The sequence below is a fragment of the Pectobacterium hainanensis genome (assembly GCF_046237015.1).
Taxonomy (GTDB): Bacteria; Pseudomonadota; Gammaproteobacteria; order Enterobacterales; family Enterobacteriaceae; genus JBJYIN01.
In genome coordinates this window covers 57,672-106,774 of record NZ_JBJYIN010000017.1, presented here as the reverse complement: position 1 = coordinate 106,774, position 49,103 = coordinate 57,672, and the positions used below count along the sequence as shown (strand labels likewise).

Annotated in this window: 45 protein-coding genes (1 of these 45 only partly in view); 39 read left to right on the top strand and 6 right to left on the bottom strand. The window is 48.7% G+C overall.

All coding sequences use genetic code 11. The features are described 5' to 3' along the window. The first annotated feature begins 332 nt into the window (after positions 1-332). A complete protein-coding gene (locus ACKPVM_RS16520) occupies positions 333-554 on the top strand; it encodes a helix-turn-helix transcriptional regulator (RefSeq protein WP_033070909.1) in 222 nt (73 codons plus the stop codon). 79 nt (positions 555-633) lie between these two features. Here the strand turns inward: ACKPVM_RS16520 and ACKPVM_RS16515 are convergent, their stop codons facing one another. Next, entirely contained in the window at positions 634-822 is a 189-nt protein-coding gene (locus ACKPVM_RS16515; RefSeq protein ID WP_349854018.1) for a YlcI/YnfO family protein, read from the bottom strand. A 192-nt stretch (positions 823-1,014) separates the two neighbouring features. On the opposite strand from ACKPVM_RS16515, the gene ACKPVM_RS16510 reads away from it, so the two are divergent. From ACKPVM_RS16510 to ACKPVM_RS16485, 6 genes are all read left to right on the top strand, one after another. Next, positions 1,015-1,215 (top strand): host cell division inhibitor Icd-like protein, encoded by a 201-nt coding sequence (locus tag ACKPVM_RS16510; RefSeq protein WP_336859567.1) that lies wholly within the window; start codon positions 1,015-1,017, stop codon positions 1,213-1,215. Further along, entirely contained in the window at positions 1,208-1,393 is a 186-nt protein-coding gene (locus ACKPVM_RS16505; RefSeq protein ID WP_409310740.1) for a hypothetical protein, read from the top strand. The genes ACKPVM_RS16510 and ACKPVM_RS16505 overlap by 8 nt, the downstream gene beginning before the upstream one ends. Further along, positions 1,390-1,737 (top strand): hypothetical protein, encoded by a 348-nt coding sequence (locus tag ACKPVM_RS16500; protein WP_409310738.1) that lies wholly within the window; start codon positions 1,390-1,392, stop codon positions 1,735-1,737. The genes ACKPVM_RS16505 and ACKPVM_RS16500 overlap by 4 nt, the downstream gene beginning before the upstream one ends. Beyond that, on the top strand, positions 1,730-2,035 hold the full coding sequence (locus ACKPVM_RS16495) for a hypothetical protein (RefSeq protein WP_409310737.1): 306 nt from the start codon (positions 1,730-1,732) through the stop codon (positions 2,033-2,035). Before ACKPVM_RS16500 ends, ACKPVM_RS16495 begins: the two co-directional genes overlap by 8 nt. Positions 2,036-2,107: 72 nt before the next feature. Then, positions 2,108-2,407 (top strand): derepression protein, encoded by a 300-nt coding sequence (locus ACKPVM_RS16490; protein ID WP_409310735.1) that lies wholly within the window; start codon positions 2,108-2,110, stop codon positions 2,405-2,407. Between the two features lie 63 nt (positions 2,408-2,470). Continuing rightward, the gene (locus tag ACKPVM_RS16485; protein WP_409310733.1) at positions 2,471-5,149 is read left to right on the top strand and encodes a toprim domain-containing protein; all 2,679 of its coding nucleotides are present in this window, start codon (positions 2,471-2,473) and stop codon (positions 5,147-5,149) included. A gap of 759 nt (positions 5,150-5,908) precedes the next feature. On the opposite strand, the gene ACKPVM_RS16480 is transcribed toward ACKPVM_RS16485, so the two are convergent. Next, positions 5,909-7,252: a KAP family P-loop NTPase fold protein gene (locus ACKPVM_RS16480; protein ID WP_409310731.1), complete on the bottom strand. Its 1,344-nt coding sequence runs from the start codon at positions 7,250-7,252 to the stop codon at positions 5,909-5,911. 601 nt (positions 7,253-7,853) lie between these two features. Further along, positions 7,854-8,087: a hypothetical protein gene (locus ACKPVM_RS16475; protein ID WP_409310729.1), complete on the bottom strand. Its 234-nt coding sequence runs from the start codon at positions 8,085-8,087 to the stop codon at positions 7,854-7,856. Between the two features lie 162 nt (positions 8,088-8,249). On the opposite strand from ACKPVM_RS16475, the gene ACKPVM_RS16470 reads away from it, so the two are divergent. Together ACKPVM_RS16470 and ACKPVM_RS16465 are read left to right on the top strand one after the other, a co-directional pair. Next, a complete protein-coding gene (locus ACKPVM_RS16470; RefSeq protein ID WP_409310728.1) occupies positions 8,250-9,062 on the top strand; it encodes a hypothetical protein in 813 nt (270 codons plus the stop codon). A 7-nt stretch (positions 9,063-9,069) separates the two neighbouring features. Then, the gene (locus ACKPVM_RS16465; protein WP_409310752.1) at positions 9,070-9,276 is read left to right on the top strand and encodes a hypothetical protein; all 207 of its coding nucleotides are present in this window, start codon (positions 9,070-9,072) and stop codon (positions 9,274-9,276) included. Here ACKPVM_RS16465 and ACKPVM_RS16460 read toward each other — a convergent pair. Continuing rightward, positions 9,224-9,475, bottom strand: a complete 252-nt coding sequence (locus tag ACKPVM_RS16460; protein ID WP_409310726.1) for an ogr/Delta-like zinc finger family protein — start codon at positions 9,473-9,475, stop codon at positions 9,224-9,226. The genes ACKPVM_RS16465 and ACKPVM_RS16460 overlap by 53 nt on opposite strands. Then, on the bottom strand, positions 9,462-9,713 hold the full coding sequence (locus ACKPVM_RS16455; protein WP_119881176.1) for an Ogr/Delta-like zinc finger protein: 252 nt from the start codon (positions 9,711-9,713) through the stop codon (positions 9,462-9,464). The genes ACKPVM_RS16460 and ACKPVM_RS16455 overlap by 14 nt, the downstream gene beginning before the upstream one ends. A 495-nt stretch (positions 9,714-10,208) precedes the next feature. Here ACKPVM_RS16455 and cbpA point away from each other — a divergent pair, with 495 nt between their 5' ends. The 5 genes from cbpA (at position 10,209) to lpxP (ending at position 13,858) form a co-directional block, all read left to right on the top strand. Then, complete coding sequence (gene cbpA / locus ACKPVM_RS16450) at positions 10,209-11,168, top strand: curved DNA-binding protein (RefSeq protein ID WP_409310724.1); 960 nt, start codon at positions 10,209-10,211, stop codon at positions 11,166-11,168. Next, positions 11,168-11,470, top strand: a complete 303-nt coding sequence (locus tag ACKPVM_RS16445) for a chaperone modulator CbpM (protein ID WP_409310722.1) — start codon at positions 11,168-11,170, stop codon at positions 11,468-11,470. Before cbpA ends, ACKPVM_RS16445 begins: the two co-directional genes overlap by 1 nt. 95 nt (positions 11,471-11,565) lie before the next feature. Further along, on the top strand, positions 11,566-11,994 hold the full coding sequence (locus tag ACKPVM_RS16440) for a TOBE domain-containing protein (RefSeq protein WP_409310720.1): 429 nt from the start codon (positions 11,566-11,568) through the stop codon (positions 11,992-11,994). 347 nt (positions 11,995-12,341) lie between these two features. Continuing rightward, positions 12,342-12,560 (top strand): RNA chaperone/antiterminator CspA, encoded by a 219-nt coding sequence (gene cspA, locus ACKPVM_RS16435; protein WP_172290092.1) that lies wholly within the window; start codon positions 12,342-12,344, stop codon positions 12,558-12,560. Positions 12,561-12,934: 374 nt separating this feature from the next. Then, positions 12,935-13,858 carry a kdo(2)-lipid IV(A) palmitoleoyltransferase gene (gene lpxP / locus ACKPVM_RS16430; protein ID WP_409310718.1) on the top strand — a complete coding sequence of 308 codons (924 nt, stop codon included), beginning with the start codon at positions 12,935-12,937 and terminating at the stop codon, positions 13,856-13,858. A 462-nt stretch (positions 13,859-14,320) separates the two neighbouring features. On the opposite strand, the gene ACKPVM_RS16425 is transcribed toward lpxP, so the two are convergent. After that, the gene (locus ACKPVM_RS16425) at positions 14,321-14,599 is read right to left on the bottom strand and encodes a hypothetical protein (RefSeq protein ID WP_409310716.1); all 279 of its coding nucleotides are present in this window, start codon (positions 14,597-14,599) and stop codon (positions 14,321-14,323) included. A gap of 73 nt (positions 14,600-14,672) precedes the next feature. On the opposite strand from ACKPVM_RS16425, the gene ACKPVM_RS16420 reads away from it, so the two are divergent. From ACKPVM_RS16420 to ACKPVM_RS16300, 25 genes are all read left to right on the top strand, one after another. Next, positions 14,673-16,040 (top strand): NCS2 family permease, encoded by a 1,368-nt coding sequence (locus tag ACKPVM_RS16420; RefSeq protein WP_409310714.1) that lies wholly within the window; start codon positions 14,673-14,675, stop codon positions 16,038-16,040. Positions 16,041-16,652: 612 nt separating this feature from the next. Beyond that, positions 16,653-17,525, top strand: a complete 873-nt coding sequence (locus ACKPVM_RS16415; RefSeq protein ID WP_409310712.1) for a uroporphyrinogen decarboxylase family protein — start codon at positions 16,653-16,655, stop codon at positions 17,523-17,525. Positions 17,526-17,569: 44 nt separating this feature from the next. Continuing rightward, positions 17,570-18,589 carry a dipeptidase gene (locus ACKPVM_RS16410; protein WP_409310710.1) on the top strand — a complete coding sequence of 340 codons (1,020 nt, stop codon included), beginning with the start codon at positions 17,570-17,572 and terminating at the stop codon, positions 18,587-18,589. Positions 18,590-18,603: 14 nt separating this feature from the next. Beyond that, positions 18,604-19,680, top strand: a complete 1,077-nt coding sequence (locus ACKPVM_RS16405; RefSeq protein ID WP_409310708.1) for an ABC transporter substrate-binding protein — start codon at positions 18,604-18,606, stop codon at positions 19,678-19,680. 23 nt (positions 19,681-19,703) lie between these two features. Continuing rightward, positions 19,704-20,777, top strand: coding sequence for an ABC transporter ATP-binding protein (locus tag ACKPVM_RS16400; protein WP_409310706.1), 1,074 nt, complete (start codon positions 19,704-19,706; stop codon positions 20,775-20,777). Then, entirely contained in the window at positions 20,774-21,625 is an 852-nt protein-coding gene (locus ACKPVM_RS16395) for an ABC transporter permease (RefSeq protein ID WP_409310704.1), read from the top strand. The genes ACKPVM_RS16400 and ACKPVM_RS16395 overlap by 4 nt, the downstream gene beginning before the upstream one ends. A 9-nt stretch (positions 21,626-21,634) precedes the next feature. Continuing rightward, on the top strand, positions 21,635-22,432 hold the full coding sequence (locus ACKPVM_RS16390) for an ABC transporter permease (RefSeq protein ID WP_409310702.1): 798 nt from the start codon (positions 21,635-21,637) through the stop codon (positions 22,430-22,432). 38 nt (positions 22,433-22,470) lie between these two features. Then, positions 22,471-23,955 carry a carboxylesterase/lipase family protein gene (locus tag ACKPVM_RS16385; protein ID WP_409310700.1) on the top strand — a complete coding sequence of 495 codons (1,485 nt, stop codon included), beginning with the start codon at positions 22,471-22,473 and terminating at the stop codon, positions 23,953-23,955. Between the two features lie 400 nt (positions 23,956-24,355). Next, entirely contained in the window at positions 24,356-26,002 is a 1,647-nt protein-coding gene (locus tag ACKPVM_RS16380; protein WP_409310698.1) for a Na+/H+ antiporter, read from the top strand. A 308-nt stretch (positions 26,003-26,310) separates the two neighbouring features. Beyond that, positions 26,311-27,021 (top strand): response regulator transcription factor, encoded by a 711-nt coding sequence (locus tag ACKPVM_RS16375; RefSeq protein WP_409310696.1) that lies wholly within the window; start codon positions 26,311-26,313, stop codon positions 27,019-27,021. Beyond that, positions 26,999-28,453: a sensor histidine kinase gene (locus tag ACKPVM_RS16370; RefSeq protein WP_409310695.1), complete on the top strand. Its 1,455-nt coding sequence runs from the start codon at positions 26,999-27,001 to the stop codon at positions 28,451-28,453. Before ACKPVM_RS16375 ends, ACKPVM_RS16370 begins: the two co-directional genes overlap by 23 nt. A 231-nt stretch (positions 28,454-28,684) precedes the next feature. Beyond that, entirely contained in the window at positions 28,685-28,909 is a 225-nt protein-coding gene (locus ACKPVM_RS16365; protein ID WP_409310693.1) for a Flp family type IVb pilin, read from the top strand. Positions 28,910-28,917: 8 nt separating this feature from the next. Further along, positions 28,918-29,463, top strand: coding sequence for an A24 family peptidase (locus tag ACKPVM_RS16360; RefSeq protein ID WP_409310692.1), 546 nt, complete (start codon positions 28,918-28,920; stop codon positions 29,461-29,463). Positions 29,464-29,508: 45 nt separating this feature from the next. Then, positions 29,509-30,504 carry a Flp pilus assembly protein CpaB gene (gene cpaB, locus ACKPVM_RS16355; protein ID WP_409310690.1) on the top strand — a complete coding sequence of 332 codons (996 nt, stop codon included), beginning with the start codon at positions 29,509-29,511 and terminating at the stop codon, positions 30,502-30,504. A gap of 23 nt (positions 30,505-30,527) precedes the next feature. After that, a complete protein-coding gene (locus ACKPVM_RS16350) occupies positions 30,528-31,985 on the top strand; it encodes a type II and III secretion system protein family protein (RefSeq protein WP_409310750.1) in 1,458 nt (485 codons plus the stop codon). A 19-nt stretch (positions 31,986-32,004) separates the two neighbouring features. After that, complete coding sequence (locus tag ACKPVM_RS16345; RefSeq protein WP_409310688.1) at positions 32,005-32,685, top strand: CpaD family pilus assembly protein; 681 nt, start codon at positions 32,005-32,007, stop codon at positions 32,683-32,685. 14 nt (positions 32,686-32,699) lie between these two features. Next, on the top strand, positions 32,700-33,899 hold the full coding sequence (locus ACKPVM_RS16340) for a CpaE/TadZ family protein (RefSeq protein ID WP_409310686.1): 1,200 nt from the start codon (positions 32,700-32,702) through the stop codon (positions 33,897-33,899). Positions 33,900-33,996: 97 nt separating this feature from the next. Beyond that, a complete protein-coding gene (locus ACKPVM_RS16335; RefSeq protein ID WP_409310684.1) occupies positions 33,997-35,400 on the top strand; it encodes a TadA family conjugal transfer-associated ATPase in 1,404 nt (467 codons plus the stop codon). A gap of 18 nt (positions 35,401-35,418) precedes the next feature. Continuing rightward, positions 35,419-36,399 (top strand): type II secretion system F family protein, encoded by a 981-nt coding sequence (locus tag ACKPVM_RS16330; RefSeq protein ID WP_409310682.1) that lies wholly within the window; start codon positions 35,419-35,421, stop codon positions 36,397-36,399. Between the two features lie 14 nt (positions 36,400-36,413). Continuing rightward, the gene (locus ACKPVM_RS16325) at positions 36,414-37,373 is read left to right on the top strand and encodes a type II secretion system F family protein (protein WP_409310680.1); all 960 of its coding nucleotides are present in this window, start codon (positions 36,414-36,416) and stop codon (positions 37,371-37,373) included. A 90-nt stretch (positions 37,374-37,463) separates the two neighbouring features. Continuing rightward, complete coding sequence (locus ACKPVM_RS16320) at positions 37,464-38,315, top strand: tetratricopeptide repeat protein (RefSeq protein ID WP_409310748.1); 852 nt, start codon at positions 37,464-37,466, stop codon at positions 38,313-38,315. Further along, on the top strand, positions 38,315-38,830 hold the full coding sequence (locus tag ACKPVM_RS16315; protein ID WP_409310679.1) for a TadE/TadG family type IV pilus assembly protein: 516 nt from the start codon (positions 38,315-38,317) through the stop codon (positions 38,828-38,830). The genes ACKPVM_RS16320 and ACKPVM_RS16315 overlap by 1 nt, the downstream gene beginning before the upstream one ends. After that, positions 38,823-39,470 (top strand): TadE/TadG family type IV pilus assembly protein, encoded by a 648-nt coding sequence (locus ACKPVM_RS16310; protein WP_409310677.1) that lies wholly within the window; start codon positions 38,823-38,825, stop codon positions 39,468-39,470. Before ACKPVM_RS16315 ends, ACKPVM_RS16310 begins: the two co-directional genes overlap by 8 nt. A 179-nt stretch (positions 39,471-39,649) precedes the next feature. Next, a complete protein-coding gene (locus ACKPVM_RS16305) occupies positions 39,650-41,269 on the top strand; it encodes a pilus assembly protein TadG-related protein (protein WP_409310675.1) in 1,620 nt (539 codons plus the stop codon). A gap of 58 nt (positions 41,270-41,327) precedes the next feature. After that, positions 41,328-49,103 carry the 5' portion of a beta-propeller fold lactonase family protein gene (locus tag ACKPVM_RS16300; RefSeq protein ID WP_409310673.1) on the top strand. 1,914 nt of this gene lie beyond the right edge of the window, so 7,776 of the gene's 9,690 nt are visible here — the first part of the coding sequence; its start codon is at positions 41,328-41,330; its stop codon lies off the right edge, out of view.

The following is a 49,103-nucleotide window of genomic DNA, read 5'->3' as shown; positions in this document are numbered from 1 at the left end:
CCAATAACCAATAACCAATAACCAATAACCAATAACCAATAACCAATAACCAATAACCAATAGCTATATACTTCTAGTCGCTTTTAGCGGCTTATTTTATGTAGCTTCGTATTGCGCAGCATTCCGCACTATTCCGTAGTTCGTTCATTTAAATTGTTTTTAACTATTTGATTTATTGATGGTTTGTTTTTTCATTTCCTTTGTTAACTTAACGGAATAAAGAATATTTCAATGGAATTTATTTTATTTTAATGGATTTTATTCTTGCTAGAATCCCGATTTGTACACTTCTAAACTCCGCCATATACCAGCAAGCACGATGAGGTAACGATATGGCAGGCAGAAATATTCAGGACAACCAAGCATCCTTGATCTCTTCAAAAGAGGTGCTGCGTCGCGTCCAGCGTAGTAAATCATGGCTCTATAAGCAGTTGGCACAAAAGGCATTTCCCCAACCGATTAAGATCGGGGAACGTGCAATTTCCTTTGTTGAAAGTGAGATCGACGAGTGGATCAGCCAGCGGATCGCTGAGCGTGGGGAATGGAAATCATGAGAAGCGCTACCTACAGTGATATCGCCTTATCATCCATTGATGTTAGCAAGCTTTATACACTGGCTTTTTGGGGAAAGGATCAGTCTTTAGGTTCCGTATCACGGGCTTGTTTACGCTGGCGGCGCTTGATCTCACCCTTTATTGAGGCGACCACAAAACCGGCTGTACTTTCACCTTCTTCTTTCAATTTTTCAAGTTCATCAATCAAATCAAGAGGTACGCGAGATACTATCTGTTGCGATTTATTATTTCTTGAGCCCGTTGCCATATCTGCTTTTCCGTTATATTGGTGGCATTCAGTATATGCGAAAAATAAATGCAATCAATGCTTGAAAGTGGCATGCACCTTGTTCTATTGTAAGTGCATGCCACCTAATGATGGTGAGCAGAAAAGACAACGCCCCGTAGTGCTTGGAACACATACAGGGCGTCTAACCACAATGTTATCGGAGGTAACACGATGGCTGATTCACAGTCTACCCAAACTCGCCCCAAATATCAGTATCGTTTTCTGGCGCTCTATCGTGCGGATAGCGCTGCTAAGCCTTGCCGCCTGTCCGTTGAAGCCTATACCGAGCAGGAAGCCCGTCAGATCCTTGTCCCTCACTTCATCCTCTCTTTTGCTGGCCGCTTGCCAGTTGAGGTGGTACGCCATGTTTGATAACACACCGCTGGAACTGGATGAAATTATCGATCAGTGCCGCGCACTGGCCTATGCCGCTTTAAACATTACTGACTGGGAAGTGCGTGAAATCCTGTTGTTCGTTCTGCAAGAACGCATCGATCACCTGTACCGCACCAGACAGGTAGAACCAGAGGAAGCGGAGGTGCCGCAATGAATAATGATATGAAGCCGCTGTTATCAGGCTCACAGGGGGCGTCTATTAACGTGCTGTATTTCGATGCACAAGTGGGTGAGGATGACTTGTACGAGTGCGCCACGTCCCGCCTGAATGCCCTGTTAAACCTGAATAGTGAACTGGCTCGCCTGAATACTGACACTAGCGCAGGCATGGATCAATCAGCTCTTTCGGAGGTGAATAGTATCCTGCTATCAGATGCGATCACGATGCTGAATCACCTTCATAACATTGTGATTAAAGGTAAGCGTCGTGGACGTTCCATAAGCCCACAACTTAACGATGAGGCTATCTCAGGAAGTCAGGAGGTAGGACATGCGTAATCTGTTTCTGGGGCGTCCGCTACGGGGTGAGCGCTATCAAAGCGTCAGCGAAACCGGGTGGACGATTGAGGTGATTAGCGTCAGGTCAATCAACTATGAATCCGGCCAGGTAATGCAGGAGCCGGAAGTATTTTTCCTGTATGAGTCCAGTCAGCAACGTGGCGAAATGCCACTCAGTGAGTTTCGCCGCTCCTATCAGTTATTACCTGAGTATGTAGCGCGTAGAAAAGAAATGTCGCAGAACTATTACGAGCGACATTCTAACGTGGATAAAGACGATTACGCCCGCTATTTATAGCTGAAAATACCGGAATAACATGACCGAATATTATTTCGGTGAATCCTTGCATTCTGAATAAAGGGTAATCCAATGGATCGTGTCACTGCACAAGCGCTTAGCGCTAAAATGATTGCTGGTGAAGAGACTCAGAAAAATAATGAAGTTCATTCTCTCAGCATTGAAAGCTATCACAAAATGAATAGGGCTAAAAATGTGGCCTTTGGCCTGCATCTCCACGTAAGAAAACTGGAAGTAAATGCTGAACCACTTTTGTGGTTACCCGATATTTTCAGCTATCTCCACGATGATATTGATTCTGTACTGAATGAGTTGAAAGGGAAAGGATTGTGCAATGAATGGCTGAAGCAAGGAAAGGATTCGTTTCGGTGATTAACACATTTATTCACTTTCAATAAAAAAGCGCCGTTCAGCGCGGCGCTTTTGGAGCTATTCATGAATAACGAACTACACAAAGAAATTATAAAACGATTGATAACTGAATTCCAGTTTAAAGAACAGGAAGGGTATTTACGCTATGGTATTTGCCCCCACTGCCATAAGAAAGAACTGTTTACCAGTATCGAAAAACCTTACGTGCTGAAATGCGGACGGGAAAATAAGTGCGGGGCTGAAATTATCGTCAATGCCCATTACGCTGATTTATTTAATCACTGGTCTGAGCGCTACCCACGCACGGAAGCGTCACCTTGTGCGGCCGCAGATGCCTACTTACGTGAATCGCGTAATCTGGATATTACCCGTCTTGCAGGATGCTACACACAGGAAAGTTTTCACCAGAAGGGCATGGGGACAGCCACGGTACGCTTTTCGCTCCCCAGCGGTGGATATTGGGAGCGCCTTATTGATCAGCCGGAGCGATTCGAGCGCAAAGCCAATTTTCATGGCGGTTATGCCGGTCAATGGTGGAGTCATCCGGCTCAGGACTTGAGCAAGCAGAAAACGATCTGGCTGGTTGAGGGAATTTTTGATTCATTAAGCCTGATACAAAACGGGATCGCGGCGGTGTCTATCATGTCGTGCAACAACTATCCAGAACAGGCGTTGGCGCAACTGGCACAAAGTTTGGGAGAACGCCCCAGGCCGGTGCTGGTGTGGGCGTTGGACAACGATCCGGCAGGGAAAAAATACACCATTCGTCACGCTCGCCGGAGTCAGGAGGCAGGCTGGACGGTCAATGCGGCCTGTGTGCCTGTGGGCAGACAAAAACGCGACTGGAACGATCTGCACATTCAGGGAAAGCTGACTCCACGCGATCTAAAGGAATATCGCTATCAGGGGGATTTACTGCTGGCTGACAACGCCGCAGACAAAGCGCTACGGATTGCTGAGCATACCGAACGGCGGGAGTTTCATTTTGAATTTGATTCGCGTCTGTATTGGTTCAAGCTCGATCTGGACAGGCACATGAAAGCGGTTGAGCGGATTCAGGAGGGGGATATCCGGTTAAGTGAGCAGGAAGTAAAAGTGAAAGCGCTGAAAGAAGCCGGTGCCGTGGTAGAAATTGCCAACTGCTATCCCGTTCCTCTCTATTTCCAGCGCAGCGAGCCAACGGATGAAGCCTGGTATTACTTCCAAATCAATTTCCCTGGCTCCACACCGCCAGTGAAAGATATGTTTACTTCAGGCCAGCTTACCAGTGCGTCAGAGTTTAAAAAGCGTCTGTTACATGTGGCGAAAGGTGCCATTTATACCGGCAATACGAACCAGCTCGACCGTTTGATCCGTCAGGATCTGCCGGTGATTAAAGAGGTGCAGACGCAGAATTTTATCGGCTACAACAAGGTTTGGCAGGGCTGGATATTTAATGCTCTGGCGGTTTCTGGTGGCAAGTTTTACCACCTCAACAGTGAGGACTATTTCGAGATCGGCACACTGAGTGCCAAAAGCCTCAGCCATAGCCCTGTTCTGGAAATTAACGCTGACCTCAGCCAATTTAAAACGGACTGGGTACAGGATATCTGGACGGCATTTGGCGCTAAGGGTTACATCGCGCTGGCGTTCTGGCTGGGTTCATTGTTTGCGGAACAAATCCGGCAACAGTGCCGCAGCTTTCCGTTTTTGGAAATTGTCGGGGAGCCAGGAACGGGGAAAAGTACCTTGATCGATTTTCTCTGGAAGCTGTGTGGCCGAGATGATTACGAGGGGTTCGATCCAACTAAATCCACGGCCGCAGCCAGAGCACGAAACTTTGCACAGGTTGGCAATCTGCCCGTGGTGCTGATTGAGGGCGATAGAACGCAGGACACCTTACGTCAGCGGGCGTTTGATTTTGATGACCTGAAACCGCTGTATAACGGTAAAGGTATGCGGGCGACGGGGGTTAAATCCAACAATAATGAAACCTATGAGCCGCCGTTCCGGGGAAGTATTGTGATCGCGCAGAATGCGGATGTGGGCGGTTCACCGGCATTGCTTGAACGAATCGTGCATATTCACACGGATAAGAGCGCGCAGACGCCACAAACGCGGCATGCGGCTGAACGGCTTGAGCGAGCAACGACAGAGCAGGTATCTGGGTTTATCCTCAAGGTGACACAGGCAGAAACGGCTGTACTCGATGTGTTCAATCGTATCTATGAGCAGGCTAAAACCGAGCTGGAGAACCATCCAGAGATAAACCATAACCGTATTGCCAAAAACCATGCGCAACTGATCGCTATGGTTGAAACTTTACCGCTGGTCTTGCCTGTTCAGGCTGATGCCGTTCTTCAAACACGGCAGGCGTTGGTTGCGCTGGCCGCAGAGCGTCGTCAGGCATTGCGTACCGATCCACCGCAGGTTCAGGAGTTCTGGGAGACGTTTGAGTATCTGGATTCGCTCGATCGCTACGGATTGAACCACGCCGGAAAAGATAACAGGGAAGGGATGGTGGCGGTGAATTTCCAGCACTTTATCCAGATGGCATCTGAATATCGGGTTAACCAGTCATTTGTGATTAGCGACCTGAAGAAACAGCTTAAAGGCGGCACTGGCTTCCAGTTTACGGGCAACAAAGCCGTGCGTAGTCTCCCCAATGAGTTGTACAACAAGGGCAAAGGTCAGCATGATGTGATGCGTCCTGAAATCGTTCGCTGCTGGGTATTCAAACGTAACGAGCTACAGCACAGTTAATTCCGGCGATGCTGGCCAACGGATGGCCGGTATCGTTGATAGCTTTACCGTCCTTCACACTCTCCCCCTCATTCTCCCATACACACCCTCACAACTGGTTAAAAAATAGCCTTTATGTGCTGTTTTCAAAATTTTAGGGGGTACACCGGAAAAGCGTTACAACTGTTACAAGGTTAAAAAATACCATTTAATATATTGAATAATATGATTATTTAAGAAGTTTAAAACCGTTACAAAAGCGTTACAGAAGCGTCACGATGTAACGGTTATGAAGTGTTACAGAATGGGTTTTTAACTCATTGATTTTATTAGATGTAACACTTTGCATAACGGTTTGTAACGCCTAAAGTGTTACATAATTTTCTGTTGTTTATCAGTGTATTGGGTAGGGTTTTTATGAGGTGTAACGGTTGTAACAGTTTTCCGATGGGCAACTGGGAATTGACCTTATAAAAAGAGGCATTACTGGTATCTCAACATAGTCTTATTTTTAGGGATATAGGGGGAAGAAATTAAGGAGTGACGGATAACCATCAAGTTTGTTGACCATAATTATTATATACCCGTCATACTTCAAGTTGCATGTGCGTTGGCTGCGTTCAGTCACCGGAATCACTTATTCAAGTAAGCTCATCGGGATTCCTTCGTTTCGCCGCCTTCCTGAAACTTGAATTATTTAGGGTATAAAACTAAATAAATAGAATAATGGAGGTGATGAAAATATAAAAAATCACCACCTATTAATTTTATTTGGTTTTTTTAGCTTTCAATTGATAAGTCATTAATGGCATCAATTACGGGTTTGAAAACATTTATCGCTTCACCATAATACATGAAGTTTTTATATTCACCATTAGGATCTAATCCTTCCCTCTGTTTTTGTGTTAGAAGTACATAATAAATGGCCAATGATAACTCTTTAGCCACCCTAACTTCACTTTCAAAATTAATATTTAATTTTGTAATGACATCTTTATATGTTATTGACTTGGATGTTATTTTTTCTAGAAGAATAGGATTGTATACTTTTAAGAAAACCACTAAGGAAAATACACTTTCATAGCTAATATCCATGTTTGAAAATTCATTGTTTTTCTCTATAACTGAAAATATAGACAGGCAGCGTTCTGCTTCTCGTAAAGAGCATCCATTTATGTCTAGCAGATATGATAGTGATTTCATTATCCTACCGCCAGCAGGGAGTATTCTGTTAGTCTTATCAATTTTCAATAGATAGTCATAAATGGTTGATTTTTCATGTCTGCTGTAATTTTCCATGGTATTCTCTTTTTTCTTTGGTAAGGTGAACCAAAAATGCACAAATTTATTTAAATACATTCTTGAGTCAATTGAACCGTATCGATGCTCTATTATTTTTTGGAATTGCTCTCTGTTCATGACCAATAAGAAGATAAAACCATTGACAGAGAATAAGTGTTTTATCTTCTCAAGTAAATCTAAAGAAAAATCTGGCCTTGCTCTGTCTAACTCATCAACAATGAATATTGTTTTTTTTCCTTTTTCTTTGTTTATTTCATTCAAAACTGACTTAAAATGCTCTATGCTTGCCTCTTCATTATCTCCAGCAGTTATTCTTTCCTCAATAAATTTCTCTAATGGTGAGTTCAGCGAGTCGGAAATAACTTCTGATGATTTTTCTATAATGCTTCCATCTAATATGTTCGCAGTTAACGTTGATACTATTGCCTTAGAACTATTAAGTAAAAGGGCTTTTCCTACTTTTTTACTAGCAGATAAAAATTTCTTTCCTAATTTATCTTTTGTATTTTTCTCTTCCTTCAGGAGTGAGTATATTTTAGATGATAGTGCAGTGAATGGATCTGATTTGTAATCATTTTCGAAAGCATCAAAGTATATAACATCAAATTTTTCATGATGGTTTTTTTTAATCTCAGATTCCATCATTTTTACAAATGTAGTTTTACCATTACCCCAATTATCATCAAGAGCTAATACTAAATTAATGTCTGGTGATTTATCGGAAATTTTAAGGATTTGTTCGAAAAGTTTTTTCCTTCCAAAGATATCGATTGATGTGTCAAAACCATTATTCAAATCATATGATGGTGATATAACTGCCATATGGCTATCTCCTGAGGTATGTATAGGGAAGTGGGTTTTCCAATAAAATCTTATACTGCATATCTGCATATCTGCATATCTGCATATCTGCATATCTGCATATCTGCATATCTAAAAATCACTGCAAGATTCTGCACGGAAATGCACAATTTTTTTGATGCTACCATCTCCTTCCTGGGCCAGATCTAGCGCGGGTTTGCCCTTGCTGCACAACTGCACAAAAACGCGCCAGTTTAATGCGCGGGCGTGGAGGGGGGACAATTGCGCGCTGAGGGATCTGGGTGATACCGATGTTTATTTGCTGTAAGAAAGACCATGCTTATCTAACGCAGTATGAGACATGCCCTGTGATATCCATCAAAATGGAACGCTTAAAATCGTTTCTAGGGGCTTACATGAAAGCGGTAGCCAATTGCTAATCCTTGTTATATAGGCATGATATTTATTTTTTATTTGTGAATTATTTTGAGTGAAAACCACGGTGAGACTGATCAGTGCTCACTTAATGATAAGCGCAGCATAGAAAATGTTTGGCAGAGTCAGGTGCGGTGTAAGCGGTCTTTTGCCTGGAAAAAGTCGTATTACACCGGATGGGAAAGGATTACTTCAGGAATGGGAAGCGTTCATCAAAATTCATGTGGTAAACGGACTCAGGCGTAGCTGTGCTGGTGTTATCAGACTCTGGCGTTTGAGCCAGGTAGATTTGTACTGCATCCAGTATCAGCGCAGTGTAGCCACGCTTTGACCGTTTACACTGTCGCTCAATCTCTGCGTCGATCTGGTGAGGTACACGCAATGTCCTTATCCGTGTTTTACCGTTACTGCTGCCTTTCATGTCTTGATCCCCAGCATTGTGTAATACACCTAATTCTTCATCTGGTTGCAGGCCAGCAAAAGTATACTTCGGTGTAATACGCCGGCGACAAACATAATCGCGGGATTTCCCAAGCTCAGATGGTGAATATAGGTGTATTACACTACTGAGAAGGACGTAAAAATGACCAACCTTATTCATGACGCTATTTCAGATAAAAGCCCTGCACGGCAACGGCTGGATGAGATTGCTAATATGTTTTCTGCACTGGAGGCCGATATTGAGCAGGAACGGCGAACCCTAGCCAATCTTGTGGAAAGTCATCGTCAGGCAGAAGCAGAGCTAAAAGAGAATGATGGAAAGTGGGAAAGTACTCTCATGGAAAATAACGGCGTAGAGAATACTGAGTCAGAACGGGCTTTGTTTCTTACTACTACCGCTAAGGCTAAAATAGCCCGTTTATCTGTCTTGATGAAAGATCAAAAACAAAAGGTGGCCGAAATGAATATTCGGCTGGGTGGCATGACCGTTGAATATAATAATGCATTCTTGAATGTCGCAGCCCCCATCGTTAAACGTGAAGTTGATAAGGTTATTGAAGAAATTTATAACGTGATGGGTCCCAGTATTAAACGCGTTATTGGGTTATGCAGGCTGTATCGTATCAATGTACGAGATACACTTGCTGCATTTTATTTTTCTTCACAATATAAAAATATTCATGGTGAGGTGATTAATGTTGATGTTCTTGAAAAAATTAAATCTGAGGATGATGTAGAATCCTTAATTATCAATGCGATTAAAGATGTTATTCATCAAGACAATATTAATTTGACGGATGATGAACTACCGGACGATCACCCTGGTGCATATCCCAGAAGTGTTTTCGGAGCGATGAAAAATAAGCCTTCTCCTGCACAATTAGCACGTGCCAAGCACGATGCGGAATACAGAGAAAAACTGTTCACTGGGGAAATCCCATTTAGTAATTTGTGAGGCCAGCATGAAAAAGATGAAATTAACCTTCAAAGGCAAGGATATGTACGCCTCTCAGGAAGAGATTATCGCCTTGATGTCGGCTTGTGAAAAAGCACTGTCTGGACATAATGAGGGGAGACGTGAGCAGTATCTGAACCAACAAGATACTACTCAACATTTTAATCGCCATTTACCCGATGAGGGACGGCAGAGTTATTTGGCTGACTGCTAGGAAAGATACTGTCACAGGTAGCGCTACGGTGTGCTGCCTGTTCGTTGTCTGATGTGCTCACTCTCAGTTCTTCAATTGTGGTGAAGCAATGGCCGCATAACAAGTTTTCGCACTGGTGGTAGCGTCGATAACTGTTTTCTCCAATTTTTTCCACCCCTCTGTCTCCTGCGACTTTACCGCAGTATTTACAAGTGATCATAGCGGCCTTGTCTCATCTCTATACAGCGCGTTTTTATTGTTGCGGGGATGCTGGCGTTTTCTTCTGACTGGTTAAGGGCGACCTCATACCATTGCAATGATGTGCATTTAAATCCGCATTCTTGACCGGTACAAACGCGGTAGATTCTGCGCACATTAACATCTAAGATCATGCTTGTACGTGCTCGCATCCATGCCCCACATTTAGGACATTCGGGGAGTTTTTTACGTGGTTCCATACTGTGTTCCACTAAAAATATTGCTTATGCGTACATTATAACGGGAATACGATTGGGGGTACATTTGGGGGTATGAAAAACTTAGAATAAAATATTATCTATATAAATCATTTATTATCTTTATCAGTTATATTCCCTTCACTTCCAGTTATATTCCCTTCACTCTAAAAAATACCAACTGAATCAATCAATAACTGCAAGTTATTCTGTTTCGGTTTACCTCAATGTTGTTTTTCTCTTTTCCTGAACACTACATTAATGGGGATAGCGTCATAACCGTATTTCATCGGCTAATATTTCTTTTAGTTCATGTGTTAATGGAAGGCTTGTTTTCTCTCTAACTTATTTTCTCCAGAACGCATGGGCGTATGATTGGAAATAATCGATATGTTGTCAGAAAAAGAAGCGAGCTTGTTATCGTAGATACCTACCAGTGTTTGTACGGTAGTGGCTGGTTGGTATCGGGTATAACCATTACGTTGAGGGTATTACCGCATGGAATTCAAAGATTACTATGCCGCGTTGGAAATCGACCCCTCCGCCGATTTGAAAACAATTAAGACGGCTTATCGCCGATTGGCGCGCAAGTACCACCCTGATGTCAGCAAAGAGCACGATGCGGAAAATAAATTTAAGAATGTCGCAGAAGCCTATGAGGTGCTAAAGGACGATGCTCGTCGCGCGGAATATGATGAACTGAGGAAACACCGCGATGACCCTCGTTTCTCGGCGTCGCCTTCTGGCGCTGGTAGCGGCCATTCTTATTGGCACGCGTCTGCTGGTGAGGATCATGATTTCTCTGATTTTTTTGAGTCCATATTTGGCCGTCGGGCAGCGCAAGGCGATCAAACGCGTGCTTCCCATACTGCTTACGCTGAACGTGGCCGGGATATGGAAATGGAGATTCCTCTTTTTCTTGAAGAAACGTTAGCGGGGCAATCTCGTGAAATTTCTTATGTATTGCCTGTTTTTGATGCGTTTGGTCGGCAGACGAAAGACATGACTAAAACACTGAATGTGAAAATTCCGGCGGGAGTGGGCGATGGTGAGCGGATTCGTCTTAAAGGACAGGGATGTGCTGGCTTGGGAGGGGGGCCGAATGGCGATTTGTTCCTGACCATTCGTATTGCTCCGCATCCTTTGTTTGATATTGATGGTCATAATCTAAACATCGTCGTGCCATTAGCTCCGTGGGAAGCGGCGTTAGGAACCAGTATTGAAGTCCCTACGCTGACAGGGAAAATTGCTTTGACCATTCCGCCAGGTAGCCAAAGTGGAAGACGATTGCGCATTAAAGGGAAAGGATTAGCTGGTAAAAGCGGTGTGGGTGATCTGTACGCGATTCTAAAAGTGGTGATGCCACCGAAGCCGGACGAACATGCTGCGGCGTTTTGGCGACAGCTCGCTGAGCAGCAGGTCGCATTTAATCCTCGTGGTGAATGGGGGACAAAATAATGACGGAGAAAATGACATTTACCGTGGTGGAATTGTGTCGAACTGTGCATATCACTCAAGATGATCTGATTGAAGTAGTAGGATTAGGGGTGATCGTTCCACTTGAATCTGATGAACCGCATTGGATCTTTGACGAGCGGGCGTTCAGTTGTCTTCGCCGGGCCCAGCGGTTACAAATAGAACTGGATTTGGACTGGCCAGGGGTTGCCATGGCGTTAACGTTACTGGATCAAATTGATGAGCTTAAAAAGGAGAATGAGCGGTTACGCAGGCAGATTGAACATTTCATGATGATGCCCTGATGATGGTACGCTGAGGTATAATTATTTCGTGATTTTTTGCTTTGTTGAATTTTTTGCAACAAAAGCCATTCAATCGGTAAAGTAGAGGGGGAGTTATGTCAGTTTCTGCAAGAAATCAGTTAACTGGAGTCGTTTCCAGCGTTATTGAAGGGGCTGTTAATAATGAAGTCGTTTTAACGCTGAATGGCGGGGACCAATTGACAACGGTGATCACCAAAGCCAGCAGTGATTCTCTAAGCCTATCTCCGGGTAAGACCGCGATTGCATTGATCAAAGCGCCTTGGGTGATTTTGGCATCGGCAGACTGCGGATTGAATTTTTCAGCACGGAACCAGTTTTTAGGAACGGTGACGAAAGTGATTAAAGGCGCGGTGAATGCGACTGTGCATGTCGAAACCAGTAATGGATTAAAACTGACGTCTAGTATCACGAATGAAAGCGTTGATGAAATGGCGATTGCCACAGGAAGTCGTGTGATCGCGTTGATTAAAGCTTCCAGCGTGATTCTAGCGACAAAAAAATAATCTTATCTGGCTGTTCTTTCATCGTGCAGCGATCCAGACAGACCCGGCCCATGGAGGGGGTGGGTCATGCAACTGAGGTAGTGGTAGCCTGAAGAGAAACTGGCTGTTCTTTATGCATGATGAGAAGAAAGGCTTGCTATGCAAAATCATTCATGCGTTAATACCTCCATCGGCCTGTCATACAGACCTATTTATGAAAGACATTGTAATTAAGTAGTTCCTAGTTCAAGCGATGTATCCAATCTCTTATCCGACGAATTTCCTTCTTATAAGCGCCCATAAGTAATCACTGTAACAGTCCCTGTTCGGCCCTATTGTGGCTATCTTAATATTAAAGGAAATTCTCGATGTCTAATAAAATGACTGGATTGGTTAAATGGTTTGATGCTGGTAAAGGTTTCGGTTTTATTACCCCGACCGATGGCAGCAAAGATGTATTCGTTCACTTCTCTGCCATTCAAGGCCAGGGTAACGATTACAAGAGCCTGGACGAAGGTCAGAAGGTAGAATTTAGCGTTGAAAGCGGCCAGAAAGGTCCATCAGCGGTGAATGTTACTGTAATCTAACGGTCTTTTTTGATGTTAGCCAGGTAGTGTTCATTGTGTCTCTACCTGTCATCGTCAAGAAACGTTGATTTTGTATAAGCCCCTCAGCTTTTTTCAGGGGCTTAATTATTTGTATTGCTATCACTCCTCTCCCCTTGTGAATTCGAGTATGATGTAAACCACTTTAGGCCTTCAGGCTGGTTGGTTCGAGTACTTCCCATGATCTCCTCATAATTAGCCGTGCTTTCTTGTGTTAACCACACAGGTTGTGATGGCTAGTATCAATTTCATACACCACAGCAACGATAACAATTAAATAGTGTCTCAGTAGATGTAGCGCGATGAGAGCGATTCTTTGATGCGGTACGTTATTTGACCACTAAAAGATGAGTCTCATGAAGATTAAACAAACATTTACCAGGGCATTGCTTCATCCTCGCTATTGGTCTACATGGTTCGGTTTGGGGATACTATTTTTGCTGGTACAGCTTCCCTATCCGCTGTTGATGAAAATAGGCAGTAGCGCAGGTCGTTTCTCCCGCCTGTTTCTTAAACGTAGGGTGGCCATCGCCCGACGTAACCTTGAGTTGTGTTTCCCCAATATTACAGATGCCGAGCGAGAAGAAATGATCGTCAATAATTTTTCTTCGTTGGGTATGGCGTTAGTTGAGACGGGTATGGCTTGGTTTTGGTCAGATCGTCGTGTGCGCCACTGGTTTGATGTTTCTGGCCTGGAGAATTTACAGCAGGCTTGTGCGAAAAATCACGGCGTTATGGTGATTGGCATTCACTTTATGTCGCTTGAATTAGGCGGCAGAGCGATGGGATTGTGCCAACCTATGATGGCGATGTATCGACCGCACAATAATAAAGTGATGGAGATGGTGCAAACCTGGGGACGCTCTCGCTCCAATAAAGCGATGATCGATCGTAAGGATTTACGTGGCATGGTGCACAACTTGCGGCGTGGAGAGGCGGTATGGTTTGCACCCGATCAGGATTATGGCCCTAAAGGTAGTGTATTTGCCCCCTTCTTCGCGGTGAAAAAGGCGGCTACGACCAGTGGAACCTATACGATTGCTCGTTTAGCAAAGCCCGCGATGATCACGACGGTATTGATCCGTAATCCGAATGCTTCAGGTTATCGTTTAGTGATTCAGCCAGAGCTTCAGGATTACCCTTACCATGATGAGCAGGAAGCTGCATGTTATATGAATAAGGTTATTGAACGTGAGATTATGCGCGCACCAGAACAATATCTGTGGCTGCATCGCCGTTTCAAAACGCGCCCGGTAGGGGAAGTATCGCTCTACGCCTGAAAATATTGGAAACAGATTTTTGACTCCATTCCAAATATGTCAGGAACAGATTTAAACGTAGCGTGCGGCGGTCACGTTGAGGTGAAGCTTATGGATGAGCCAAATAACTTACGTTGCCGATGCGCGAACAACGCGAAAGATGATGAGGATAGCAACAAACAAAAATGGCCGCCGAATGGCGACCATTTATCGTTATCGTAAAAACGATTAACGGAAGATAGCGTGGGGGGTAACACCGCGATAGGTTTTGCCCAACGCTTTTAATATTTGATTAATTTTACGGACAACACTCATCTTTTTATCCCCTCACATGCTCTGGAATTATTGGTTGAATGTACCGAAACTGATGTTGATGTTTTCGAACATAGCGATGATTTTGTTTAACAGTTTCATTTTGAATTCCTCGTTAGATTGTTTTTTTGTGATTAACTTCACGTTTTTAAAGATACGCCGACAGACAGGTTAGGTCAACTTTTTTGTGACTTGAATCACAAAAAAAGTGAAGGTGGAGTTTGTTTGAAGTGGACTGATGTTTTGAGTTCGCCCTATAACCCGGTGTGGCAACACGCGGATGCTTTGTTCTGTGTCTTGAAATATCGATAAATAGTATCGATTAGCAGTTGAAATCAATGTAAGCGAAGCAGGATAATTACGGGCTGCAAAAATTTCGTGGTTTGGCACTCGGTGAGCTAATCGTTTGCGTGCCTGATCATTAGGTTTATCGTACATCTTGTTATCCACGATGTACTCCCGGTGCAAGGCTGGGAACCACCTACGATTTACCATTACATAGTGACATTTCAGGGGATACACCATGTCAAATACGACACGTCAGGCAGATAGTGTGGTTCGTCCACACAATGCGCTTGATGCATATTTTAAAATCACACAGCGTGGGAGCAGCCTGCGTCAGGAAGTGTTAGCAGGGCTAACCACATTCCTCGCTATGGTTTACTCGGTTATTGTTGTTCCGGGCATGCTGAGTAAGGCTGGTTTTCCGCCAGGCGCCGTATTTGTTGCTACCTGTTTGGTTGCCGGTTTGGGGTCATTGCTGATGGGGTTGTGGGCTAATCTGCCCATGGCGATTGGTTGTGCTATCTCTTTAACCGCATTTACTGCTTTTAGTCTGGTCTTGGGGCAGCAGATTAGCGTACCTGTTGCGTTGGGGGCGATTTTTCTGATGGGGGTGTTGTTCACCATCATTTCCGCAACGGGGATTCGTACCTGGATTTTGCGTAATCTTCCGCTTGGGGTCGCACACGGCACGGGGATTGGTATTGGCCTGTTTTTGTTGATTATCGCGGCAAGCGGTATTGGCCTGGTAATCAAGAACCCGATTGATGGTTTGCCTGTCGCATTGGGGGATTTCACTTCTTTCCCTGTGATCATGGCGCTGCTGGGGCTGGCTGCAATTATTGGGTTAGAAAAATGCCGCGTGCCCGGCGGGATTTTGCTGGTCATTGTTGTTATTTCCATTTTGGGGCTAATTTTTGATCCTAATGTGAAATACGAAGGTTTCTTTGATTTGCCGAGTCTGACTGATGACAACGGTACTTCACTTATTTTCAATCTGGATATCATGGGCGCGTTACAGCCGATGGTGTTGCCGAGCGTACTGGCGCTGGTGATGACGGCGGTTTTTGATGCGACAGGTACGATTCGTGCGGTAGCAGGGCAGGCCAATCTGTTAGATAAAGACGGACAGATTATCAATGGTGGTAAAGCGTTAACGGCTGACTCCGTTAGTAGTATTCTTTCCAGCATGGTCGGTACTTCACCTGCTGCTGTGTATATCGAATCTGCCGCCGGTACGGCTGCGGGAGGCAAAACGGGGTTGACCGCGACGGTTGTCGGCGTGCTGTTTCTGCTGATGCTGTTCCTGGCACCGTTGTCCTATTTGGTTCCTGGCTATGCGACAGCACCTGCGTTGATGTACGTGGGCTTGTTGATGTTGAGCAACGTGTCCAAACTCAACTTTGATGATTTTGTTGACGCCATGTCTGGTCTGGTGTGTGCCGTGTTTATCGTGCTGACCTGTAATATCGTGACGGGCATTATGTTGGGGTTCAGTTCGCTGGTTCTGGGACGGGTATTCTCTGGTGAATGGCGTAAGCTGAATGTCGGTACCGTCGCCATTGCTGTGGCTCTGGTCGTGTTTTACGCGGGTGGTTGGGCGCTTTAACTCTGTTTGTTTTAATTCTGCTTGTTTTAATTCTGTTTGCTTTGAGGGGCGGTTAGCCCCTCTCTGCTTTCTTTACCCTTCAATGATTTCCTCTTCCCCGTTTTATCTTCGCTTTTTGTGAATACTCATTATCTGAGCCACCGGATGATGTACTGGCATGATGTTTTTCATTTAACGCATAAGTTAAGTTGAATTTATAATTAAAAGAGCCATTAATAATGGATTATTATGCGAATAATAAAATGGTTCATAAGAGTTTTTGCTAAAGAATAATGAAATTTACTCTCTGTTGTCCGTTTTGATGTATTTGGTTAATACCATTGATGGATATTCCTGCTATGCAGGAATGAGCCAGTGCTGACTATATAAATTAACGTTTCTTGATCTTATAACGAAAGTTTTTTATTAAATCCAGGGTTAAATAGAACATTTCGTCATGTCGATAATGTTTTATTTTTGATTCAATATAACTAAAAAAGAGAATGCTACAATATGAAGCCTAATGAACGCTTGCAGGTCGCTCTTGCTAATGGCGTTCCTGATTCCGTCCCTGTAGGTGCGTGGGGGCACTTTTATATTTAGGAAGTTAAAACGGTTGATTTTGCTGCCACGATGGTTGAGTTCTATCGCCGTTATCATTGGGATTTTATTAAAGTCCATTCACGAGCCAGTTATCATGTTGAAGGTTGGGGATATACCTATCGGCCTTCGGCGGATGCCTCGACGTTACATCACTGTTTATCCTCTCCGATTTCACAGCCTGAAGATTGGGCGAAGTTACGTCCATTAGATCTGACCTGTCCACCATTGGCAGAGCAATTGGCGATATTACGCCTGATTCGCCGACAGGTTGGCCCGAATGTACCGATTATCATGACAGTTTTTTTGCCTTTGGATGTGGCTGACAAACTGGTTGATCGTAATACGGAGTTGCTTCGCCAGCATCTGACTATCGCGCCAGAACTTGTTTGCAACGCCTTGGATGCGATTGCCACTACGTTTGCCAATCTTGTTCGCGCACTGGTGAATGAAGGGGTGGATGGGATTTATTTTTCCAGTAAATGGGCTAATAGCAAGCATATGTCTGCATCTGATTATCTGAAATGGATAAGGCCTTATGATCTGCGGGTGATGAATGAAGCCAAAAGTTTGTGGTGTAATTTTTTACACTTATGTGAGAGCGATATTTACCTAAATGATTGCCTGGATTATCCGGCGCAGGTCATGCACTGGGATACGGCATCTGGAAATAACCCTTCCTTTGCTCAGGTTCGCCAGAAAGAGCCGTCACTCGTCGTGAGCGGGGGAATATCCTCTTCACTGCTAGCTCATGGTCATGTTGATGATGTACGACGAAGTGTAAGAGAAGCAATTGAGCAAACTCAGGGGCGTGGTTTTATTCTGGCTCCAGGTTGTTCTGTCCTTATTGGAAAAACACCACAAGAAAATCTTGATGAATTACGGCAAGCCGCTCAACTCTACTAATGCTATGCCGGGAAATAAATATTGATATTCAGGGGAACGATATTATGAGTGCCAGACAATTACACGATCGGGCTATTGTTATTGATGGCTTACAGACCAGTGAATGGACTCGGGATAATTTTATTGAAATGCGTGAAGCGGGCCTGACTGCGGTTAATTGCTCTTCTGTACTGTGGGAAAATTTCCGTGAAGGTATTGCTTATGTATCCCAGTGGAAACATCTGTTACAGGAAAACAGCGATTTAATTCGTCCGGTAAAAACAGTGGCCGATATTGATGCCGCGAAGCAGGAAAACCGTACCGGAATTATTCTTGGCTGGCAAAACACCTCTCCATTAGAAGATAAGCTGGACTATATCGAGATTTTCAAAGATCTGGGTGTTGGCATTATGCAACTCACCTATAACACCCAGAATTATTCCGGCGCGGGTTATCTTGAGGAACGTGACAGCGGGCTAACCGGTTTTGGTAAAGAAGTGCTAGCGGAAATGAATCGCGTCGGTGTGCTATGTGACCTGAGTCATGTCGGCGATCGTACCAGCGCCGATGTCATTAATGCCTCACGAGCTCCCGTCTGTATTTCCCATGTATTGCCACGAGCGTTGAAGGACGTGAAGCGAAACAAACCTGATGAGCTGCTAAAAGGCTGTGCCGAGAAAGGCGGCATTATTGGTATCAGCCTTTTCTCGCCAGGGCTCGCAGCAGGTAACGACGCCACTATTGATGATTATCTCGATGCCATGAGCTATGTCATTGAGTTGGTGGGCGAAGATCACGTCGGTATCGGTACGGATTTTTCACAAGGCCGCCCTCGTCCGGGGCCGTATTTGCTTTGGGCTAACCGTGATAAAGGCACCGCCCGCAAGTTAACGGAATTCGGGTCCGTAAAAATCAGTAAGCCGCAGGGGATTGCGCGTATCAGTGAGGTGCCAAACCTGACTGAACGTATGCTCTCTCGTGGGTGGGATCTTGATCTGATCCTGAAACTTCTCGGTAAAAACTGGCTGAATGTCCTTGGTTCAGCATGGCAGCCCGCTGTTACACCAGCAGTAACATCTCATTGATTGGGGAGAACAACATGCAAAAGAAAACATTATCCCGGCTTTCTTTATTAAAGACGGTGGCCAGCTTAAGCATGCTCCTCAGTGCTGCGCTAACCCCTCATTTTTCATCTGCCGCTGAGAATGAGGTCGTGAATATCGTTGGTTTTTCTGGCGTATTCGCTGACAACTATAAAAAGTTTGTTATTGAGCCGTTTAAAACTAAATATCCCAATATTGAAGTCAATTACCAGCAAAGTAAGAATTCTGCTGAATCTCTGGCATTGCTGGCGTTGCAAAGAAACAATCCGAAAATTGACGTGGCGCTGATCGACGTTGCCGTTGCGATTCGAGCTAACGAACAGGACTTATTTTCTCCCCTTGATGCGAAAATTGTCAGCAATCTGAAAGATATTCCCGCGTGGGCCAATATTGACGACAACCGGACGATTGCCTTCTCGCAAGATAATCTGTCCATTCTGTATAACACCGACAATGTGAAGCAGCCGCCGCAAAGCTGGAACGACCTGACAGACAGCCGATACAAAGGAAAGATTGCAGCACCGCTGGGTGATACTCGTGGCGTGATTCTGCTGCCAATTCTAACCAAACTAAAAGGCGGTGATTATAAACAAAGCATTGATCCGGGCATGAGTGTGCTGAAACAAATCGCGCCGAATGTTTCAACCTGGGATCCCGCACCGGATTGCTACGCTGTTATTCAAAGTGGTGAGGCGGATTTAGCGATCTGCTGGAATGGCCGTGCACAGTACCTTCACGATACGCAGGGTGGAAAGATTGGTATCGCTTTACCTAAAGAGGGCAGCATTGGCCAGACCAATACCATTAATCTGGTGAAGGGATCGACACATTCTCATGCGGCTCAACTGTTTATTAATTATGCCATCGGTGTGGAAGCACAAACCCTTTTCGCTGAAAAAAGCTTTTATGCGCCAGTGAATCAGACGGTAACGCTGGAAGATGCTGTCGCGGCCCGTATTTACGGCAGTAAAGAAGCGCAGGCGGCGCAATCGTCACTGGACTGGCCTTGGATCGCGAAACAATACGCACCGTGGATACAACGTATCCGTCGTGAAGTTATTGCGAGTCACTAATCACTGATGTTGGCAAGGGTTGTATGTCTGATTTCCATGTTGTGGTAGAGGATTTGGTAAAAACGTATCCGGGATCGACAACGCCATCTGTTGACCATGTCAGCTTTTCGCTGCCACAAGGGGAGATGCTGGCGTTGCTGGGGCCTTCTGGCTGTGGCAAGACGACGATGTTACGTATGATCGCTGGGCTGATAGAACCGGATACGGGGACAATCAGTCTGAATGGTCGTGATATTTCGGCTATTCCCGTTTATCAGCGCAATATTGGTATGGTTTTCCAGTCATATGCCTTATTCCCGCATATGACGATTGCGCAGAATGTCGCTTTTGGTCTGGACGTGCGTAAGGTTGGAAAAGCGGAACGGGAGAGTCGTGTCAGGAAAGCGTTGGATCTGGTTAAGCTAACTGGTCTGGGCGATCGCCGTGTTAGTCAGCTTTCTGGCGGGCAACAGCAGCGTGCGGCTATTGCTCGTTCACTGGTCATTGAACCGGCGTTGTTGTTGTTCGATGAGCCGCTCTCTAATCTTGACGCCAAATTGCGTGATGAAATGCGTGATGAGATCCGCGATATCCAGCGGCGTACCGGCGTTACCGCAATCTTTGTCACGCACGATCAGGATGAAGCGTTGTCGATGGCGGATCGTCTGGTCGTGATGTCAAATGGGCGTTTAGAACAAATTGGTACGCCAAGCGATATTTTTGATCGTCCGCAAAGTGACTTTGTTGCTCGGTTTATTGGCAGTGGTAATTTTTTCTCTGCGCTGGTCACCGGTGAGGGTATCGGGGAGATTTCAGGTTTAGGTTCTCTTCATATTGCCAGCGATACGCCACGGGGGGAGTCAGTCAATGTACTGATTCGACCGCATCGTCTGGTACCGGTGTTCTCTGACCAGCGCGATGGTGTTAACCACTTCCGAGGTGTGGTGGAGCGCATCGTTTATCGTGGGCAAGTGCAGGCGCTGATGGTGCGATGCGGTCAATATCAGCTGCAAGCTGAAATTTTTACCCATGTTGGCTATGTGCCGAAAGTGGGCGAAGCGATAACTTTCATGGTTGATCCTGCTGATGTCACGCTAATCGGGCGGAATGCGGCATGAAAAAACATAAGCAACAACGTGTTTTGCTGTTGATGCTCCTGTTTCCTGGGCTGCTGGCCTTGGGCGTCACCTTTCTGGCACCGCTGATTTGGCTGATGAGAACATCGCTTTCTTCATCCGCATTTGGCGGAACGGGGTCAGCCTGGACGTTTGAGTCCTACCACAGCATTTTGGTTGATTCTTTTTACTGGCAAGTGGCGGCGGATACGCTGTTATTAGGCGTTGTTGTCAGCGTAACGGCGGTTGTTTTGTCTTACCCCGTCGCATTATTCCTCATTCGTAGTACCAGCCGCTGGCGTGGTGTGCTGACGGCGTTGGCGATAGCACCATTGTTGACGTCAATGGTGGTGAGAACATATGGCTGGATGGTGCTGCTGGGAGATAAAGGCGTGATCAACAGTCTGTTACTGGGTCTGTCGCTGATCGAATCGCCGCTGAAACTAACGAATAATTCGCTGGGTGCCAGCATTGCTTTGGTCGAGATATTGATGCCTTACGCTATTCTGGCAATGCTGAGTGGATTTGGTCGGCTGAATAGCCAGTTAGAGGAAGCCGCCAGTATGCTGGGTGCTAATCGTTGGCAGGTATTCTCCCGCATTGTTTTGCCGCTAAGTCTGCCTGGCGTTTTGACGGCTGCGCTGTTGGTCTTTGTGCTGGCGATATCCTCGTTTGTTACGCCGCGATTGATGGGGGGAGGTCGGGTGTTCGTGCTGGGTACGGAAATATTCAGTGAAGCCACGGTAACGCTGAACTGGCCGCTGGCCGCCGCTTTGTCATTTATCCTGTTATTTTTGTTCGGCAGCATTATTGTTTTTTATCAGCGAGCATTACGCTCTCTGGAAGGATAGAGGCTCAGCATGACATATCACCGCATCGCTACGGGTAAGCTTGCCTGGCGCACTTTGATTGCACTCATTTATCTTTTCTTGTTGGCACCGATTATCGTCGTGTTGATCATTTCGTTCGATACCCGACAGTATCTTGCTTTTCCGCCAGAAAGCTTTTCTTTTGGGTCATACAGCAAGGTGCTCAACAACGCCGAGTTTATTGCGGCCTTCTGGCGTAGCCTGGCGATTGGGATTACTGTTGGGACGATCGCTGTTATCTTTGGCATTTTGCTTTCTCTGGCGCTGACTCGCTTTCGTTTTCGAGGACGGCAACTGGTGACATTTCTGGTTGCCGCGCCGTTTCTGGTTCCACATATCGTGTTGGCCGTTGGCTTGATGCTGGTATTTGCTCCGCTGGGGCTACTCGATAGCTATGTCGGGATCATTTTGGCTCATCTAGGTATCACCATTCCTTATACTGTTCGTACGATCACCATGAGTCTATTGACGGTTGATCCTCGTCTGGAAGAAGCGGCGTTGATCCACGGTGCTCGGCCTTTCACCGTATTTCGACGTATTACGCTGCCGCTGATTCGGCCCGGCCTGATTGCGGGAGCGGTGATTGCTTTTCTGATTTCCTTTGATGAAGCCACGTTATCGCTATTCATTGTCTCGACCCATACTTCAACGTTACCGACACAAATTTATCACTATCTTGAATATTCCACAGACCCGCAGATCGCCGCGCTTTCTGTCTTGCTAATCTTGATTTCTGTGATTGTCGTGGTGGTTCTCGAACGGCTCGTTGGGCTACGAAAGGCGTTCTGAATCATCGCTTTTTTATTCTTGAGCAGCAGGGAAATATCATGATTGTGCAAACACAGGCAGGCTGGGTAGAAGGCTTTATAGAAAATGATATTCCCACATTTTTGGGGATACCCTACGCGGCACCGATTACTGAAGAAAATCGTTTTTTGGCACCTCAACCTGTCGAGCCATGGCAGGGCGTTCGTTCCGCTAAAATGTTTAGCCCTGTTTGCCCTCAGTATCCTACCTACGGGCCTGTTGGCAGTGCTGCCACGTCGCGTTTACTGATTGGTAATGATTTTCTTACGGTCAATGTTCGAACTCCCGATTTAATGGGAAAGGCTCCCGTATTGGTCTGGATTCATGGTGGAGGTTATGCCGTGGGTTCTGCCAATGAACCACTGCTGCAAACGGGCGCGTTTGCGGCCAGCGGCGTTGTTGAGGTAAGTGTAAATTATCGGCTGGGCGCATTGGGGTTTATGCATTTGGGTGGGGAATGCCCGGATAATCGGGGATTGCTGGATCAAATCGCGGCGTTGCGCTGGGTACAAAACAATATCGCCGCGTTCGGTGGCGATCCCCGACGGGTTACGTTCTCCGGACGTTCCGCTGGTGGCTTTTCTGTCGCGGCGGTAATGGCGATGCCCGATGCCAGCGGGCTATTTTCGCAGGTGTTACTCCAGAGTGGGGCGAGTACAGCGGTATCCTCAAAGGAAGATGCACAGAAAGTCACGAACAGAATGTTACGTTCGTTAGGCATTAACGTAGGCGATTTATCAACGTTGTCGATAGAGCGTCTGCTGCTGGCACAGAAAGCTATTTGCGATGAATCCTATCACCATCATGATTATGAACGAGATGGTGGGGTAACTGCACTTGGCGTGCCTTTTGTGCCTGTCATTGATGCGCGTTCGCTGCCGTACCATCCGGAACAGGCGGCAAAAGCAAGGTTGGTGGCGCAGGTACCGATGATGATCGGTTGCACGACGGGAGAGTATATGACTCATTCCCAGGTGCATTCTGCGCTGACGTTTGCCGATGCGGCGCAACGATTAGATCCTCGAGTCAGGCCATTTGGATTACGTGGTGTGGATATTATCCATCGCTACCGTGAGCATTTACCTGACCATACTGCGCTGGGTTTGTGGCGTGCGATAGGTGGCGATCTGGTTTTTCAAAACCCATCGACCCGCTTTGCTCAATATCATTCTCGCTATCAGCCTGTTTATAAATACCTTTATGGCACGATTGAAGATGATGAGCGGGGTGCCCCTCACGGTGCTGAGGCTGGGCATGTGTGGTATCGGGATCGCGCCGACCTCCATCATCTTCGAGCAGACCAGCGGATAATCGACGCTAAGTTTGCCCGAACGCTGCATACGCTTTGGTCTTCATTTATTCACCATCAACCTCCTGCGAGTGAAAACGTACACTGGCAGACTTTCAGTGAGGCAAAGCCGATTGTTTTACGGTTGACGCCGGAAAAAATCTGGCATGAGGTCGATCCGTTTGGTCAACGTATTCACTGGTGGAAAACGGAATGAAAAATAGACGAAGTTAATGGAGGGTTAGCATTTTTTTATTTTATGCCAGACCTTCCGTTAACTCGTTGATCAGCGTGTCGTTGATGTGCCTAGGATCACGATTTTCTGTTCTTTCGAACGGCCTCTTTTTCTGCTTATTGACCTCTTCTTCTCTCGTTTGATTTCTGTCTTTTCCGTTATGCTGAATCAGAATTTGCCTGTCTATGGGGATGTTTCCCGTTCAGTGTGATCTCGCCTCGGTATTGGATGAAAAAATTGATCAAAAAAGTAGAACATAACCGTAAATTTCTTCACTCAAAAAACCATTTTAATGACAGAATAAACGCGTTAAATGTACGTTCATGGTCGGGTAGGTAGATAGCCAATCTTTTAATGCAGCAGGAGATAGTCTAAGGAAAGCATGGAAATCTTTTTTACTATTCTTATTTTAACCCTGATGGTGTCGTTATCAGGGGTGGTTACACGAATTTTACCTTTTCAAATCCCTCTGCCACTCATGCAAATTGCGGTTGGTGCCATATTGGCTTGGCCCCAGTTCGGTTTGCATGTCGATTTCAATCCTGAATTATTCATGGTGTTATTTATCCCCCCGCTGTTGTTTGCCGATGGTTGGAAAACGCCAACGCGTGAGTTCCTGAAGCATGGCCGCGAAATTATTGGTTTGGCGCTGGTTCTGGTGCTGATTACCGTAGTGGGCATTGGTTATTTCATCTATTGGATGGTGCCGGGGATGCCGTTGATTGCGGCTTTCGCTCTGGCTGCGGTGTTATCGCCGACGGATGCGGTGGCGCTTTCCGGCATCGTCGGCGAAGACCGTATACCGAAAAAGCTGATGGGTATCCTTCAGGGCGAGGCGCTGATGAATGACGCTTCCGGTCTGGTATCGCTGAAGTTTGCCGTCGCTATCGCGATGGGAACCATGGTGTTTACAGTTTCCGGCGCAACGCTGGCGTTTATCCAGGTCGCACTCGGGGGACTGCTGGCGGGTGTGGCGGTGACCTGGTTATACAGTAAATCATTACGTGTGATCAGTCGTTGGAGTGGCGGGGATGCTGCGACGCAGATTGTATTGATGCTGTTGCTCCCATTTGCGGCTTATCTGATTGCCGAACACATCGGCGTATCGGGCATCTTGGCTGCGGTGGCTTCTGGGATGACCATCGGTCAGTCTGGGGTGATCCGCAATGCGCCGCTGAACATGCGGTTACGCGCCAACGGTGTCTGGTCGATGCTCGAGTTTGTCTTTAACGGTATGGTGTTCATTATGCTGGGGTTGCAGTTGCCCGGTATTCTGGAAACCTCGGTGATGCAGGCAGAGTTGGATCCGACGGTGGAAACCTGGATGCTGTTTACAGATATCGCGATCATTTATGCCGCATTGCTGCTGTTGCGTTTTTGCTGGCTGTGGATGATGAAGAGATACAGTATGCATATCCAGAAGAAACGTCCGATGGTATTTGGGCAATTTACCACGCGTGAACTCTGGATCGCTTCATTTGCAGGGGTTCGCGGTGCGATAACGCTGGCGGGTGTGCTCTCAATTCCCTTGTTATTAACGGATGGCACGGCTTTCCCATCACGCTATCAACTGGTGTTTATTGCGACCGGCGTGATTCTTTTTTCTCTGTTGTGTGGCGTATTAGCCTTACCCTTCTTACTACGTGGTGTTGTGGTTGCCGATAAAGCTGTCTATGCGAAAGAAGAGCGAATGGCTCGCGTTGCGGCGGCGGAAGTGGCGATCAAGAGCCTGTATAAAATGGAAGAGCGACTGGCGGCAGATAGCGAGGAAAACATTGATGAACAAGTATTGAAGGAAGTCAGCGCCCGCGTTATCGGGAATTTGCGACGACGGGTAGTAGATAAAGACGATCCTGAAAACAGCTTGTTGATCGAGAATCTTGAACGGCGTTTTCGCCTAACTGCGCTGAATTCTGAACGTGCGGAGTTGTATCATCTGCGTGCGACCCAACAGATCAGCAATGAAACACTGCAAAAAATGCTGCGCGATCTGGATCTGCTGGAAGCCGTGCTGATCGAACGGGAGTAGTCATCCGACCTTACTGGATTGTACTTCCTTGATTTACTTCCTTTCCTGTGGCCCCCTCCGCATAAACGGTAGGGGCCATCTTATTTCTTTTACGATCGGCTACCGCAACCGGATTGTAAACTGCTTGTCACTAAATGATAATGATTGTTATTATCTACGATAAAACACATAGACGATGATTTTTTGCCCATATTGAACCTGACTCAGGTTGCGATGGGTGATATCTGCTATGGCAGACCAACAATAATAAATTAAGTATTAACCATAAATTAACTATGTATATAGGCCACGTTTGGTAGGGGAAAGTTATGCGGGTACTGGTGGTTGATGATGATTCTGTACTGTGCCATTGGCTGGGCTCTAAATTACATTCGCACGGCCATTCGTGCCGTATGGTTCATGACGGTGAACACGCCTTAAAGGCAATAAAAGATGAAGTTTATGACGTGGTGTTACTGGATAGAATGCTGCCCGTCATGGATGGATTTACCGTATTACGCGAATTACAGGGATCGCGTCATCCGCCCATTATGCTGCTTTCTGCTTTGGATCGAGATGTTGATCGGGTCATGGGATTAGAACTTGGCGCAGAAGATTATCTGGGTAAGCCTTTTAATTTTAATGAGCTTAGATTACGTCTGGATATTATGGCGCGACGTGGCAAACGCCATGCCGATAATGCCTCACTGTTGGTATTTGAAGATCTGCAACTTGATCGCCTGCAACGGGTGGCCTGGCGTGGAGGTCAACGCATCGATTTGACAGATAAAGAAATCAAGTTATTGATTATACTAATGGAAAATCCTGGTCAGGCGATAACCAGAACCATGCTGCTTGAGAGAGTATGGGGTTATAATTTTGATCCGCAAACCAATCTGATCGATGTGCATATGTCGAAACTGCGTTCAAAAATTGATAAAGGGTTTCCACGTCCTTTAATTAAAACGCTACGGGCGATGGGCTACGCGTTAGGTTCTGTTGACAAGGATCGTGCTGATGTTGGCAGCCACGCTGAATAAGATAAAAATAAAAAAACTGGGGCGTCGTTGGCAGGTAAAAATAAAGCATTGGCAACTTGTTGGTGCGAGCCAATACCCTGACTTTTTATGTACCTCAAATTTCCGGCAGGCGATCACCATCGTTTTTTTGTTTTTGCTGATGATGTTGATGTGTATTATCGGCTTCAGTTCATTAAGTGAAACGCTAATTAGAACCCATGTCCGCGAAGTTATTCTGGGTAATATTTATGATTACTCGATGCAGTCGCGTTTAAGTAATGCAAATAGTCTGGTTACTCAACTCAGACAGGATAATCTGGCTAAAAATGATGAGCTACCGTTATTCCTGGTGACGAGTAAAAACGGCGATATTCTTTATCACAATCACCCTATAAAAAACTTGCAGCACACACAGTGCAAGATGGATGTCCCCTGTCTGAAAGATGTGTTTTCAAGCAAAAATGACACCAATCTGATCGGTTTATCTGTCATGTTGGATGACGAGTCGGTTTTATTCACGGCTTACAACATCAAACCGATGTTGGAACGTGTGCGAACCATTCCGTTGGTCGCGGGGGCCGGACTGTTCGTTGTGCTGCTGTTTTGTTTATTAGTCAGTCGGCATTTTAGTCTGAGAAGTTTGCGTAGTGTTGAAAAAATCCGAGCGGCCTTGCACCGTTACAGCACGGGTGAACAACAGGTTCGCATGCCGCTGTCATCCCATGGGGATGATGTGGATAGTCTGAGTGAGGATATCAATCAAAATCTGGAGCGTATCGAACGTTTGATGGAGCAGGTTCGTAGTACGTCCAGTCATATTGCGCATGAATTACGAACGCCGTTGACGCACCTGCAAAATCGCCTGTTTAACCTGACGGAACGCACTGGATTAGATGGTGAGGTTCGTGATGAACTGAACCTTGCCGTTGAGGAAGTACATAAAATCCTTGGTCTGTTCCGCACGGTGATGCGTATTGGTGAAATTGAAAGCGGGCGCTGTGTACACCAGTTTGCGAACATTGAGGCGCGTCAGCTGCTGGAAGAGATTGCGGAATATTACCAACCTTTGGCAGAGGCTCGCGGTTGTCAGCTTAGGGTGGAAATCAAATCGGGAATTCAATTGTTTGGCGATCGCGCTTTACTGTTTCAGGCGCTGGCAAATCTGGTGGAGAATGCGCTGAAGTACGCTGCCCATGGAAAATATGTCACGTTAAGCGTCACCCTCTATCAGGGGTGGCTCGCGCTAAGCGTTGCCGATTGTGGACCGGGGATTCCCATTGCCCAGCATGAAAAAGCCCTTCAGCGCTTTCAGCGGCTGGAAACCTGGCAACAATCTGGCTATGGGCTGGGTTTGTCACTGGTCCAGGCGATTACCGATTTACACGGCGGCAAACTCTGTCTGGTGTCTTCTCAACCGGGTCTCAATGTTTATTTGTGCCTGAACCGCTGTTAAATCGAGAGTGAATACCCCTGTAAAAAACCTGAATATTTATCTTTTTCATGAGAAAAAGTAAGTGTATTACCATTTGATTTATAATGGTTTTTTATAAAACCGAAAGATTAACGAATATTAATGTTCTGCATCTTGTAGTGGCTGATAATAAGTCTCATTATTACTCTTATTAGCATCATGGCGCCCGGAATTTGCCATGGTTCCTTTGGTTGCAAAATAAGAGACCCTCCCATGAATATTATGAAAACCAAACTGCGTGCTTTTCTGCGTGACGAAAGCGGTGTGACGGCAATCGAATACGGCATTCTGGCGGCGGCAATGGCTGCGGCTATCGGTGCTATTTTTGGTGGCGACGGTATTTTTGTTAAAGCGCTGAATGAGAAATTTACTCAGATTGCTGACCAAATAACGGGTACTGGCACCACAGGATCGGGTTCCGCAGGTGCGGCGAAATAAATTCGGTGGTGCTTACACACTGGCTGCAAACGGTATTACTGATAGGGTGTTTGTTGTGGTGTATCAGTACCGATCTGTTAGCACGTAAGATCCCGAATCAGGCGGTACTGGTTTTATTGTTAGGTTGGCTGCTTTCGAGTGTGTCCGTGATTATGCAATCCGGTGTGCCTGATATGTCAGCGTTGCGGCAAATTCTTTGGGCATTGCCGGGGGCAGTTGCGGTTCTGATTGTCGGTTTTTTACTTTTCCTCACCGGCAAATTAGGCGCAGGGGATGTAAAACTGATGAGTGTACTGTGCCTATGGGTAGGGCAGGGGCACCAGATCGTTTTCGTTATGGTGACGGCGCTGGTTGGTGGTGTATTGGCACTGAGTTTGCCGTTGCTCAATACCGTTCCGACCCTCGTTGCCATGGGCATTCAAACCACCAATCGGATGTTTAAAAGCCGATTCCCCATGCCGCCAGCGCTGCCAGCCGATCTTTCCCAAGGCATACCTTACGGCGTCGCCATTGCCTTTGGCGCGGTGTATGTCCTGATTTTTCCCTTGTTTTAATTCTGTCATAACGTTTAGACACCACGGCTGAGGTAGGCAGTTGAAATGAAAGTTAATTCTACATATGTACTGTCAGGGGCGTTAGTTCTGGCAGGGGTTGTTGCGCTGATAGTGCGCGGCTATCTCTCTTCTGAACCACCTGCGCCGCCTCCGGTGGTGGTTAAAGCACCTGAAAAAGTGGCGGTTTTGGTGGCTGCGAAAGATCTTTATCCTGGGTGGTCCCTTGATCCTGACTCGTTGAGTTGGCAGGAAACGGATGAACCCGTTTCCCGTTCAGTTAGCTTTATTCGTGGCAAAGATGGTAAATCTTCATTACGTGATGCTGCGCTACGTAAAACGGTGGTCAAAGGTGAGCAGATTCGCCGTGATGATGTTGTTTGGAAAGGGGAACCTGGATTTATAGCAGCCGTGTTAGGCAAAGGAATGCGTGCTGTTTCCATCCAGACGAGTGAAATTGGCAGTAATGCTGGTTTATTTGCAACAGGCGATCATGCTGACATCATTCTTAGTCTCAGCAGGGATGAAGAACCGACTCCTTCCCCAAGAAGTGCTATCCAACCAGTGGTTGCGCCTTTACTAGGGGCGCAAACGATTGTGCGTAATGTACGCATATTGGCAGTTGATGACCAAGTAAGAACAGTCAGTTATTCCAGACCGGAAGTTATAGATGAGGAACAGGCTGATCTTGATCCCAATGCTAAAAGCAAAGTTTCAGCCTCGGGGACCCAAGCACGGAATACAAGATACCGCACGGTGACTGTGGAAGTGACGCCGAAAGATGCAGAAACGTTGGCTGTAGCAAAAGGCGTCGGTGCGTTACATCTCGCACTGCGTAGTGTGTCACAAGACGATCAAGAAAAAGTTGCACAAGACGAATTAGAACACCTGACTGCATCGGGCGTAGGAAGAGATGATGAGGGTGGTAGCGCTACTACTTTGTCAAACAGTACCAGCATCTACGACAGCTTAGAGAGTGGTAGACGTCGGATCAAACTATTTCGTGGCGATCAGAAAGACGTTATGACCTATTCAAATAAATAAATCCTGTGATGGAAATGAAAGTGATGATGATGTTTTTCCTGCGCTTGAGAATGAATTTAGCGACCAAATTTAAACAATTAGGGATTGGTATTCTGTTTATAGCTTTATGGCCAATATCGGCAATAGGGGCTAATGAAATACCTGTTACTAAGACACTAACTTTGAACGTGCAACAGGGGAAAATGCTGACGTTAGAGTCAGGAGAAGACCTTGACAGCGTATTAGTGGCTGACCCTGAAATAGCGAGTTTTGAATTACCTTCACCGAACAGTTTATTTGTTTACGCTAAAAGCGTCGGCGTTACTACTCTGTATGCTTTGGATAGTGGTGGCGGTGTAATTGAAGCTATTCGTATCGTTTCTAAGATTGACCGTGAAGCGCTACGCGAACGTCTGAAACGAGAGTTTCCCAACTCGGATATCCAACTCGAAGAGGCAATACCCAGCGGGGTTATTGTACGTGGTAGCGTAGATACGCCTCAAGACGCTAAACGAGTGATCGACAGCGTACAGGCGTACGTTAATGCTATGCTCAGCGGTGGTCAGCAGAGTGGTGGTGGTTCTGGTGATCAAGGTAGCGGCCAATTGCCAGGTTCTAGCACAACATCTCCCAGAGTCATCAATCAACTCAAAATCAAAACGCCTTCGCAAATCAATATTCAGGTGCGCGTAGTGGAAGTGTCTCGTGCCCTGACCCATGAACTCGGGTTTAACTGGGAAGCATCGTTGAATGGCCGATTGGGTTGGGATAATGGACGTACTGTTGGTGGCATTGGCGGAGCTATGGGAACCAGCCGTGGATTTTATGATTCACTAACAGGTGCAATCACAAACCCAGCAGGAAATTCAATAGGGTTTGGTTTTTCAGGAAAGGATGGTTCGCTCAGCACGTTGTTAACGGCGATGAATCGCCAAGGCATGGCGACGGTATTGGCTGAACCCAATCTGACGGCAATGTCAGGGGAAACCGCAGCGTTTGCGGCTGGCGGTGAAGTGCCCATCGTGTTGATCACCAATAATAGCGTCAGTATTGATTATAAATCCTACGGCGTGATCTTACGTATGACGCCAACACTGTTATCCGCCAATCGTATCAGCCTGCACATTGCACCGGAAGTCAGCGAATTGACTGATGTAGGTTCTGTAACACTGGATGGCGGATCGCGTATTCCAGCATTGAAAGTGCGTCGTGCCGATACCACTGTTGAGCTGGCTAGCGGACAAAGTTTTGCGCTGGCGGGAATGCTACGTAGCGCAGGTAGCCAGACAGTAGACAGTGTGCCGGGGCTCAGTAGCATTCCTTTCTTTGGACGAGCATTTGAAAGTGAAGCCACCAGCCAGGAAGAAACGGAACTGGTGATTATCGCTACGGCCTATGTCGTTGAACCCGTGAATGCAGGCACACTTCAGACACCGGGACAGGGCATAAAAACATTAGATGCAACAATGCCGCGCTCTGCATCTGTCGGCTATCTCTACTAAGTCTGCGAGGGTAACTAATATGAAGATGAATAACATCCGTCCTTGCAGCAAACGACCTGTGGCTATTGCCGTGCTTGCTGCCACATTGTTGCTAGCAGGCTGTGGCTGGAATAAGCCGATCAACGATGTACGTATGGCTCGCTTTAACCAGCCTTCTCTGGAGCCGATCGCCGTCCAGCCTTCATCGGTATCCGTGCCGTTATTGGTTGCGCCGAACGGGCGGGGATTCCTGCCTGAATCGCTGAGGCAGCTCAATATCATGCTGAAAGATCAGGGGCGGTTATCCTCGCAGACATTGACGCTGATTCCTCACAGCGCAAGTGGTGAGCAGATGGCGGGGCGGTTGGCGACCGTGCTGAAAAACGCCGGTGCTAATGCACAGAATGTGAAACAGATGCGCCGTTCTACGGCGAGCGGCCAGTCTGGCGATTTAGAGGTGATCTCCGAGGCGCTGGTGGTCAAGACCTCGCGCTGTACGATTAACGATCCCAATCAACTGATGGTGAAGCCGTTTGACGGTGTGGGCTACCTGGGCTGTGCGACGCAAAATAATCTGGCGATGATGGTCGCCGAACCCCGCGATCTGATTCAGGCGAAAGCGCTGGATGATGCAGATGGCGTGGCGGCGGTTAATAGCATCGAACGCTATCACAAAGGTGAAGTGAAAGAGCTCATCGACATTAACTTTGAAGAAGATTAAGGGCGTGACATTCCATGAGTGAAATTACCCCTACCGATGGTGAAGAACTGGCGCTGCCGCTGGTGGCATTTGCGAATGATCTGCGCGATGTTGCCGACCTCGGTGATTTCTTTACCCGATTGAAGCAACCGGATGTGCCTGTGATGCCCGGTGGTATCGCTGCTGCTCGTCAATGGTGCGAACTCAATGTGCCGCCACGTATTTTACTGGTGGATCTGGAAGGCGTGCACTGGCCGCTTCCGGCACTGGAAGAACTACTGAGCATCTGTGGCCCGACGAGTCAGGTCATCGCCACGGGCAAAGAGCAGGATGTTGGTTTGTACCGTGCTCTGCTTCAGGTCGGCGTGGTGGACTACCTGGTGAAACCGTTCACGCTGGACCTGCTGGCGACAACGTTGGCGAAGTGTGAAGGCCAGCAGTCTGGGCCGGAATATGCCCGTATGGGCAGAACGATCGCCGTTGTCAGCGCCAGCGGCGGCAGTGGCGCGAGTACCGTTGCGATGGGACTGAGCCGCCTGCTGTCTGGCGAACGTCATTTACCTGTGGCACTGGTGGATTTTGACCGACGTAACGGCGATCAGCTGCTTTTGCAAGGTCAAACGGATGATGCAGGGTTGGCCGCCGTGTTGGAAACCCAGGAACTGGATACCCGACTGTTGCAGCGTGCCATGCTGCGTGTCGATCCTCGTCTGCATCTGTTGGCACAGAAGCCAGAACTGGGTGAATTGAGCCCGGTAGATGTGGATAACGTGCTGAATCTCGGTGGTGCGCTGTGCCGTATGTTCAACCAGGTGATTTGGGATCTGCCTAGCAGTTATCCGACAGGGGCGCTGGATGTGCTGACCTACGCGGATCTGCGCATCATCGTGACGGAGTTGACGCTTCAGGATGCGCGTAATGTACGACGCGTGCTGAATGAAATCGGCGACGAAAGCGAAGGACAACGCCTGTTGCTGGTGCATAACCAGAGCCGGTTCGCCTCGACGGCACCGCTGAGTCGCGATCAATTTGAGCAGTTTACTGGCCGGAAGATTGACATCGTGCTGCCGAATGCGGGTCACGCATTGGCGCAGAGTCTGACGCTCGGCGCATTGAATTTGGACGCCGCGCCCGCTTTCCGTCAGGGATTGCGTCAATTGGTCGATCTGGCCTGCGGTGTTCGCGCCCGACCAGTAGAAAAACGCTGGTTTTCGCGTTGGTTAAAACGAGCCTGATGATGTTCAGCGCTCACCGTTTTTCAAAGGGTTACGGGCTATTTTTTTGGCGACGGACTATTTTTGGACTACGGACTGTTTTTTGGGGTTTAGGATTATGTTGATTCGCAAAAATAACCTGCAAAAAAGTGAAGCAGGAAAAAGCACACCTCAGCCTACGCCTGCTTCCAATGTAGCAGAATTGAAAACGCGTCCGGTTGCGGAGAACCGCACACAGCCTGCGGCGAACATACCTTCTGGGGCCGCACCGGCTAACCGCCAGACGGACAACCGCACCAGCCAGCGTCGGATTATCCGCGCTCAGCTCTACGATCAGATCGACGCGGGTAAAGCGGCGATGATGGGGCGTGACAAACTGTTGGGGCAGATTGAAACGGTAATCCGCCGTATCTGTGATGAACAGCGCCTACAGCTTTCCCGGCAGGAAGAGGAAGCCATCGCCACCGAAATGCTGGATGAGATGACCGGGATCGGGCCAATTCAGCCGCTGCTGTCGGATGACTCGGTCAACGATATTCTGGTTAACGGCGCGGGGCAGGTGTTTGTCGAGCGCTTTGGCAAGTTGGAGCTATCGCCGATTACCTTCATTGATGAAGAGCATGTCTTTAACACGGCGCAGCGTATTGCAGCGGCCGTGGGGCGTCGCATCGACGAAGCCAGCCCGATGGTGGATGCGCGTCTGCCGGATGGTAGCCGCGTTAACGTTATCACCTATCCGTTGGCGATCGACGGCACCACGATCTCGATTCGTAAATTTATGCGCCGCAATCTGTCGCTGGAAATGCTGGCAGAGCGCCGTTGCATGTCTTACGCGATGGCGGATGTCCTGAACAAAGCGATGCAGGCGCGTGTAAACGTCATTGTCTCCGGCGGTACGGGGGCAGGAAAAACTACCTTACTGAATGCGCTGTCGCAGAAGATCGGCAGTACCGATCGCATCATCACTATTGAAGATGCCGCCGAACTGCAATTGCAGCAAGAGCATGTGGTCAGGCTGGAAACTCGCCCTGTCAGCGCCGAAGGCACGGGCCGTGTCGATCAGCGCGATCTGATGCGTAACGCCCTGCGTATGCGCCCCGACCGTATCATTCTGGGGGAAGTGCGCGGCGGCGAAAGTTTTGACATGTTGCAGGCGATGAACACCGGTCACGATGGTTCGCTGTGTACGGTACACGCCAATACCTCGCGTGACGCGATCCAGCGTTTAGAAAACATGGTGATGATGGCGAACATGCAGTTGCCGCTGATGGCGATCCGTCGTCAGATCGCCAGTGCGGTGCACCTGATCGTGCAGATCGAACGTATGCGCGACGGTATGCGCCGTGTGGTATCGATTACTGAAGTGTGTGGCATGGAGAACGAAGTGATCCAACTTCAGGACTTGTTCAGCTTCAACATTCAGGGGATGGACGGGCAGGGCCTGTTGACGGGGGAATATGTTCAGCACATTCAGCGTCCGCAGTTCTACAGCGATAAAGCGCATCTGTTTGATGCGCAGTAATAGGCTGAGGAGATGCCGATGAGTGATTTACGCCTGAATCTGATCACGCTGATGGTGTTTGGCAGCGTGCTGATGCTGCTCTTAGCCGTCAATGCCTGGAGGAAGTCACGGCAGCAGCGTATGCAGCGCGAACAGCGCTGGCAGCAGATTTTGAACGAGGTCAGCCCGTCAGCAGCCGAAGTCGCGTCTGATTCGATCCTGCGTGACGAGATTAAAACGCCGCTGATGGGTGTTCCAGTGGTGGGGCGTTGGCTGGCGATCCTCTGGGCGCAGATGACATTCATCGGTTGGAAAAAGAATCTGGCCCAACGTTCTCTGGCACTTGGCGCCGTAAGCCTGATACTCGGCATGATCCTGGGGCAACGTACTCTGCTGCCGCTCACGATGGGTCTCATGTTTACGATATTGCTGTTTATCAGTATCGGCCTGCTGCTGTTTCGTTCCACGCTGCAAAAACATCTGAAAGCGCTGCGTGAGAGTTTGCCGGAAGCCATTGATGCGATTACGCGTAGCTGTCGTGCGGGGGTACCGGTCGCGAATACGTTTGCGATTGTCGCCGAACACCTGACGGGGCCGCTGGCGAATGAATTCAAGACCGTCGATCACTGGCTGCGGCTGGGTATTCCGTTGCGTCAGGTGATTCAGGCATCTGCCACACGGGTACCGATGTCCGAATACCGTTTTTTCGTGGTGATTCTGATCATCAATCAGGAGGCGGGTGGACGGTTAGGGGAAACGCTGGAACGCCTGTCCACTACGCTGCGTGAGCGTCGGGAACTGCAACTGAAGGTGCAATCCAAAACGTCTGAAGCGCGTGCATCTGCCAAGATTGTTGCTGCGTTGTTCCCCGGATGTCTGGCCTACCTGTACATGAAATCGCCGGACGATTTCAGCTTCTTGTTCTCCGATCCGGTGGGCACGACGGTACTGATTTACGCCTTGTGCAGTGTCTCGGTCGGTATGTTAATCACGCATCTTATGGTTAAACGGATAGGGTAAAGGGAGAGCCATTCATGACGGTATTTGACGATCCCTTACTGCTGCTGGCGTTAGTGCTGATGGTTGCGGGGATTTACCTGGCACGTATGCAGCATAAAACGCAGCAATACAAGCAGTTGGAAATTCGCATGCGCGGGCATTTGCCCACGGCCTCTATAGAGGCGGCCTCTCAGGAAAACATCCTGAGAGGCCAGGGAACAGCATTATCCCCCTGGATGGAAAAAGTATTGCACCCGCTTGCTACACAGGGCGAGCGCCTGTCTGGATCGGAACGCGATCGCCGCAATCTGCGTCGCCTGCTGGATTTAGCGGGGATCCGCCGCAGCGAAGCGGTGGGCTGGCTGGTGATGGGAAAATTTGCCGCCGGGGCGTTATTGGCTATTGCACTGGTGTGGGGATGGTTACCGCCGGCTGACCGCGCCGGTCTGACGGGCGTTGCGGCAGGGTTGATTGGTTTCTTTGTCGGGACGATGGTGCCGGAATGGTGGCTGAAATGGCGTGCCACAAGCCGGGGTGAAAAGCTGGCGCGCGCGGTGCCGGATGCGCTGGATCTGATGGTGGTCTGTGCCGAAGCTGGTCTGCCTATCGGACGCGTATTGCAGGTGGTCTCAAAGGAGCTAGGGCTGTCTTCACCCGAAATGGCGGATGAACTGCACTACACCGCTGCCGAGTTACAGATCCTGTCGGATCGTACGCTGGCAATGAAACATCTGGCAGAACGTACTCGCGTCAGCGAGATCGAAAGCATGGTCGCGACGCTGATTCAGGCAGAACGCTACGGTACGCCACTGTCTCAGGCGCTGCGCACGATTGCTGATGAAAGCCGTAAAACGCTGATTCTCGGATTGGAAGAGAAGGCCGGCAAATTGCCAGCGCAACTGAGTGTGCCGTTGATGGGATTAATCCTGCCGCCGATTATCGCCATTATGGCGTCGCCTGCGTTGGTACGAGTGATCCGCCTGTTGGCGCAATAGTTTTCTATTTGTAATGCATTGATTTACAAGATATCGATTTCTGCATTGAGCCGGAAATCATAAGAGTTACAACCGATGGAGTTATCGAAGATGGTCGATCTGGCAGCAAAACTTAAGCGCGGTGCGCCCATGCTGGCATTGCTGATTGTGAGTACTGTTCTGGCGGGATGCAGCAGTTCGATGGCAATTAAAGGCAGTAAAGATGAGGGCTTGCGTCTGGCACGATTGCTGCGCGATCAAGGACGCGTTGAAGCGGCGACGGAAGTGTATGCGCGCCTTGATAGCCGTGGGGCGCTGAAAGGGGCGGAGACGTTGGAGTATGCCAGCGTGGCTGCGCTGGTGCGTTCGCCACAGCAAACGCTGGAACTGTACGGACGGGCACGTCAGGCGTTAGGTGGGGATACCAATAAAATGACGCCAGAAGAAGCGCTCGCGGTGTGTCTGGGCATGGGACGCTCACAATTGGCTTTGGGTCGTAATGCGATGGCGCAGACCGATTTTGCCTGTGCGTTGAAAGCACAACCGAACGACGCAGGGGCGCTCAATGGCATGGGTGTGGTGATGGATGCCTCGGGCAAACATACAGAAGCACGTCAGCTGTTTGAAAAAGCATTGCAGGTGAACCCGGCAGATGTCGCGGCACTCAATAATCTGGCGCTCTCATGGCTGGCAAGCGGCAATGCAGACAAAGCGATTTCTTTGCTGCGCTCGGTGGATGGGAGCAACGCAACTGGCAGGTTGAACCTGGCACTAGCCTATCTCTCAGGCGGCAGAGACGATGATGCTCGTTCAGTACTGGCGACCATCGCACAGCCGGAGCGTATTGATGTTCTGATGGGGGAATTACAGCAGCGTTTACAACAAATGCAGCAGGAACAATCCCGTGGCGAAGCGTTGCTGTTGTCGAGCCGTCAACGCTTGCAATTGAGTACGCCTGAGTAATGGCATGGCTTAATAAAAGCCATGAACGCAACTGGCGCAGCACGCGAGGCGTGATCGCGACAGAAGTGGCGTTTCTGGTGCCGGTCGTACTGGTCGGGGTGATGATGCTGTTTGAACTGGCGCGGATCGGGTTGGTGGTTGCTGTCGGTAGCGCCGCGCTGGATAAAGCCGTACAGACCTTCCGCCTCGATAACCTCGTGTCTGACAGCGCCGAACAAATGGGGACACGGCTGAAGGCGCGTATGATTGAGGCGGGTTACGGTTACCTCAAGGAAGATGATTTAACCGTTAGCGTGTTGCACTTCGATAATCTGAGTCAGTTGGGTGGATTAACGAACGGGAATGGCAGTCAGGACGATCCCAATAGCGAAGAAACAACGACGCTCCCGGTGTGGTCCGTAACGGTGCAGGTTAAAAAGGCATTTATTACGCCGCTGCCGGAGGTGTTAACGCTGGGTGATACCTTCCGTTATCAGTACAAACATGTATTTGGGACGGAACTGCGTAATGACTGATCGTTTTTTGAAAAACAATCAATTGTCGAAAAATAATCAAGAGTCGAAAACCAGCCGTTTCCTGAGCGGGCTTCGTCGCTTCTGGTTTTCTCTCCGTGCCTCCACCGCGGTAGAAACCGCGTTGGCGTTTCCGATTGTGTTAGCGATAGGGTCGCTGTGTGCGGATATTTACACCGTCGGGCTTGAGCGGACACGTATGGAGCAGCGTTCAGGTGCCATTGCATCAATATTAGCGATGCAGCAGAAACTGGACGAACAAGGTTTGCAAGGGTTGCTGGATACGGTGTTGCCAACGGAAGGTGCCGGGAATTATCAATTATTAATCAGTAATGTACGCCAAACGGGTGAACTGTACTGGCAATTGAGCAGAGGTACGGCAGAGGCGCTGTGTACGGAAAGTGAAACACTGCCGGAAGAAGAGTATCTGCCTGAACTGCCGGAAAGAGACCGCGAAGAGGGCAGCAAAAATATCTCCATGATCGTGGTTGAAATTTGTCGTCAGGGCAAGGATGTGAGTCTGCTGGGCGGGATGTCATTAGGCGGCCTGCTGCATGCTTCGTCAGTTAATCGGGTCGCGATCGATGTAGTGGAGTTGGACGAGGCGCTCAGAAAAGAAGCCGGTCTGGAAGAAGATGAATAACTACCGGTGATATACACCAATATAGAAGCGGCAAAGAGACCGCAAGCGGTGGCGAGCTTCTCGTTACCGATATAACGAAATAATTAAGATTAATAACGTGTGAGCCATGTCGTTTTTATTTTCCCGTTTTATGGGCGGGTTGAGTACGTGCTGAATCCAGGTATACAGGATAGGATGGAATGAAAAAAACCTTACAGAACAGAAGTATAAAAAAAGAAGATACCGGAATCATTCTGTTCTGGCGTGAACGCCTGTCTGCTTTTATTCATCAGGAAAAAGGGGCTGGCACGGCATTCTATGCTCTGGGGGCGATGGCGCTATTGGTGACGGCGGCGTTTATTGTCGATACCTCGACGACAACCAGCGATGCGACACAGATTAAGCGTGCGACGGATGCCGCTGCGCTGGCGGTCGGGCATCAAGCAACCATTAATAGCGAAGAGTATAGCCAGGAAGAGACCAATAAGCTGGCGTATGAATACGTCAAAAACAACTTAGGGATGAACTCTGCCCTGAGTGAAAAATTGATAGCTGGAGACGTGACCGTCACGGAAGGACGAAATAGCGCTACGCGTAAAACTTATACCGTAACCGTTGCCTTTGAAACCAAACCTAATCTCCTGAGTCTGGGCGCGAGGAAGCAGGAGATTTACTCGACGTCAGAAGTGATCAACCGTCCGACGGAAATCGCATTTGTGATGCCGGTGACAGGGGATATGAGTGAGGGGGATATCCGCTCACTGAAAAGTGTTAGCCGCAGTTTCGTTGAGCGCATGCTGGATAGTGCGGACGGCAAACGTGACAACCTGTGGTTGTCGCTAGTGCCGTATAGCCAGTCGGTTAGCGTATATGATGCGGAAGATGCCAACCGTATTCGTCGCTGGGCGGCTCCGGGGGCATTGAATCCACCGGAATTGCGCTCGCTTTTTGCCAGCGGTGTGGTTAGCAGCCTGGCCGATCGCCGTTTCCCGGATCGCCGTGCTAATTTGCTGTGTATGTACCGTGGTCTGGGTCGGGAAGAAAACTTTTTCTGGGATGAACCGCCCGTCGGCCAATTCAAAGTCTATTACCGTCATGATTTGCCACAAAACGGTAGCCCCGGTGCGCCACCGATCTCATGGCGTGGCCCCAATCCCGATTTTGACGATTCCGATGCGGTCGATACCCGCTGGATCGTGGCAGACAGAGGTTGCCCAAATGCCGCACTGATGCCGCTGACCAATGAACAAAGTCGTCTGAATCAGCGTATCGAACAGTTTTCTGCTCGTTTCAACGTGAACTATGCCATCGCGATGGGGTGGGCCGGTGCGGCGTTATCACCCAATATGCGCGGTTCAGACGGCTGGGGCGATGCGACGCTGCCGCTGGACTTCAATCTGGACGGCAATGGCGATGGTCAAAAGGTGATCGTAATGATGGCCAACACGATTGGTAACTGGTTCGACACCGACAGCTACAACTTTAATCGTGGCGAATTCAGTGGCGATACCGGAACAGATCCTTCTCGAACCTTTGCCGCACAGCGCTTCCGCGATCTGTGCTCCAGCTTCCGTGCGCGCAATATCAAATTCTATTTTGTCGGCATTCGCCCCGGTGATCCTGAAGACTTCGGCCGTAACCTGTTTGATCAGGAAGCGACGCCTGGCCTGCTGGTTTGTACCGAGGGTGAAAAACGGATGAGCTTTATCGATGGTGCAGGCTTCGGCGCAGAAGGCGTTGAGGATCAACTGATTCGGCGATTGGATCGTATCGCTGGCCAGATCGAAACCGAGGGCGGCTATGTTCGGCTGGTTGAATGACCGCTGAATATAGCCAGGAATGACGCGATTTGCCCCTTTTATTACAGGACATAACACGATGACTTTTTCCCGCTCAAAATCTGGTTCAGGCTTAACGCGCACACCTCGTCAAGCATGGGTATTAGAACCACGAATGATGTTTGATGCCGCAGCAGTGGCAACGGTGGCGGATGTGACCGCGCAGGTTGTGGCGGCAACGGATACAGCACCGGGCGTTGATGCGACACCCACCAAGGCAACAGTCACGATTACCGATACCAGTGATAGCTTCCCGGCCGTCGATCTGTTTAGCGATGTCAGCGTGTCGGCAGATAAAGATGGGCAGGAACTGAAAGATTTAGTGATTACCGTTAACCGCACGGGCGCGAATCAGGCGTTAGTCATCGACGGTACGGAAATCACGTTGGAAGCCTTTACGGGCGCGAAAACGACGACTGGTGAAGGGCAGTATGGTTATCGGGTTGCGGTCAGTGGTGCAACGACAACCATCACAATCAGCATTGAATCTTCTGCTGAAGCGTATAAACCTGGTGATGTCGCTAAGCTGATTGATGGCATTGCCTACAAACCACTGGATAAAACCGTGGCAGGCGGCGACGTGACGGTAACGCTGAAAAGCCTGAGTGATGAAGGCGGCTCAGCCACTGACACTGCTGATTTGAACATTGACGCTACCATCACTATCGACAGCAAGATCAATGTGGCACCAGTGGTGTCTGTGTCGGATGCACCTGAATTATCTGAACTCATTATTGTACCCGGCATGTCATCGCCGCAGGACGTGCTCTACTCCAGTAATGGTGAGTATGCCTATGCCATAGGAAGTGATGGCGTGCTGGGCGTATTTACAGTAGGTGACCATGGTAAACTGACGTTGAGTCAAACGCTGAGTGACATCAGTGCTCTCAAAGATGTCAAAGAAGTGGTGCTGAGTGCGGATAATCGTTCGCTATACGCTATCACTGGCAGTAGCGATATTGTCTCGCTTAGCCTTGACGACAACGGGCAGGTCATTCAGGTCGAGGGTAACTATGCCCAGACAGTCCCTTCGCAAAACGGCAATATTACTGGGCTTGCCATCTCCAGCGATGGGACTCAGGTTTATGTCGCCACGCAGTGGAATGGCATGGTTGTCTTTACACGCGATACAACGACTGGCGGTCTGACGCTCCTTCAGCGCGTGGACAGCAGTGGTATAGATCGTAGCGGCATTGTAGCGAGCAGCGGTAACTATGTTGTGACTGTTGGGATGGGGGCTAAGCATACGCTATCTGTTTTCCAACGGGGTGAGAATGGAACATTAACGTCTATCGCCACGTTGGAGACATCTGGGGGAGGCTATGGCGCGGTGGAGTATCAACTGGCGATCTCGAAGGATCAGCAGTTCATTTATGTCGCCGATCCTGATAACGGCGAAATCAGTGTTTATCAACTACGTGATGGCACTGAAGGAAAGACGCTGATCCGTACTGATACGAAAGCGCTGGAAAACATCAACGCGCTGTACCTTAACGCTGATGGTAGCCAACTCTATGCTTTGAGTAGCGAAGGCACGTTGCAGATTTATAGCGTCAATGCCTCTACGGGGGCGCTAAGTGAAAGCGGCCAGATTACCAATATTGGCGATACGCATGGCATGGTGTTGTCGCCAGATGGGCAATCACTTCTGGTGGCTGGCGAAGCAATCCAGCGCTTTAGCGCATTACGCACTTACCTCTATGGCAGCGACTTACCGTTTGCCGATCATGTCACGCTGTCCGATAGCAACCTGGATGTGCTAAACGGTGGTGCAGGTAACTACAACGGTGCCACGCTGACTATTGGCCGTGAAACACCCTCCATAGACGATCAATTTGGCCTGAGTGCAGGTAATGATCTGACGCTGCAAGGCGGAAAAATTCTGCAAGCTGGCGAAGAAATTGGCACTTTTGCACAGAATCAAGGTACGCTCCGCGTGACGTTTACTGCCGATGTGACAAAAGAAACCGCGAATAATGTCCTGAAGCAAATCACCTATCGTAATGTCGGCAGCCAGAGCGCGACCGAAACTGAAACCGTGTCGTTAACGGTGACCGCGAACGATGGTGAGTTGGACAGTACCGTGACTACAGTCGCACTGCTTCTGACCGCCAACAGTGCGCCAACGCTGGTTAGCCAAGGCGGAAGCAACCTGACGTTGGATACGCGTGGTGCATCCGTCACGCTGTTCAAAGACACAGCGATTAACACCGGAGAAGCCGGGCAGGCACTGACAAAACTGTCTATTGGCATTGATGGCCTAAACAACCCGCATCAGGAATACCTGACGGTGGATGGTACGGTCATCGATCTCAGTGAGGATAGTGCTGGCACTACGACGAGTGGCTACCAATATAGCTACACCTATGACGCCGTGAATGGTGAGTCTTCTCTGGTGCTAAGCAGTGCTCAGGGTATCAGCAGTATGGCGATGATGAAGCTGGTCGACGGTCTTAGCTATTCGGCCGGCAAAGAGAGCTCCAGCGCCAGCGGCTTGCGTACCATTACGCTAACAGAATTGCAGGATAACGGCGGCACTGCCAATGATGGAAATGATACCGCGACGCTGACTGTCTCCAGCAGTATCAATCTGGCCTTAAATGAGCAACCCGCGATCGAGGCAACCTATTCCCCAGACGCCACGCTATTTTACAACGATGGGAAGCTTAGTGATTACAACGAGCGCGTTTCGGCGATCAGTGTGTCTCAGGATGGTAAAACCCTGCTGGTCACTGGTAGTACAGACAACAATAACGGCGGCAAGACTTACCTGCGAGTTTACGCGCGTGATGCAGAATCCGGTGCCTTGACGTTGTTGCAAAGCTTCACGCAGGGCGAACAGGACGATCCGTCCACCTCCGAGATTGAAGTGAATGGTCTAAACACCATTACCACGCTGGTACAGTCGAAAGATGGTGCCAGTGTGTATGTTGCGGGAGGGAGCGGAAGCGTCTACTCACTGGTGCAGTTTAGTCGTGATACTGCAACGGGACAGTTGAGCTATGTCGGCATTGTTGCCACACAGGGTGTGGATGGCGTTAGCGGGCTGGATGCGACAGTGTCTGAAATTGTCCTGTCCGACGATGGCACTTCGCTCTATACCATTAACGGTGTGACGCCGATGGATGGATCGACAGGGAAGGATGCTGTGACTTTCTTCTCGCGTGATACCACCTCCGGCGCGTTGACGTTTATCGGTTCGTTGATTGGCAGTGATACCCTCCCGCTGAAAAGCCCAAGTGGCATTGTGCTGTCCAGCGATGGCACGTCAGCTTATCTCTCCAATTTGGGGAATCACAGTATTACCGTGCTATCGCGAGATGTGGACACGGGTAGCCTGAGCTATGTCTCGACGATTAATAAAAGTACGATCGCGGCTGATGCGAACAGTGTGGAAATTCCGCAAGACGATCGTTACCTGACCGCGTTGCAAGACATCGCTATTTCACCTGACAACCGCTTTGTCTATGTGTCGTCAAACTCGCAGGGTACCGTCTCGATTTTCAGCCGTGATAGCGATACCGGAGCACTGACCTACGCAGGGACGATGGATTTGTACAACAGTGAAAGCAATGTTCCTACCGCACTTCAAGCGACGTCTCTGCGTGAAATTGCCATCTCTCAGGATGGCTCGGCGCTGTACGTAGCGGCTTTTGGTGGTAAATCTCTGCTGGTCTTTGCGCGTGATGCTGATTCTGGTGCTTTGACATATAGCAATAACATTGAAGTTTCGGTGAATACCGTTAACCATATCGCCGTTAGTGCGGACGGTAAGAGCATCTATGCCGGGGTGAGCACTTTCTTTGCCGGACTAAGCGTGTCCACCGCAGCGGCTCATGCACCTTATAGCCAGACAACGGAAGTGCCGTTTGCCACGAACGTCACGCTGTCAGACCGAGAACTGGATGCAGCTAATGACTATAAGGGTGCATCAATCACGATTAGCCGTCATGGCGAAGCATCGGCAAATGACCATTTTGCTTTCCAGAGCGGAAGCGGTCTAATGCTGTCCGGCAACGATATTCAGTATCAGGGCGAGACAATCGCTACGTTCAGCGTGAGTGAAGGCACGGCGAAGATTGTCTTTACTGATAGCGTCACTAAAACGGTTGCCAATCAGGTTCTGCATCAGGTGACTTACCGCCATGATGGTGATACGGCAGGCGCATCGATTCCACTGAACATCACCTTGAGCGATGGATCTAAGGATACCAGCTTGCTGTTGACGCTGGTGGAGAATAAACCGCCGGTTGTGGATAATAGCGAGTACACACCGCCATCTGGTACAGCAGGGCTATCGTACACCGCAGAGCTGCCAGAAAATTTATTCCGCGATCCTGAAAATGACGCATTGACGTGGCAAGTCACCGGCCTCCCTGATGGATTAACCTTCGATCCTGAAACGCGCACGATTTCTGGTACGACCGCTCTCAACGGTGCGGGAAGCTTCTCTATTACCGTCGTAGCGACGGATGAGTCAGGTGGACAGGCGGAGCAGACGATTACGCTGACGATTGCTTCCGATCCTACACAAATGCCAACCATCGGTGGTGAATCCAGTTCTCTTGAGGGTGATTACGCCCTTGATGGCTATGATCCAGAAACCTATTCCGATGTGCTAAGCGGGGTAAAAGACAGTCAACTGTCTGCGGACGGCAAAACGCTCTATGTTGTGAGTTCACCCGAGGGCAACTCTGCGGTGCTTAGCGTGTTTGTACGCAATGCAGAGGGTAAATTCACCCTGTCACAAACTTTCTTCAATTACCGATCCGTTTATAACGAAGAAATGGGGCAAAACGACCAGGTTGTGGAGCATGCCGGGTTGGCAGGTGCATCAGATGTGATCTTATCCGATGATGGACAATATCTGTATGTGGTCGGCAGCGAAGGCAATGCGGTAACGATTTTCCGCGTGGGCAGCGACGGTGAACTCACCCAGGCTGGCGTCCTTGATCAAGCTGCGCTGGGCGGTCATTCACTGGACGTGCGCTCCCATCTTGTTTCGCAGGGCGACTATCTTTACGTGACTGCCGCACAGCCTGACAGCGAAAATGATGAGCGCAGCGTGTTGGTATTTAAACGCGGGGAGGACGGAACGCTGTCAGCCGTTTCCCAGGCGGATAATCTGGTTGGCGCGAGCAGACTTGTGCTGGATCCAACTGGGCGTTATCTGTTCGTATCGGGTTCCGGTGGTGCTGTCGGCGTCACCGCGTTCAGTATTGATGCTGAGGGCAAGCTCGAGCAAGTTTCCAAGATTGAAGCTGAAGGTGAGGATCCGTATTACATCAACTCACTTGCGCTGTCGCCTGATGGCAAAACCCTGTATGCAATTAATGCTGATGGAATTCAGTACACGCTCAATACAATAACGGTGGGGGCTGATGGATCGCTCACGCTGACGGATACCACGCCGATCGTCGATGACGGTGGCGATTCCGGCGAGGCGTTAGCGACCGATCTGGTCGTTTCTGCTGACGGCTCGGCGCTATTCGTCATTGGGAAAAACATTACCGTTTTCTCTCGCGCAGCAGATGGCAGCCTGACGCTGAAAGACACCATTAGCGGGGGATGGGATAGCCCGATTGGTATTTCCTTCTCAGACCTGCAAAACGTGGAGCTGAGTGCTGACGGTAAGCAACTGTACCTGCTTGGCGGCGATAGGGTTCATGTGCTGAATGTCGGGACGGCGGGTGCAGCTTACACCGAAGGAAGTGATGCTACGGTGCTGCTGCCGTCAGGTCGTCTGTCTGATCCGCAACTCGATGCGTTAAATAATGGCATGGGTAATTATGACGGTGCCAGCATCACCGTTGGCCGACAAGACGGTGGGCTACCGGAAGACACCTTTGGCCTGAAAACAGATAACGGTTTAACGCTCAATGGTGACAAGGTTATAAAAGATGGTGACGCGATCGCCACCTTTACGACTGTTGATGGCGTGTTGACGGTGACATTTACGGCTGCAACGACCAAAGCCGATGCGCAGAACGTCATGCGTCAGATTACCTATCACAACACCAGCAGGGATCCAGAACTCGCAGGATCGTCGCCGACATTCACCTTCAGTATTAATGATGGCGACAACAACACCGCTAACATGGATATCGTCGTTAATCTTCACGGGGTGAACGATCCCTCTGAATTGACAACGACCGTATTAAATCCACAGATCCCCGTCAATGGTGAGTTCGTTAAGCTGTTTAAAGATACCCATGTCAATACCATTGAGAGCGGGCAAACTATCTGGCAGGTGGTGCTGACGTTTGATGTCTCAGGCCCTAACGAAGTCATTAGCGTTGATGGCAGCACGATCGTACTTGAACCATCCAATGGTTCACCGCACACCGCAAGTGGTTTGCAATATTCCGTTTCGGTAAAAGACGGCACCGCCACCGTGATTGTTTATGTCGGAAAAGACGCGGGTGATACCGCTGCCATCATCGATAGTATTGGCTACAACTATCTGGGCAGCGAATCCAGCGGGGAACGCCACGTCACCTTGAAAATCAAGGAAAATAGTTACAACGGCACTGCACCGGAAACCACACTGGATCAGAACATCACGTTGACATTGGCACCAGCGGCAGAAACCAATACCGCGCCGACTATCACGATTCCGGGTACGACTCAGGATTATACCGAGCGCGCTGACCCTGTCGTGCTGGCACCGGACGCGACGGTATCTGATGCGCAGATGGATAAGCTCAACGGTGGTAAAGGCAACTACGACGGTGCGACGCTGAAAATTACGTTGGGCGATGGAAAAACTGCGCTCGATAAGCTGGGCTTTAATGCTGACAACGGTCTGACGTTATCGGGTGATTCGCTTCAGAAAGACGGTGTCGAGATTGGTCAGGTTAGCAATCAAGACGGTGTGTTGACGATTCGCTTCAACGCGAATGCGGGAACGATTCCGACCACGGAAGACGTACAGAATACGCTGCGCCAGATTACCTATTCCAGCGACAGCCATACGCCCGCCGCTCAGGTCGCGGTAACGGTGACGTTGTCCGATCGTTATCTGGACTCTCAGGTTACGAACTTGTCAGTGGCCATTACCGCGATTAACGACACGCCGGTGGTGGCAAACGATCCGGTGCTCTCTGCCGATGAACTGCGTCTGGTTAACGCCTACACCGCGATTACCGGATTGGGTACGGTGACGGCGTCTGCCAGCACGGGAGACGGTTTGTCGGTATACGTCAGCGATGATAAAGGGGTGATTGCGTTATTCCAGCGGGATGCCGACAGCGGCAAATTAACCTATGTGCGCACTTTTGCCGCGACAGAGGGTGTCGAAGGGATAAGCCAATTAGAGGTTTCTGCCGATGGTAACAGCGTGTATGCGCTGCGCGCCGATGGTGACGCAATTGTCTGGTTTAGTCGGGATGAAAACGGTGAACTGACGCATAAAGCCACGATAGCAAGTGATTACGATATTGATGGCGGGAACCTTTATAACATCATTGGGATTGCCCTGTCGGATGATGGGAAAAGCCTCTATCTCATTAACAGCTATAGCGGCCAGCTAGCCTATTTCAGCCGTGATACGGCGACGGGAGCGCTAACCTACGTCGAAGCGCTGGGCGGTGATATGAACAACCCACCTTATTTGTGGGCACCAACCAGCATCCTCAGTCGCGGTAACCTGCTATTTGTTACTACCTCAATCAACGACACCTCGACGATTATTGTTTATCAGCGTGATGATAGCGGCAAACTGACATCATTAGGCTATGCTCGCGACTTTGTCGATGCCGCAGGGAATACCGTTGCGCTTTCAGGTCTTGAAAAACTAACGGTGAGCGCCGATGGT

Excerpts from the sequence above, each read along its gene's own strand:
- ACKPVM_RS16520 (WP_033070909.1), top strand. The coding sequence starts at position 333 with ATGGCAGGCAGAAATATTCAGGACAACCAAGCATCCTTGATCTCTTCA.
- ACKPVM_RS16515 (WP_349854018.1), bottom strand. The coding sequence starts at position 822 with ATGGCAACGGGCTCAAGAAATAATAAATCGCAACAGATAGTATCTCGC.
- ACKPVM_RS16510 (WP_336859567.1), top strand. The coding sequence starts at position 1,015 with ATGGCTGATTCACAGTCTACCCAAACTCGCCCCAAATATCAGTATCGT.
- ACKPVM_RS16505 (WP_409310740.1), top strand. The coding sequence starts at position 1,208 with ATGTTTGATAACACACCGCTGGAACTGGATGAAATTATCGATCAGTGC.
- ACKPVM_RS16500 (WP_409310738.1), top strand. The coding sequence starts at position 1,390 with ATGAATAATGATATGAAGCCGCTGTTATCAGGCTCACAGGGGGCGTCT.
- ACKPVM_RS16495 (WP_409310737.1), top strand. The coding sequence starts at position 1,730 with ATGCGTAATCTGTTTCTGGGGCGTCCGCTACGGGGTGAGCGCTATCAA.
- ACKPVM_RS16490 (WP_409310735.1), top strand. The coding sequence starts at position 2,108 with ATGGATCGTGTCACTGCACAAGCGCTTAGCGCTAAAATGATTGCTGGT.
- ACKPVM_RS16485 (WP_409310733.1), top strand. The coding sequence starts at position 2,471 with ATGAATAACGAACTACACAAAGAAATTATAAAACGATTGATAACTGAA.
- ACKPVM_RS16480 (WP_409310731.1), bottom strand. The coding sequence starts at position 7,252 with ATGGCAGTTATATCACCATCATATGATTTGAATAATGGTTTTGACACA.
- ACKPVM_RS16475 (WP_409310729.1), bottom strand. The coding sequence starts at position 8,087 with ATGAAAGGCAGCAGTAACGGTAAAACACGGATAAGGACATTGCGTGTA.
- ACKPVM_RS16470 (WP_409310728.1), top strand. The coding sequence starts at position 8,250 with ATGACCAACCTTATTCATGACGCTATTTCAGATAAAAGCCCTGCACGG.
- ACKPVM_RS16465 (WP_409310752.1), top strand. The coding sequence starts at position 9,070 with ATGAAAAAGATGAAATTAACCTTCAAAGGCAAGGATATGTACGCCTCT.
- ACKPVM_RS16460 (WP_409310726.1), bottom strand. The coding sequence starts at position 9,475 with ATGATCACTTGTAAATACTGCGGTAAAGTCGCAGGAGACAGAGGGGTG.
- ACKPVM_RS16455 (WP_119881176.1), bottom strand. The coding sequence starts at position 9,713 with ATGGAACCACGTAAAAAACTCCCCGAATGTCCTAAATGTGGGGCATGG.
- cbpA (WP_409310724.1), top strand. The coding sequence starts at position 10,209 with ATGGAATTCAAAGATTACTATGCCGCGTTGGAAATCGACCCCTCCGCC.
- ACKPVM_RS16445 (WP_409310722.1), top strand. The coding sequence starts at position 11,168 with ATGACGGAGAAAATGACATTTACCGTGGTGGAATTGTGTCGAACTGTG.
- ACKPVM_RS16440 (WP_409310720.1), top strand. The coding sequence starts at position 11,566 with ATGTCAGTTTCTGCAAGAAATCAGTTAACTGGAGTCGTTTCCAGCGTT.
- cspA (WP_172290092.1), top strand. The coding sequence starts at position 12,342 with ATGTCTAATAAAATGACTGGATTGGTTAAATGGTTTGATGCTGGTAAA.
- lpxP (WP_409310718.1), top strand. The coding sequence starts at position 12,935 with ATGAAGATTAAACAAACATTTACCAGGGCATTGCTTCATCCTCGCTAT.
- ACKPVM_RS16420 (WP_409310714.1), top strand. The coding sequence starts at position 14,673 with ATGTCAAATACGACACGTCAGGCAGATAGTGTGGTTCGTCCACACAAT.
- ACKPVM_RS16415 (WP_409310712.1), top strand. The coding sequence starts at position 16,653 with ATGGTTGAGTTCTATCGCCGTTATCATTGGGATTTTATTAAAGTCCAT.
- ACKPVM_RS16410 (WP_409310710.1), top strand. The coding sequence starts at position 17,570 with ATGAGTGCCAGACAATTACACGATCGGGCTATTGTTATTGATGGCTTA.
- ACKPVM_RS16405 (WP_409310708.1), top strand. The coding sequence starts at position 18,604 with ATGCAAAAGAAAACATTATCCCGGCTTTCTTTATTAAAGACGGTGGCC.
- ACKPVM_RS16400 (WP_409310706.1), top strand. The coding sequence starts at position 19,704 with ATGTCTGATTTCCATGTTGTGGTAGAGGATTTGGTAAAAACGTATCCG.
- ACKPVM_RS16395 (WP_409310704.1), top strand. The coding sequence starts at position 20,774 with ATGAAAAAACATAAGCAACAACGTGTTTTGCTGTTGATGCTCCTGTTT.
- ACKPVM_RS16390 (WP_409310702.1), top strand. The coding sequence starts at position 21,635 with ATGACATATCACCGCATCGCTACGGGTAAGCTTGCCTGGCGCACTTTG.
- ACKPVM_RS16385 (WP_409310700.1), top strand. The coding sequence starts at position 22,471 with ATGATTGTGCAAACACAGGCAGGCTGGGTAGAAGGCTTTATAGAAAAT.
- ACKPVM_RS16380 (WP_409310698.1), top strand. The coding sequence starts at position 24,356 with ATGGAAATCTTTTTTACTATTCTTATTTTAACCCTGATGGTGTCGTTA.
- ACKPVM_RS16375 (WP_409310696.1), top strand. The coding sequence starts at position 26,311 with ATGCGGGTACTGGTGGTTGATGATGATTCTGTACTGTGCCATTGGCTG.
- ACKPVM_RS16370 (WP_409310695.1), top strand. The coding sequence starts at position 26,999 with ATGTTGGCAGCCACGCTGAATAAGATAAAAATAAAAAAACTGGGGCGT.
- ACKPVM_RS16365 (WP_409310693.1), top strand. The coding sequence starts at position 28,685 with ATGAATATTATGAAAACCAAACTGCGTGCTTTTCTGCGTGACGAAAGC.
- cpaB (WP_409310690.1), top strand. The coding sequence starts at position 29,509 with ATGAAAGTTAATTCTACATATGTACTGTCAGGGGCGTTAGTTCTGGCA.
- ACKPVM_RS16350 (WP_409310750.1), top strand. The coding sequence starts at position 30,528 with ATGATGATGTTTTTCCTGCGCTTGAGAATGAATTTAGCGACCAAATTT.
- ACKPVM_RS16345 (WP_409310688.1), top strand. The coding sequence starts at position 32,005 with ATGAAGATGAATAACATCCGTCCTTGCAGCAAACGACCTGTGGCTATT.
- ACKPVM_RS16340 (WP_409310686.1), top strand. The coding sequence starts at position 32,700 with ATGAGTGAAATTACCCCTACCGATGGTGAAGAACTGGCGCTGCCGCTG.
- ACKPVM_RS16335 (WP_409310684.1), top strand. The coding sequence starts at position 33,997 with ATGTTGATTCGCAAAAATAACCTGCAAAAAAGTGAAGCAGGAAAAAGC.
- ACKPVM_RS16330 (WP_409310682.1), top strand. The coding sequence starts at position 35,419 with ATGAGTGATTTACGCCTGAATCTGATCACGCTGATGGTGTTTGGCAGC.
- ACKPVM_RS16325 (WP_409310680.1), top strand. The coding sequence starts at position 36,414 with ATGACGGTATTTGACGATCCCTTACTGCTGCTGGCGTTAGTGCTGATG.
- ACKPVM_RS16320 (WP_409310748.1), top strand. The coding sequence starts at position 37,464 with ATGGTCGATCTGGCAGCAAAACTTAAGCGCGGTGCGCCCATGCTGGCA.
- ACKPVM_RS16315 (WP_409310679.1), top strand. The coding sequence starts at position 38,315 with ATGGCATGGCTTAATAAAAGCCATGAACGCAACTGGCGCAGCACGCGA.
- ACKPVM_RS16310 (WP_409310677.1), top strand. The coding sequence starts at position 38,823 with ATGACTGATCGTTTTTTGAAAAACAATCAATTGTCGAAAAATAATCAA.
- ACKPVM_RS16305 (WP_409310675.1), top strand. The coding sequence starts at position 39,650 with ATGAAAAAAACCTTACAGAACAGAAGTATAAAAAAAGAAGATACCGGA.